We start from the raw sequence: 56,825 nt of genomic DNA on the forward strand, positions 1-56,825 counted from the left end.
GGATCGCGGGTCCCGGCCCCGCTCGCGGCGCTCGCGGCCGCGGCGGTGGTCGTCGCGGGGCTGGCGACCGCGGCGGGCCGCCGGTTCGCCGAGCCCGACCGCTGGCGCCCGCCTGACCCGGAGGGGGGCTACCTGGTCCCCGTCCCCGGCGACGAGGACCCGACGTTCGTCGGGGCGCGGGACCGCGCCCGGGCGACTCGCGACGCGGCCGTCGACCGCGACGGAGACGGCGAGGAAGGCGAAGACGGCGAGGGGGCTGCAGGATCGGCGGTCGTTTCCCACGCGACGGGCCACTGGACGGGCGTGGCGGCGGTCGCGCTCGCGCTGGGCGGGCTCGGCGTCCTCTCGCGGACGCCGGGGCTCGTGCTCTCGGGCGTCGTCGGCGCGGCCGTCGCGGGCTACGCGGGCGGGGTCGAGCCGACGGTCCGCGACCCCGGGACGGGCGAGCCGGCCGTGACCGTCCGCCGGCGGCTCGCCGACGACTCGCCAGACCCGGGCGACCGGGTGACGGTCGGGGTCGAGGTACGAAACGAGGGCGAGGAGTACCTGACCGACGTGCGCGTCGTCGACGGCGTCCCCGACGAACTGGCGGTCGTCGCGGGCTCGGCCCGCCACGGCGCGCCGCTGCCCCCCGGCGAGCGGACGACGTTCACCTACACCGTCCGGGCGACGCGGGGCGAACACGACTGGGACCCCGCGACGGTGACCGTCGCCGACCCCAGCGGCGCGGTCGAGTACGAGACGACCGTCAGCGGCGTCTCCGCGTCGCCGGGTCCGGCGACGACGCTGCGGTGTACCCTCCCGGTGCTGGACGGCGAGCGGGTGCCCGTCGGCGGGACGACCGCCGGCTTCGCCGGCCGCGTCGAGACCGACGAGGGCGGCCCCGGCATCGAGTTCCACGCCACCCGCGAGTACCGCCGGTCGGACCCCCTCTCGCGGATCGACTGGGGGCAGCTGGCCAAGACCGGCGAGCTGGCGACCGTCGAGTTCCGCGAGGAGCGGTCGGCGACGGTCCAGATCCTCCTCGACACGCGGCGGGCCGCCTACCGCGCGCCGGCGCCCGACGGCTACCACGCGGTCGAGCGCGGCGTCGACGCCGCCCACCGCGTGTTCGACGCCCTCCTCGACGCCGGCGACCGCGTCGGCTTCGAGACGTTCGGCCGCGAGCGCGAGGGCTGTCGGCTCGCGCCCGGCGCCGGCGGCGACCACCGCGCCCGCGGCCGCGAACTGCTCAACGTCCACCCCGCGCTGTCGCCGGTCCCGCCCGCCCGGAAGCTCCACGAGCGCTACCCGCCGGACCGCCGCGCGACGCTCAGGCGCGAGCGGATCCGCCGGATCCACCGCCGGCTCGACCCCGACACGCAGATCATGCTGGTCTCGCCGTGTTGCGACGACTACCCCCGTCAGGTCGCCCGCCGGCTCGCCGCCTACGGCCGGGAGGTGACCCTCGTGAGCCCCGACCCGACCGTCCGCGACACCGGGCCCCACGAGCGCGCCGCCGACGAGCGCGACGAGCGGCTGTCGGCGCTCCGGTCGGCCGGCGTCCGCGTCGTCGACTGGGGGGCGGACGAACGGTTCGACGCCGCGCTCGCGCGGGCCCGCAGGCGGTGGTCGGCGTGAGCGCGTCGGAGACGGGCCCGGGAGCGGGGACGGGTCCCGGGCCGGCCGGGGCGACCGACGATGTCGAGCCGGCCGACCGCGAAGCCGAACCGGAACCGAGCGACGGGCGAGCCGGCGGGTCCGGGGCGAGACCGGAGACGGCGCGGCCGGGGCGGGCGGGCGCGTCGGTCGACCGCTCGCCCGCGCGGACGAGCGCCGGCGTCGCGGTCGCGCTCGCGGCGGTCGCCGCCCTGTGGCTCCCGTCGATCGGCGGCCGCGCGCTCGGACTCGTCGGGACGGCGCTGGTCGGGTTCGGTGCCGTCCGGGGCGGTCGACAGGCGGTCACCGCCGGGGCGGTCGCGCTGGTCGCCGGCGTCGCCGCGGCGGGGCTGGCCGGTGCGGCGGTCGTCCCGCTGGTCGGCGCGACGCTGTGTACCCTGCTGGCGTGGGACGCCGGCCGCTACGGGATCACCGTCGGCGAGCAGCTCGGCCGCGGGGCGTCGACGACCCGCCTCGAACTCGCCCACGTGACCGCGACCGCGGCCGTCGGGACCGCGGCGGCGGTGCTGGGTTCCGTGACCTACCTCGCGGTCGACGCCACGACGGACGGCGTCGCCGTCGTCGTCCTCCTCGTCGGCGTCGGGCTCCTCGTCTCGGCGCTCCGGTGACCGGCCGTCCGTGCCGCGCGAACACGGCCGGGTCCGGACCGGAGCTCCGGGACGCTATTTCGGCACGAACACGAGCGGGTGGTGGCGCCAGGCCCAGCGGGTGTCGGGCCTGTCGACCACCGACCAGACGCTCCGTGGCCAGGTCCCCAGCGCCTCGTGGATGCGGTCGTACGACAGCAGGTTCTCGCCGTCGAGCAGGAGCCGAAAGCGGTCCTCGAAGCGGTCGGCGTCGAACTGCGAGTCCTCGCCGAGGTACTCGTCGGGTTCGTCGGCCATCCGCCGCCAGTGGGCGCGGGCGAGGCGGTTCTGGTAGTTGAAGACGAGGTAGCCGCCGTCCGCGACGGCGTCGTACATCGCCCGGAGCGCGTCCTCGACCTCGCGGACGTAACAGAGCGTGAAGTACGAGAAGACCACGTCGAACTGCCGGCCGGGAGCGAAGTCGGGCAGCACGGCGCGCTCGAAGGCAACGTCGGCGTCGCGGTCGCGGGCGCGCTCGCGGTTCTCGGCGAGGACGGGCTCGGCGGCGTCGTAGCCGACCACGTCGGCCTCGGGGTACGCCTCGGCGACGGCGAAGGCGACGTGGCCGGGGCCACAGCCCACGTCGGCGAAGGCCCCGGGGCGGCCGGTCTCGGCGAGGAAGTCGACGACCGCGTCGGTCGCGTGGTGGGCGCTCGGCGCGGCGTCGGCGCGGTCGCCGTCGTCGGCGTCGGTCCAGAAGCGGTGCCAGTCGATGGTGTCGTCGTGGGTGGCGTCAGTCATGCGGTGGTGAGTCGCTGTCGTCGGCGAGCGGTGCCTCGCGGGTCCGCGTCGGCGTTCAGGTCGCGTCACCGGGCGGCTCCGTCCCGGTCCCGGCGTCGTCCTCGTCGCCGCAGTCGTCCGTTCCCGATCCGTCGGCGGTCGTGAATCCGTATGGTGCGAGTACTGTCACGTGTGCGTGGCCGCGGCTGGTCGGTGGGCGGTGCGTCCGGGCCGAAGCGACCGAGAGACCTCGACGCTCTCGGGATACCGACGTAGTTGCGACTCCCGGATAAAATTTACCATTCGGGTTAAGTTTACCCTTCACTTACAAATTCGCACGCCCGGGGTATAAAGTTTGGGGCGAGCGGCAGGTCCGACCAGGCAGACTGGTCGGACAGGCGGGTCCGGTCGGCGTCGCGGCAGGCGCGGGCGGGGTGGGGAAAGCGAACGGTATTAGTGCGTGTCGGGGCGAGTACATCCCAATCGATGACATCCGATTCGCCCGATTCCGACGCGCCGACGGGGGACGCCGGTAGCGAGGGAGACGCGGTCCGCACCGACGGCGGGGTCGACGCCGGAGGCGCGGACGACACGACGCTGGACCCCTGGGGCTCGGCGACGGTCTCGGACTACCGCAAGCTGTTCGCCGAGTTCGGCATCGAGGAGTTCGACGAGGTCCTGCCCGAGGTGCCCGACCCCCACTACCTGATGCGCAGGGGGGTCATCTTCGGCCACCGCGACTACCGCCCGGTCGCCCGCGCCATGCGCGAGGGCGAGGACTTCGCCGCGCTCTCGGGGTTCATGCCGACCGGCGACCCGCACATCGGCCACAAGCTCGTCTTCGACGAGATCATCTGGCACCAGCAACAGGGCGGCGACGCCTACGGCCTCATCGCCGACCTGGAGGCCCACAGCGCCCGCGGGCTGACCTGGTCGGAGATCGACACCCACGCCCGCGACTACGTCCTCTCGCTGCTCGCCCTGGGGTTCGACCCCGAGGAGGGCGAGCTGTATCGCCAGTCGACCAACCGCGAGGTGCAGGACCTCGCCTTCGAACTCGGCGTCGAGGCGAACTTCTCGGAGCTGCAGGCGATCTACGACTTCGACGGCGAGACCGACGTGTCGCACATGCAGAGCGTCGTCACGCAGATGGCCGACATCCTCTACCCGCAGGCCGACGGGCCCCGGCCCACCGTGATCCCGGTCGGTCCCGACCAGGACCCGCACATGCGGCTAGCCCGCGACCTGGCCGCGCGGATGCGCTACTTCCGCGTCACCGAGGCCTTCGCCGGCTTCGAGGTCGACGACGAGGGCGAGCGCGCCCTGCTCTCCGAACTGTACGCGGACATCACCGGCGACCGAGATGACGACGAGGACACCCTCCGCTGTGAGGACGCCGCCGAGGCGCTCCGGGCGGACCGGACGGACTACGAGGGCGCGGGCTACGACGGCGCGACCGTCGAGGCCGTGCTGACGAAACTGGAGAACGCCGGGATGGAGCCGATCCGCCGGCGGACTCGCTTCCTCGGGCGCAACGCCACCGACGAGGCTTTCGACGCGCTCATCGAGGCCGTCGAGGGCGAGAAGCGCGTCTACGACGAGCACGTCGACGCGTTCGACCTCTCCCGGGAGGCGGCCGAGGACCTGGCCCGCGAGGTCGAACTCGACCACGGCGGCTACGGCTTCGTGGCGCCGTCTTCGATCTACCACCGGTTCATGACCGGGCTCACGGGCGGGAAGATGTCCTCGTCGGTGCCCGCCTCCCACATCTCCCTGCTCGACGACCCGGAGGACGGCTACGACAAGGTGAAAGCGGCGACCACGGGCGGCCGCGAGACCGCCGAGAAGCAGCGCGAACTCGGCGGCGAGGCCGACGAGTGCCCGGTCTACGAGCTGTACGCCTACCTGCTCGCGGGCGACGACGACGAGTTCGCCACCGAGGTCTACGAGGAGTGCGTCGGCGGCGAGCGCCTCTGTGGCGGGTGCAAGGAACAGGCCGCGGAACTGATGGCCGAGTTCCTCGAGGACCACCAGGAGCAACGCGAGGAGTGGGCCGACAGGCTCGACGAACTCGACATCGACCTCGACGTGGCGGCCGACCGGCGGGGGTGACGTGGTCCGACCGGCGGGCGGATCGGGATAGCGAGGCCCGGACGCGGGTCGCGAGACGCGGACGGCGGTCGGACCGATCCGTGACCCGCACGAACGCGGTACGATTTCCCAAGGATAATGAGGGTAAGTGGCATACGAGCGAGCGGATGACAGACAGTGGTAGCGGACGGGGTGGTATCGACACACACGACCGGGGTCGGACCGGTCGCGCGATGGCGACGGTCCGATCGGTCGCCATCGTCGTCATGGTCGTCACGGCCGCGAGCCTCGCCGGCTGTGGGATGCTCGGCGGGGGCGGTGGTGGCGGCGGCGACGGCGGCGACGGCGGCGACGGCGCTGCCGGCGGGAACATCGACGCGCCGCGGGAGGTCACCGACCCGATGGACCCCTCGCCGAGCGAGGTGTACTCGCGCGTCCAAGGCGTCCTCGGCACGGAGGCGTCGTCGCCCGAGATCATCGTCAGCAACCTGCCGACGGACCGGAACATCTCGAACGCCTACCTGACGGCGACGGTCGGACTCCCGGAGGACCCCTCGTCGTCGCTCGTCGACTCGGTCAACGTCTCGTACGACCCCAGCGACGATGTCGTCGTGTTCAGCGAGGAGACGGTCTACGACATGACCGGTCCCCAGATCGAGGCCGCGCTCGCCTACGGCTTCGCCGTCTCGCTCCACTACAAGAACGGCTGGATCGAGAACAACCGGACGATCCTCGGCTACGAACGCCGGGCGCTCGTCACCGCGACGACCGGCGCGGCCACGCGGGCCTACGTCGACGAACACGTCGACGGCGTCAGCGAGTACGCTGTCCCCTCCTTCGAGGAGACGGGCCCCTACCGCTGGGCGTTCCACGGCGCGATGGAGCACTACGGCGCCGAGTACGTCGACTCGGTCACCGACTCGCCCGCCGACATCCCGTCGATCTACGAGGACGGCGGCCCGGCGACCACCGAGCAGATGCTCCACGACACCGACGAGGCCGCGATGGACCTGACGGTGCGCCGGTCGGTCTCCGACTGGTGGACCGTCGAGAACATCCCGTACGGCGCCGGCCCCGGCACGTTCGGTGAACTCGGCACCCGCGCGATCCTGCGGAGCCACCTCTCGGCGTCCGAGGCCGCGGCGGCCGCCGACGGCTGGGGGAACGACTCCGCCGTCGCCGTCCGGTCGGTCCGCAACGCCTCGGCCGGCCTCGTCTGGGTCCACCGCTGGGACTCCGCGAGCGAGGCCGACGAGTTCGTCAACGCGACCGAAGCCTACGCCGACGCCCGGGAGAACGACAAGTACGCCGTCAACGTCACGCGACCCGCCGAGGACACGACCGTGACGGTCGTCCACCGCGGCAACTTCGTGCAGAACGCGGAGATCTCCTACGCCGACGGCACCGCCGAGGTCGTCGTCGGCGGCGGGTCCTGACGCCCGCCCGCGCTCGCCGTCCCGCGGAACCGACCGCTACTCCTCGATCTCGATCTCGATCGGTTCCGCGGCGGGCTCGACGGCGTCGGCACCGAACCGCTCGGCCAGCCGCCAGCTCGCGACGGCGCCCACGGTCCCGAGGGCGACGCCGGCCCGGACCCCGGTGTCGCGGTCGCGCAGGGCCCGGCCGAGGACGTACCCCACGAGGAAGTTGATCGCGAAGGTGAACCCGACGTTACGAATGCGGTCCATACGCGCCCTTTGTGACCCGGCGGCATAGACGTTGCCTCGCGGTCGCCTCCGGCGGCGCCGCGGCGGCCGGGCGCGGTCGTCGAGTCCGGAACGCTTTTGCGCGGCGCCGTGAATGCCATTCACATGGCACCCGAACCCACGACGGGACGCCTCGCACGCGAACGGCCAGCAGCGCGACCCGGGTTCGGGTTTTTCTCCGGTGCGTGACGGACGGCGGACGCCCGGACTCGACGGTTCGTGTCGAAACGGACCCCGGCGGTCCCGGCGGAAACCGTCCGCGCCGGTTCGCGGCGCGGGGCGACGCCGCGGCGCCCGAGGCTCGCGGGCGCTTCGTGCCCGTTCGCATCGCCGAGGCGCTCGCTTCGTCTGCTCACGGCGCTCCGCGCCGTTCGCATGAAACGAGGGACGGTCGGTCCCTCGCTAGTCGCGCCTCGCAACCGTTAACTGACGACCACGCAGATGCACGACCAACGAATGAAACTCCCGGAAATGCAGGTCGCCGTGCTCGAGTCCGCGAGCGCGGACGACCCGACGCCAGTCGAACAGATCGCCGAGGAGGTCGACGAACCCCCACAGGCGGTGACCCGCGCCGCCTTCGAACTCCAGGAGGAGGGTCTCGTCTCGGTGGCCGAACGCACCGAGACCGAGTACGCCCTCTCCGAGGAGGGCGAGACCTACGCCTACGACGGCCTGCCCGAACACAGCCTGTGGGTCGGCGGCCTCTCCAACGACGCCGTCGACGAGCCGATCGAACTCGGCCAGGCCATCGGCCACGCCGGCCTGGAGGACGAACAGGTCGAGATCGCGCTCTCGAACTTCGCCCGCAAGGGCATGGGGACCATCGACAGCGGGACCATCCAGGTCGACCCCGACTTCGACCTCGAGGGCGACGCCGAGCGCGCGATCCTCGAAGTCCTCCGCGGGGAGGAGGGCGAGTTCGACCCCGACGAGGCCGACGAGGACGCCCTCGCGTCGCTCCAGCGGCGCGGCCTGGTCGACACCGCCGAGTCCACCGTCCGCGAGGTCACCCTCACCGACGAAGGCGTCACCGCGATGATGGAGGGCGTCGAGGTCGCCGAGACCGTCGGCCAGGTCACGCCCGAACTGCTCACCTCCGGCGAGTGGCAGGACGTGGAGTTCGCCGACTACAACGTCGAGGCCGACGCCGAGACGGTCCACGGCGGCAAGTCCCACCCGCTGCGGGAGATGTCCGAGCGGGTCAAGGACGTGCTCGTCGGGATGGGCTTCGAGGAGATGCAGGGTCCCCACGTCGACGCCGACTTCTACATCAACGACTGCCTGTTCATGCCCCAGGACCACCCGGCGCGCAACCACTGGGACCGGTTCGCCCTCGAAGAGCCGGCGGCGATCGACCGCGAGAACCTCCCGCCGGATCTCGTCGACCGGGTCGAGTCGGCCCACCGCGACGGCGTCGGCCCCGACGGCGAGGGCTATCACTCCCCCTGGGACGAGGACTTCGCCCGCGCGCTCGCGCTGCGCGGCCACACCACGAACCTCTCGGTTCGCCACCTCGCCGGCCTCGCCGAGGGCGAGCTGGAACCGCCCCAGCGGTACTTCTCCATCGAGAAGGCCTACCGCAACGACACGCTCGACTCGACGCACCTGCTGGAGTTCTTCCAGATCGAGGGCTGGGTGATGGCCGAGGACCTGTCCGTGCGCGATCTCATGGGCACGTTCACCGAGTTCTACGAGCAGTTCGGCATCACCGACATCGAGTTCAAGCCCCACTACAACCCCTACACGGAGCCGAGCTTCGAGCTGTTCGGCCGCCATCCCGAGACGGACGAGCTCATCGAGATCGGTAACTCGGGCATCTTCCGCCCGGAGATGCTCGAACCCCTGGGTGTGGAAGCCGACGTGATGGCCTGGGGGCTGGCCCTGGAGCGACTCTTCATGCTCGCGACCGGCGCCGAGGACATCCGCGACGTGCACGGCACGCTCGTCGACCTCGATTTCCTCCGCACCGAGGAGGTGGTGTACTGATGCCCACCGTCGAGATAGACCCCGAGGAACTCCGCGAGCTGACCGGCCACGAGGACAAGAGCGACGACGAACTCCGCGAGGACCTGTTCGGCCTCGGCCTGGAGTACGAGGGCGAGACCGACGACGGCGAGTTCGAGCTGGAGTTCGCGCCCGACCGGCTCGACCGGCTGTCCGTCGAGGGCGTCGCCCGCTCGCTGCGCTACCAGTACGGCGACGACCGCGGCGTCTACATCCCGAACACGAACGACGCCGACTGGACCATCGAGGTCGACGCCGACGTGCCCGACCAACGGCCGTACGTCACGGGCGCGGTCGTCCGCGGGCTGGATATGGACGAGGCCGCCCTGGAGTCGCTCATCCAGCTGCAGGAGAAGCTCCACGCGACGATGGGCCGCCAGCGCGCCAAGGGCGCCATCGGCGTCCACGACCTCATCACGCTGAAGGGACAGGTCGGCGCCCGCGGCGGCGAGGACACGCCCGAGGAGGAGGCCGACCCGCGGACGGAGGTCGCCCCCTCGGGCGGCAAGTCCGTCCGCTACACCGGCATCGGCAAGCGCGAGGACCGGTTCGTCCCCCTGGAGGAGAACCACGAGATGACTCCCCAGGAGGTGCTGATGGCCCACCACACCGCCCACGAGTACGGCGACCTCGTCGACGACTACGACGCGATGCCGGCCATCTACGACGACGTTGGGATGTTCTCGTTCCCGCCGATCATCAACGGCAAGCGGACCGAGGTCACCGCCGACTCCCGCGATCTCTTCATCGAGATGACCGGCACCGACCAGTGGACGATCGACCACATGCTGAACATCGTCTGCTATGCGCTCGACGCCCGCGGGGGGCGCGTCGAGGAGGTCGAGGTCGAGTACGCCGACGACGCGGCCGGCGACTACGCCGGGTCGACGCTCGTCCGGCCGAACTTCGAGACGAAGACCAAGACCGTCGACCACCCGGCCATCGAGTCGATGCTCGGGATCGACCTCGACGGCGAGGAGGTCGTCGACCTGATGGAGCGGGCCGGCCTCGACGCCTCGGCCGAGGACTACGACGCCGAGACGGACGCCCTCTCGTACGAGGTCGAGGTCCCGCCCTACCGCGTGGACGTGCTCCACCCCGTCGACGTGATCGACGACGTGGGCCGGGCGTACGGCTTCAACGAGCTCGACCCGCGCTACCCCGACGTGTCCACCGTCGGCGGCCGCCACGAGCGCTCCCGGCTGGAGCGGGCCGCCCGCGAGTCGCTCGTCGGGCTGGGCTTCGAGGACCTGCTGAACTTCCACCTCATCAGCGAGGCGGCGAACTACGAGCGGCCCGGCGTCGAGCGCGGAACTGATGCCCTCGGCGGCGGCGAGCCGGCCGTCATCCAGGAGCCCTACAGCGAGGACTACGAGATCGTCCGCACCTGGGCGCTGCCGTCGATCCTGCTCGTCCTGGAGAACAACACCCACCGCTCGTACCCCCAGCACCTCTCGGAGGTCGGGCTCGCGATCGAGCAGGACGAGACCCAGCCGACGCTGGTCGACGAACGCCACACCGTCGCGGCCGCGCTCGCCCGCCACGACGCCTCCTACGAGGACGCCAAGGCCTCGCTGCAGGCGCTGTGTCGGGCCTTCGACGTCGAACTGGCCACCCCGCCGACCGACCACCCGACCTTTATTTCGGGACGGACCGCCGATATCGTCATCGACGGCGAGAACGTCGGGGTCATCGGCGAGGTCCACCCCGAGGTACTGGTGGAGTACGATCTGGAGGTGCCGGTCGCCGCCTTCGAGTTCGATCTGGACGCGCTGCGGGAGTGACCGCGCCCCGCGGCGACTGACTCTCCGGATACCACCGCAGAAACCGCTTCACCCGTCGGCGTACTCGATGCGCCCGTCGGTCCCGACCGAGAGGTCGTCCGCCTCGCGGGCGTACGCCTCGAACGCCCGGTACTGCAGCCCGTGCAGCTCCCGGGCGTCGGCGGGGCCGACCGTCGCGAACTCGTCGGCGTAGACGACGTAGCCGTTGACCGCGAGTCGCAGCTCCCGGTCGTCGGTCAGGGGCGACCCGTCGAAGGACACCTCGGTTTCCCCTGCAGCGCGGTCCCGGCGGATCTCGACGCCGGCGAACTGCCCGGTCCAGACCTCGCCGTCGCGGCCGTCGACCCCGTCGCGGCGGACGGACTCGGCGACGAGCGAGCGCAGCTGTGCGCCGGACACGGTGGCGACGAAGACGCCGGCCTGGAAGGGGGCGATCCCCCGGAGGTCGGCGACGGTCACGTCGGGGCCGACGGGCGGGCCGTCCCGGAGCCCGCGGGTGTCGACGTGGGCGGCGTCGGCGTCGGCGACCCACCGCAGCGCGTCGGTGGCGAGGTTCGCCAGCGCGCACTCCCCGCGGAGACAGCGCGCCCGCTCGCGCGGGACCGGCCGGTCGAGCCGGGCGACCACCTCGTCGAGCCCGTGGTCGGCCAGCCGCTCGCGGACGGCCGCGGCCGTCCCCTCGTCGAGCGGGCCCGACGGCGCCTCGTGGTGGGTCGCGGTCGCCGGCTCGGCGCGGTCGCCCGGTAGCTCGACCTCCCACAGGACGCGACCGTTCGCGCCCGGGCGGACCAGCAGCGTGCCGGCGACGCGCTCCCGGGTCTCGCTGTGGACGTGCCCCGCGAGGACCGCGTCCGCTCGCGTCTCCCGGCAGAGGTCGCGGGCGACCGCGTCGCCGGCGTGGGCGAGGACGACCACCCGGTCCGGGGCGGCGTCCAGCCCGTCGACCGCCTCGCGGACGGCGGCCACCGGGTCGGTCACCCGGACGGACCGGGGGACGGCGAGGTCCGGCCCGCTCACCCCGACGAGCGCGACCCGGGCCCCGCCGCGCTCGACGGCCTTCGCGGCGTCGACGCCGGCGAACGGTTCGCCGTCGACGCGGACGTTCGCGCCGAGCCAGTCGACGCCCGATTCGGCGACTACTTCCCGGGTATCGGCCGGGGAGTGGTCGAAGTCGTGGTTGCCGAACGTCTCGGCGTCGGGGGCGACGCGGTCGTAGAACGGGAGCGTCTGCCGGCCGCGCTCCTCGATGGCCAGCGCGCCCGGCGCGAGCTGGTCGCCCGTCCCGACGACCAGCGTCCCGGGCCCTCTGACCGACTCGATGGTTCCCGCGAGTCGTCCCACCCGCTCGGGCCGGTCGAAGGCGTTCTCCAGATCCGAGTAGTGGAGGAGTCGCGGGGCCATCGGCGCCGGTCACTCCCCGGAGCCGGCCGACCCCGACTCCTCCAGCCGGCGCTCGTACTTCGCCAGCGAGGTCTCCAGGGCCGCCTCGGCGTCGATGTCGAGCGCGTCGGCGGTCGCCAGCAGCGCGAAGACGGCGTCGCCGAGTTCGTCCTCGCTGACGGTCAACTCCTCGGGCGCGGCGCCGTACTCGCCCGACTTGGCGGCGTCGGCGGCGATCTCGCCCACCTCGGCGGCCAGGTCCAGCACCCGGTAGGCCGGGTCGGCGTCCATGTCGTGCTCGTCGACGAACGCGGCCACGCGGTCCTGTGCGTCCATGGGACGGGTTTGGTCGGTCCCCCACAAAACGGTTCGGCGGTACACCGAGGTGTTCGATACGCTCGTCGAGCGGCTGTGTCCGGTCGTCGTGTAGACGGGGACGGAACGAGTCTGTTCGCACCCGACGGCCAGCGATGAAAGGGTGAGGCGCGCTCGCTCTGAGTTGTTTCGGCCGTAGATCTCGGCAAGCGATGAAAGCCCTCGCCGCGCTCGCTAGCTGGTGTTTCTACCGCAGGAGACAGCAGGTGGTGAAAGCCCTCGCCGCGCTCGCGGTCGCTGAGCGGGATATCCGCGCTCTCCGCACCACCCGCGCGGATAGTGCCCGCTCAGACGACTACAGTGAACGCGAGCGCGCCTCGCCCTTTCAGTCCGCCAGGGACTGCAACCGCACGGCACCGCACCGGACGGCAACCACCCCGCACAGCACCGCAACGGGCCACGAGCCTCCCCAGCCGATTCGCTCCTACCGTCGCTCATCCCTCGCGCGGCTACGGTCGCGCGCACGAGAGCGCGCTCCAGCGCGCGCCGACCGCACCGCGACCGCGTTCTCCGATCCCGCCGCTCTCGGTCACGTCACCGAACACGGGCGCCGCCGCCGGTGAACGACCGGCCACGGCCGACAGCTATCCAGTGTGCTCTCCGAGCGGGCACGCGACGACCCGCCGCTCGACCGCCGGTCTTATCAACTGAATAGACAATATCCTGGCATGGACTGGTCCGAGTTCCCGGTCGTGGAGGCGGCGGTCGTGGTCGTCGTGCTCGCCGGGCTGTTCGCGCTCGGCGGCGGGTTCGGCCTGGGACTGGTCAACGTCCTCCAGTTCGTCGGCTGGGTGGGCGGACTCGTCTACCTCGCCGAGCGCGGGCGAACGGCGCTGTCCGGCTGAGCTACAGCATCTCGGCGGCTTCCTCCTTCGAGAGGTCACCGCGCTCGAACGCCGAGAGCACGTCCAGCGTCCCCTGGTCGGGGCCGTCGTCGGCGACCTCGTCGAGGGTGACCTTCTCGGAGTGGCCGACGAGTTCGTCGAAGTCGACCCCGTGGGCGAGGGCGGTCTCCTTCTTGACGCGGTAGTTGCCGCCGTCGGTGACGTGGACGGCCTCGTCGCCGGGGTGGAAGAAGTACCAGTCCTCGCGGTCGAAGCGGACGCCGATGCGCGGTTTGGCGCCGAAGTTGCGCGCGAAGAAGAGGAGCGCCTCGATCTCCTCGCCGTCGAGGTAGATGGGGTCGCCGGCGGAGGACTTGGCCTCGACGGCGTAGAAGTCCTCGCCGTCGCCGGCCAGCACGTCGGGGAGCTCCCGCTCGGTGGCGCTCCCGCTGGCGGGCGCGCGCATCACCGCGAAGCCCGCCGCGTCGAGTTCGTTGACGAGTTCGCGCTCGCGGCGGTCGCCCTTCTCGTTCGAGTTCGCCATCCACCGGACGATTGCCGACCGCCGGCTAAAGGCTGTCGGGACCGGAGCGGAAGTGGTCGCCCGACCGCGCGACGGCGAACCGACGACCGGTGGGCCGACGATCGGCGGCGCTCACTCGCCGAGTTCGACGGTCGCCATCGCCGCGGGCGTCCGCCAGGCGTCGTCGGACTCGTCGTACCAGACCACCTTGCCGTCGCGCCTGTCGCCGCCCTCCGCGTCCTCGACGATGTGGACGTCCATCCCGATTCGCTGGCCGGTGAACGGCTCGGCGCCGTAGGGTTCCCAGGGGACCGCGACCTCGACGCGCCAGCCGTCGGCCGTCTCGGCCGTGCGCGCGTCGACCGGGTCCACTGTGGCCGAGTGCAGGCCCGCGACCGGGCGGTTCGACCCCGCCAGGACGACCACCTGCAGGTCGTCCTCCCCGTCGTACTCCTCGCCTTCGCTGTGGTCCAGGTCGAGGTACAGCTCGACCGCGTCGTACTTCAGCACCTCCGCGTCGGCCACCGAGACGAGCACGTACAGCGCCCGTTCGTCCCACAGCGCCCGCCACTCGCCGGTCGCGTCCATCACCCCCTCGCCCCAGACCTGCGTCGCGATCCGGTGGGACTCGGCGTCGTCCCAGGCGTCCTCGACGGACCCGTCGACGGCCGGCGCGTCGAACGTGCGCGGGACCGTCGCCGCCGCGTCGGCCGGCTCGAACGTCGTGAACTCGGTGGTCGCGGTCGCCGACTCGCGGCCCGCCGCGTCGACCGCGGTGACCTCCACGGTGTACGACTCGCCGGGGTCGAGCCCGGTCAGCTCGTGCGACCGGCGCGACCCGCGGACGATCCGCGGGTCGTCGTCCCCGACGGCGACGCGGTACTGGACCACTGCGCCGCCGTCGGGCGGCGGGAGCCACACGAGCGTCGCGGTGGTCTCCCCGACCGACGACAGCCCGAGGCTCTCCGGCGGGCCCGGCGGACCGCCGGTCGGCGTCGCCGTCGCGGTCGAGGCACCCTCGCCCGGACCTCCGGGGGGCCAGTGGCTGTCCCGCTCGGCGGCGAGCCACCGCTTGACGAGCCGGCCCATGTACCGGTCGCCGCCCCGGAGGTCCCACTCGGTGTCGAACATCGGCGGGACCCACTTCGAGTCGAACGCGCGGGCGCACCAGCTGACGTTGTCGTGCGCGCCGAGCCACTCCCGGAAGGGCCGGCCCCACGACCCCGTCGTGGCCGTGAAGTGCGAGTCGACGTTCGCGTCGTCGATGTACCCCCACTCGGTGACGAACACCGGGACCGACAGCGCCGGGTCGCCGAACGTCGCCTCCCAGGTCTCCGGCTCCCAGGAGGGGTAGACGTGGGCGGAGTAGACGACGTTGTCGTCGCCGAAGGGCTCCGCCGCGGCGTGGGCCGTCAGCGACGACCACCGCGGGGAGCCGACGACGACGGGCGTCTCCGGCGCCCGCTCGCGGACGAACCCGACCCACGGCTCGGCGTGCTCCTTCCAGGTCCGCCAGGCCTCGACCCCGCCCGCGGCCGGCTCGGTCGGCTCGTTGAACAGCTCGTAGAGCACGTGGCTCTCGTCGGCGTACCGCGGCGCGACCGTCCCCCAGAACGACCGCAGCCGCTCGTCGACCCCGTCCGTGTCGTAGCGCTCGGTCGCGTGGTAGTCGACCAGCAGGTAGACGCCCCGCTCGGCGGCCAGCGCGACCACCTCGTCGAGGTACTCCCGCGCGAACCGCTCGACGCCCACGTTGGCGAGCGTCTCCGGCGTCGCGGGCACCCGGAGGACGCGGCTATGCCAGCCCGCCCCGGCGTCGGTCGCCAGCTCCAGCGTCTCCCGGTAGCCCTTCCCCCGCGCCTCGGCCCGCTCGCTGCCCCACACCGGCCCGGGGACGTTCACGCCCCGCAGGACGACCCGCCCCCCCGACGGGTCGGTGAGCCACCGCCCCTCGACCGACAGCCGCGGCGGCCCCGCTACGTCCGGCCCCCGACCGGACCCGAGGAGCCCGCTACAGCCGGCCAGTCCCGCGAGCGACCCGCCAGCGGCGCCCGACAGGAACCGTCGTCGTCGCATGCCCGTGAGTTCCGCACTGGCGCCTAAAACGGTAGCGTCGCAGTTATCAGGAACGATTTCCCGGTCGGTCAGCGGCCCCGGACGGCCGTGACGGTCAGGCCTCCGAGTCGTCGCCGGAACCGTCGAACACGCCGGAGACGACGAACCGGGCGCCGTCGTCGTAGTCGGTGTCGACCGCGACCGACCAGCCGTGGGCCTCGACGACCGTCTCGACGATGGCGAGGCCGAAGCCGGTGCCGTCCGCGTCGGTCGTGTGGCCGTACTCGAAGACCTCGTCGACGGCGTCGGGCGGGACGCCGGTCCCGTCGTCGGCGACGGCGAACCCGTCCGCCGTGAGCTCGACCGTGACCGTCAGGTCGCCGTCGCCGGCGTCGTCGGGCGGACCGTGCTCGACCGCGTTGCGGAAGAGGTTCTCGAAGGCCTGCCGGAGGCGGTCGGGGTCGGCCGCGAGGGTGCGCGTCCCCGGGACCGACAGCGTCGCCCCGTCGCTGTCGACGGTCGCCCACGCGTCGCGGGCGACGGTCGCCAGGTCGACCGTCTGGGTCTCCTCGATGTCCCGGCCCTGTCGGGCCAGCGTCAGCACGTCGCCGACGATCTCTTCTATCCGTGCGTGGGCGGTGTCGACCTTCTCGACGTGGGGTGCGAGCGCCTCGTCGACCTCCTCGTCGAGGTCGTCGAGCTTCCGCTCGATCAGCTGGAGGTGGCCGCTCGCGACGTTCAGCGGGTTGCGCAGGTCGTGGCTGACGGTGCTGGCGAACTGGTCGAGGCGCTCGTTCTGGCGTTCGAGCGCGGCCCGGGAGCGCTCGGCGCGCTCGCGGGCCGCCTCGGACTCGCGGATCTGGGCCCGCAGCGCCTCGCGCATGCCGTCGAACGCGACGAACAGCCGCCCGATCTCGTCCTCGCGGGTCGTCGAGAGGTCCACGTCCAGGTCGCCGTCCTCCATGGCCTCCGCCCGCCGGCGCAGCCGGATCAGCGGGACGACCGTCCCGCGGCCGAGGACGAACCCGACGACCGCCAGCGTCGTCACCGAGGCCGCGACGAGGACGACCACGTTCCGTCCGACGGTCTCGCTGGCCTGGTAGAGCTGTGACTTGGGCGCCTCCGTGGCGACGACCCACGGGGTCGCCCGGACCGGCGCGAACGCCACCACGTCCGAGGCCCGCTCGCGGGTCGCCGGCTCGCCGGCGACGGCCCGCTCGAACGCGGCGGTCTCCGCCAGCGCGCTCGGCCCGCTCCGCCGGGAAGCGAAGACGTTCCGCCCCTCGGGGTCGAGCAGCTGCGTCCGCACGATCGACCGCGACCGGTGGAGCTGCTCGAAGTCGCTCCGCACGTCCCCGACGACGACGAGCACGCCCTCGCCGACGCGGACCCGCCCCGCGAAGGCCATCAGCAGCCGGCCGTTGGACTCGTAGGCCCGGTCGGAGACGCCGACGCGCCACTCGTCGCCCGACCCGTTGCGCGCCGTCGCGATCGGCCCCGCCCACTCGGGGCGACTGGTGTCGACCTCGCTCCCCTCCAGATCGGCGACCGTGCTGGCGGCGATCCGCCCGTCGGCGTCGACGTAGTGGATCCCCGCCACGTCCGCGCTCGCCTGCGCGGCCGACGCCGACAGCGCCTCGTCGATCCGCTCGGGGTCGCCCGTCGCGTAGGCGTCCGTCCCGGCGAACCCGCGGACCTGCGCCTGCATCCCCGACATCCACTCGCTGACGGAGTCGGCCTGCAGCGCCGCCGTCGACTGGAGCGTGTTCTCCGCGTCGTCCTCGATGATCCCCCGGATCTGGACGTAACTCCCGACGCCGACGGCCGTGATCACCAGGATGACCACCGCCATCGCGACCGCGAACTTCAGCGCGTAGCTGCGCCGGACCGGCCCCGGGACCAGCCGCCCGCCGACGCGCCGGACCGCGCTCGTCCGACCGTCCGCTCCGGCCTCGCTCCCGTCCGATCCCGGCGTGTTCCGTCCGTCCATCGTCGTCGCTCCCGTCGTACTCCCCGACGCGCTGCCTTGAGCGTTGTCCCCCGATTCTCACCGTTTGATCGGCAGCGCTTTGTGTATCGACTGGCCATTCAGTCAGATATGCCGGGGGACGACTCGACGCGCGCGGCGATCATGGACGCCACGTTCCGCGCGCTCGCGAAACACGGGTACGCGGACCTGACGGTGCAGGCCATCGCCGACGAGTTCGAGAAGAGCAAGTCGCTCATCCACTACCACTACGACTCGAAGGCGGATCTGATGGTCGCCTTCCTCTCGCACCTGCTCGACGAGTTCATCGACGAGGTCGAGGGCGGCGAGCCGGGCGACCCCCGCGAGCGGCTCCTGCGGATGGCCGAGATCGTCGTCCTGGGGCTGGGCGACGAGGAGGCGACCCGCGACTTCCACACCGCCCTGCTCGGGATGCGCGCCCAGGCGCCCTTCGAGCCGGCCCTGCAGGAGCAGCTGGTCGAGAACGACCGGCTCATCCGCGGCGTCGTCGCCGACATCGTCCGCGAGGGGATCGAGGCCGGCCAGTTCCGCGACGTGGACCCCGAGCGCTACGCCGCCCTCTTCCGCTCGACTATCGAGGGCGCCCAGTCCCACGACGTGATCCTCGGCGACGCGGCCCCGACCGACGAGGCGTTCGCGGGGGTCGAGGAGTACCTGATCGACGACCTGCTCGTCGCCGACGGGGAAGCGGCGGTCGGCGAGGGAGCCGACGACGGCGGGGAGGCGTGACCGCGTGACGGAGGAACCGGACGGTTCGCCGGACGCACCGGACGACACGGGAGACGCTTCGACGGGCGACTCGCCGTCCGGTCCGGCCCGCGACACCGACTACGACCTCACCGAGGGGTCGCTGCTGGGCCCGCTCGTGGCGCTGTCGGCGCCGATCGTCTTCACGCAGCTGCTGCAGGTCGTCTACAACCTCGTCGACACCTTCTGGGTCGGGCGGCTCGGCGGCGACGCCGTCAGCGCCCTCTCCTTCTCCTGGCCGCCCGTGTTCGTGCTCATCTCGCTGGGCGGCGGGCTCACGCTGGCCGGGAGCGTCCTCGTCGCCCAGCACAAGGGCGCCGGCAACCTCCGGCGGGTCAACGAGGTGGCGGGCCAGACGCTGGCGTTCGTCACGCTGTTCTCGCTCGCGCTGGGGGCCGCCGGCTACCTGCTGGCGCCCGCGTTCCTCCGCCTGATCGGCGCCGAGCCCGGGACCACGGTGTTCGCCTACTCGCTGGAGTACATGCGGGTGATCTTCCTCGGCGTCTGGTTCATGTTCGGCTTCTTCGTCTTCCAGTCGCTGCTGCGCGGGTGGGGCGACACCCGCACGCCGATGTACCTGATGGCCGTCAGCGTCGCCGTCAACGTCGTCCTCGACCCCGTGTTCATCTTCGGGTTCGTCGACAACCCCCTGTTCGGGATGGTCGGCGCCCGCGGGCTCGAAGCCGATCTGCTCGCCGCGACGGGCTTCCGCGGCCACGGCGTCGAGGGCGCGGCGATGGCGACGGTCCTCTCGCGGGCGCTCGCGACGGTGCCCGGCGTCGCGCTCCTCTTTTCCGGGCGGCTCGGCCTGTCCCTCTCGCTCGCGGACCTGCGGCTGGAGCGGGCGACGGTCCGGAAGATTATCGAGATCGGCTACCCCGCGAGCATCGAGCAGAGCTCGGGGGCCCTGTCCTACACCGCGATGACGGCCATCGTCGCCGTCATCGGCTCGACGGCCGTCGCCGCGTTCGGGATCACCGCCCGGCTGACCTCGTTCGTCTTCCTCCCCGCGGTCGGGCTGGGGATGGGCGTCGAGACGGCGGTCGGCCAGAACCTCGGCGCCAGGCGGGCCGACCGCGCCCGCAAGGCGGTCGTCCTGGCCGTCGGGATGCTCGTGGCCGTCTACGTCGTCGTCAGCGCCGCCGGGGTCTACTGGGCGCGGGACATCGTCGGCGTCTTCATCTCGGGCGACGAGGCCGGCCGGATCGTCGACATCGGCCAGACCTACATGGTGATCGTCGCGCCCACCTTCGCGTTCATGGGCACCTTCCACGTCATCAAGGGCTGTTTCAACGGCGCCGGTAACACCCGTGCGGCGATGATCATGTCGGTCACCTCCGTCTGGGGTCTGCAGGTCGTCCCCGCATGGGTCCTCGTGACGAACTTCGACATGGGCACGACCGGCGCCTGGTGGGCCATCGCCATCATGCACGTCGGGAGCGCGTGCATTGTCGGCGCGTGGTTCCTCCGGGGGACCTGGACCGACAACGTCGTCGAGGAGGACGAGTCGACGGCGACGCCCGCCGACTGACACTCGGCCGGCGCTGTCCTCCCGCGCTACCGACGCGGTCCGAGCAGACGGTTCCGCGACCGCCAGCCATTTATTTGATTGAGTACTCAATCAGGAACATGACCGACGACGCCGCGGACGGCGGCGACGGACCGTCGACGGAAGCGGAGATCCGCTGGGCGGCGTTCGACGTGCTGGTCGAGCGCGGCTTCGACGAGTTCACGACCCAGGCGGTGGCGGACGAGGCGGACGTGAGCCAGTCGCTCGTCCACTACTACTACGAGACCAAGGAGGACCTCGTCTTCTCGATGTTCACCAACGGGCTGGATCATCTCACCGACGAGGTCCGCGAGCGGGCCGACAGCGACGACCCCCGCGAGCGGCTGCTGGAGCTGGCCCGGTACATGCTCAGGACGCCGGACGACGAGGAGTTCGAGGAGGCCGTCGAGTTCTCCCGGATGCTCCTGGAGATCGAGGCCCAGGCGCCCTACGACGAGCGGCTGCGCGAGGCCGTCGAGTACGACTCCGAGTTCCTGGAGGGGTTCGTCGCCGACACCGTCCGCGAGGGGATCGAGGCCGGGCAGTTCCGCGCGGTCGACCCCGAGCCGTTCGCGGTCACCTTCGTCGCGGCCATCCGCTCGGGTCAAAATCGCCGCGCCATCTTCGCCGACGACGAGCGCGTCGAACCGGTCCTCGACGGCGTGGAGGCGCTGGTCGACGACTACCTCGGGGAGGGCGGCGCGTGAGCCGGCCGCCCCGCTCGACCGCGGTCCGTCGCTCCCCGCGTGCCGTCGGCACCCAGGGCGCCAGCGGCATCCGGAATGTCACCGCCTCCCACACCACCGGTAGCGATATGCGTCGACCGCCGGCACCGGACTGTAGCCCGCAGCAGCGCGCCGCCGTCCCCCGAGGTGACCCCCCGTGAGCGACGAGCCAGAGTACGAGGCCCCCGAGCACGTCGGCAACCCGCTGGTCCACCTGGTCCGCCGGTACGCCAGTCCCTACGCCGGCCGCTACGTCGTCGCCATCGTCGGGACGGCGCTGGCGCAGATCCCCCAGCGCGTCCCGGCGCTGGTCGTCGGGGTCGCGCTCGACGCCATCCTCCTGTCGAGCGCCTCGTACTCGCTCCCGCTCGTTCCCGACGGCGTGATCCCGACGACCACGGAGGGGCAGGTCGCGTTCACCATCGGCCTGCTCGCGGCGGCGTTCGCACTCGACGGCGCGCTGAGCTGGCTCGCCGGCCGCGTCGCCGGCACCGCCCGCCTGCGCACCCTGCACGACATCCGCGCTGACACCTTCGACGCCCTGGTGGGCCGGGAGATGGACTTCTTCGACAGGCGCCAGACCGGCGACGTGATGAGCGTCCTCAACAACGACGTGAGCAACCTCAACGGCTTCGGCGACAACGCCGTCCAGGGGCTGCGCTTCGTCACCCAGATCGCCGTCGCCTTCGCGTTCATGGCGATGCTGCACGTCCGCCTCGCGGCGCTGTTGCTCGTGCTCCCGGTCGGGCTCGCGCTGCTCGGCCGCTGGTACACCACCCGCGTCGAGCCCGTCTACGAGGAGGTCCGCGAGAGCGTCGGGCGGATCAACGCCCGCCTCGAGGACAGCATCGACGGCATCGCGACGGTCAAGAGCTTCGCTCGCGAGGATCGCGAGCGCGACGCGGTCGCCGACGCCTCCCGCGAGTACCGCGACCGCAACTGGTCGGTCATCCGCCTGCGGCTCATCTTCAACTACAGCAGCTGGTCGGTGTCGTCGTACTCGTTCGTCGCTCTCTTCGCCGTCGGCGCCTACATCAACCTCAACGGCGCGCCCCCGGTGCTGGGCCACTCGCTGACCGCCGGGACGCTGCTGACCTTCCTGCTGTACAGCAAGTCCTTCTACGGGCCGATCCGCCAGCTGATGCTCGACGTGCTCGACAGCTACGAGAACGCGCTGGCCTCCAGCAAGCGGATCGTCGCTGTCCTCGAAACCGACCGCGAGGCCAACGAGACCGGCGACGAACTCGACGTGCGGGAGGGTCGCATCGAGTACGACGACGTGTCCTTCTCCTACGCGAGCAGCGACGAGCAGCAGCTGACCGACGTGAGCTTCACCGCCGAACCCGGTTCGCTGGTCGGCATCGTCGGCCCGACCGGCGCCGGCAAGTCGACGATCACGAAGCTCCTGTTCCGCTTCTACGAGGCCGACGAGGGGACCGTCAGCGTCGACGGGCAGGACGTGACCGACGTGTCCCCGCGCAGCCTGCGCGAGCACCTCGGCTACGTCAGCCAGGACCCGTTCCTGTTCTACGGGACGATCCGACAGAACATCGGCTACGGCGTCGACGACCCCGACGACGTGGAGATCGAACACGCGGCGAAACTCGCGGGCGCCCACGGGTTCGTCAGTGATCTGGACGACGGCTACGACACCCAGGTCGGCGAGCGCGGCGAGAGCCTCTCGGGCGGCCAGCGCCAGCGGGTCGCCATCGCCCGCGCCCTGCTGCGCGAACCGGAGGTCCTCGTCCTCGACGAGGCGACCAGCCACGTCGACAACGAGACAGAGCGGCAGATCCAGGAGAGCATCGACGCGCTGGCCGGCGAGCGGACGACGCTCGCTATCGCACACCGGCTCTCGACGGTGCGCAACGCCGACACCATCGTCGTCGTCGACGACGGCCGCGTCGTCGAGCAGGGCACCCACGAGGAACTCGTGGAGCGGGACGGCCTCTACGCGGACCTCTGGCGCGTGCAGGTGGGCGAGACCGACGCCGTCTCGGAGGCGTTCCTGCAACGGGCGCGGGCGGAGGACCGGCCCTCCGAGCGCATCGAATCGGCGGTCGACCGGGAGGTGTCGCGATGAGCGACACCGAGGACGGCGAGACCGACGCCGAAGCGTCCCCGGACGCGACGGGGGTCGACGAGGGAGACGCGGGCCGCGAGCGCGGCCGCATCGCGGCGGCCGCCGAGGACGAGCGCTGGCCGCTCCTGTCGCTAGTCCGGGACGGCGGCCGGGGGAACCTCCGGTGGATCGGCGCCGGCGCCGCCTCGTCGGTGGCCGCGCAGTTCATCTCGAACCTCGACATGTTCATCGTGGGCCTGGCCTTCGACGCGATGTTCAACGACCGCGCGTACGCTCTGCCGCTCGTGCCGTCGGGGTGGATCCCCGCCGACCCGACCGGGATGCTCGCCTTCACCGTCGCGCTGCTGGTCGGCCTGAAGCTCGTCGACATGACCTTCGGCATCTTCGCCGAGTACGCCCTGTTCCTGTTCGCCCAGCGGACGCTGCACCGCATCAGGGTGGACGCCTACGACCGCGTCCAGCGGCTGGACATGGGATTCTTCGACACCCAGCAGACCGGCGAGGTGATGAGCGTCCTCAACAACGACGTGAACTCACTGGAGCGGTTCCTCGAAGTCGGCCCCAACCTCGGCGTCGTCGCCGTCGCGATGTTCGCCAGCTCGGTCGTCTACATGGCCCTGCTCAACTGGCGGCTGGCGCTCATCTCGCTGGCGGCCGCGCCGCTGCTTTTGGCCGCCAACGTCTGGTTCGGCGCCCGCCACGAGGCGCGCAACGACGACGTGCGCGAGGAGACGGGGATCCTCAACGCCCTGCTGGAGACGAACATCAGCGGTATCCAGACGGTCAAGGCGTTCGGCGGCGAGGACTACGAGACCGAGCGGGTGACCGACCAGTCGGCCACCCACCGGACCGCCAACTGGCGGGCCCACATGGTCGGGGTCGGCCACCAGCCCGCGCTCCGGCTGATCGCCGGCGCCGCGTTCGTCGCCACGCTGTTCGTCGGCACCGAGTGGGCCATCGGGGGTCGCTTCTGGCTGTTCCCCGGCACCATCACCGCCGGCGAACTCGTCCCGTTCATGTACTACACCCAGCAGCTCGTCATGCCCGTCCGATTCCTCGCCTGGGTGACCGGCCTCTACAAGGGCGCGACCTCCTCCGCGAAGCGCATCCTCGGCGTCCAGCGCATCGAACCGCCCCGCGAAGAGGGACGGACGGAACTCGACGACCCCGAGGGCCGCGTCGAGTACGACGACGTGTCCTTCGCCTACCCCGGCACCGACGAGCGCGTCCTCCGCGACATCGACCTCGACGTGGCGCCGGGGGAGACGGTCGGGCTCGTCGGCGAGACCGGCGCCGGCAAGTCCACCCTGCTCAAGCTCCTGCAGGCGTACTACGACCCCGGCGAGGGCGCGGTCCGCGTCGACGGCACGGACACCCGCGATATCACGCGCGAGAGCCTCCGCACCGCGATCGGCTACGTCGCCCAGGACCCGTTCCTGTTCACCGGCACGATCCGCGAGAACATCGCCTACGCCGTCGACGACGCCGCCGACGCCGAGGTCGAGGCGGCCGCCCGCGAGGCCGGCGCCCACGAGTTCATCGCGGACCTCGACGGGGGGTACGACGCCGAGGTGGGCGAGCGAGGCGTCATGCTCTCGGGCGGCCAGCGCCAGCGCATCGCCATCGCCCGCGTCCTGCTGGCGGACCCGCCGATGCTCGTCTTCGACGAGGCGACCAGCCACGTCGACAACCGGACCGAGGTGCTCATCCAGCGCTCGCTCGACGCCGTGACCGAAGACCGCACCACCTTCGTCGTCGCCCACCGCCTCTCGACGGTCCGGGACGCCGACCGCATCGTCGTCATGGACGACGGCGAAATCGTCGAACAGGGCAGCCACGACGAACTGCTCGACCTGGACGGGAAGTACGCCGACCTCTGGAAGGTCCAGGTGGGCGCCGTCGGGACGTGACCGAGCGACGTGGGACCTCCGGAACCGGCGCGCGCCGGAGCGCGCTCTCGTGCGCGCGACGGAACCGCGCGAGGGATTCGCGACTCGCGGGTCGCGAATCGGCTGGGGAGGCTCGTGGCCCGTTGCGGTGCTGTGCGGTTGCGGTGCCGAGCGGGGCGGTTGCCGTCCGGTGCGGTGCCGTTGCGGTCCCTGGCGGACTGAAAGGGCGAGGCGCGCTCGCGCTCGTATAGTCGCCTGAGCGGGCCACTATCCGAAGCGGCCCCTGGGCCGCGAGGATATCCCGCTCAGCGACCGCGAGCGGGCCGAGGGCTTTCAGCACTTGCTGTCGACTGCGGTCGAATCGACAACTAGCGAGCCGAGGGCTTTCAGTGCTCGCCGTCGACTGCGGCCGCTCCCACCCGAGTTCACGAGGTAACAGAATCACCCGCTCGGCTGGAATTCGGACCGGATACCGCCGCTCTCAGCCGGTGACTCGCTCGCGCAGCCGCCGGTCGACGAGCGCGGCGTCGTCCACTCGCTCCAGCCGCGACAGGGGGAACGAGTAGCGGCGCGGGTCGTCGCGGCGGGCGAGGTCGCCGAGATACACCGCCTCGACGACGAGGTCGTCGTCGGGATAGCCGGCGTTGGTGGCGTAGTCGGCGACGGTCTCGCCGACGCCCTCGATGACGACCTCGTCGGCCCGGGCCGGCGTGACGCGGGCGACGACGAGCCGGTCGTCGGCCTCCCGGTCCCGCACGACATCGCCGGGTTCGAGCCGGCAGGCCGCACAGAGATCGGGCGGGCCCTCGTCCTCGGGGACGAACGTTTCGATACCGCACGCGTCGCACCGGGCCGCGCGCTTGCCGGGTGCGGGCACGCGACGGGTGGTGATCTCGATGCCGACGCGGCGGAGGTGTTTGCAGCGCTCGCCGCGGAGCTGGTGGTCGGGGCAGGTACAGGTGCCCGCGGGCAGATCGACGACGTAGGTCGCGCCGCTCTCGCTGTCGACGGCGTAGCGGCCGCCGCCCAGCGGGCGGACGGCCATGCGCTCGGTCCAGGCGCGCGCGGCCCGCTCGTCGAGCCGGCGAACGTCCGGTGCGAGTGCGGTCTTCCGGACCTGGGTAGGGGTACGTGTTTCGGACATAGGCGGTCGGACGCTGGTTATTCTCGCGACTGCGTCCACTCGAAACGTAGGTCCCGAACGCACCTAAGTCCGTCGCGGGTGTGCGCGCGAAACAGCGGAGCCGGCCCCAAGATGCCCGTTCGGCCGGCCGTCGCGCGCTCGACCGTCGGCCGTGTGCCGTCCGAGCGGGTCGCGGCTCTCCGGACCGGCGGACCGCGGCGGGCGAGCGGACGCTTCGAAGCGCTTTTGCCCGGGCCGGGGAAAGCCACGGCCATGGAAATCGACCGGAAGTTCGCCGTCGAACTCGGGATCTCGGCGGCCTCGGTCGTCTTGTTCATCGGTGCGGCCTACGTCGTCAGTTCCAGCTACGCCGACCCCGGCAACGCGACGGGCAACGGCACGACTGCGCCGGTCCTCCAGCCTGACGGCGGGCTCGTGATGGTCGGCGTCGTCGGCCTGTTCGTCCTCGTCATGGCCGTCGCCGGCCTCGTCCTCTACCGCGCTGACTTCGACGAGGAGTAACGCCCCACCCCGCCGGAGCGGCGCTCACCCCCGCCGCGCTCACTCCTCCCCGCGCTCGTCGTCAGGCCTCCGCGTCCTCGGCGTCTCCTTCCTCGCGGTCCTCGCGCCAGTCGGTCAGGTCGTCCTCGTCCTCCTCGTCCAGCCGGTGTTCGTAGTAGTTCAGCGGGTGGGACTCGTCGATCACGTCCGTACAGATGTCGTCCTTGCCGGTGCAGTCGCCGTAGGACTGCATGGTCGCGCAGGCGGGCGGCGAGTAGTCGGTCGGGCTGGTCGCCCCGCGGATGTGGTCGACCTGGTAGCGGGTGGCCTCCTCGCCGAAGCCGGGGTTGACCTGGAAGATGTCGACGATCTCGTCGGTCGTCATCCCGATGCTGGTGAGAAAGGAAGCGATGGCAAAGCGGGAGTGGTGTTCGAGGTGTTCGCCCTTCTGGACCTGGTCGAGGAGGTGTTTCATGCAGGGCGGGAACAGCTCGGGGACGACGGTGTCGATGTCGCGGGTGAGGTCCAGCTCCGAGAGGCGCTCGCGGAGCTCCTCGGCCTCGTCGGTCAGTTCGTCGGCGATGGGGTCGGGCACCGAGAGGGGGAGGCCCTCGGCGACGCGGCCGCGGACGGCCTGCCGGCAGAGCGCGAGCAGTTCCTCGCCGTCGACGAGCACCTCGCCGTCGGCCAGCGCCCGGTTGACCAGCCGCCACTCGTCGCCCCGCTGGTCGGCGGCCAGATCGAGGTAGGTCCCGACCTCGACCCGGAACTCGCGGGAGCTCCCGTCGCTGACGACGGCCGACCCGTCGCCGACCGGGCCGTCGACCGCCCGGACGCTGCCGGACAGGTCGAACTCCGCGAGCAACTCGGGGAGCGTGAGCCGCGGGTTGCTGGCGGCCTTGAACTCGGTGGTGTCGGCGAAGTCGGCGGTGAACCGCTCGAAGGCGGTGGCGGCCTCCGCCTGAGCGTACTTGCGCGTGAGGACGTGCTCGTCGACCAGCGAGACGAGGACGCGCGCGACCGGGTAGGAGAGCAGTTCGGTCCGGTCGACGTCGTGAGCGTCGCCGACGGTGCCGTCCTCCAGTGCCCAGGCCACGCGTTCGACCCCCCGTTCGACGACGGCGTCGTCGTCGGCGACGACGGCCGCCAGGTCGACGCCGGCCTCGCCGACTGCCTCGCGCGACTCCGCCCGCCAGGGGTACCGGGCGTGGGTGGGCTCGATTCGCATCGAGCGCCCGTTGTCCCTACCGTCGAATAAAGCCGACGGTCAGCGGTCCGGTGTCGCCACTGGCCGGCGGTCGCGCTCGGCCGGCGGTTGCCGCTCGCGTCGCTCCGGAGTCTGCGGAACGGTGACAGGAAACCGGCCGGGGCGTCTACTCCTCGTGGAGCGCGCGCAGTTCCTCGGCGACGGCCTCGCTGTTGGCGGCCTCGCCCCGGACGGCGCGCTTGTAGCGCTGGTACTCGCTCCGGGTGACGTGGATCTCCTCGGTCTCGCCCTGGCGGGTGACTTCCAGGCGGACGGTCCCCTGGGGGTTGTTGCGGAGCTTGAACGAGGCGACGGCCGAGAGGACGAACCACAGCGCGACGGAGCCGCCGACGAAGTACAGCATGGCGGTCGGGAAGGCCATCGAGTCGCTGGCCTCGACCCACTGCTGGGGGTAGACGTGCCAGTACATGGCGACGCCGGCGACGCTCAGCGCCGCGCCCGCGAGCGCGCCGAGTCGTTCGCGGCGGCTGGCGGGCAGGACGGCGACGACGCCGAGGAACATCGCCGGGATCCCCAGGCCGGCGAGGACGCCCGCGACGCGGCGGGCGTCGGTCGTGCTCGTCGCGTCGAAGACGGCGGCCAGCCCCGTCGTCAACACGAGGATGGCGGCGACGACGGCGAGCGCGCCGGCGACGAACAGGCCGCCGCCCGCCGAGACGCGCCGCGGGTCCCGCCCGGTCCACTCCCCGCGGTCGTATGCCTCCGAGAGACTGGGCATGCCCGCGTCTACTCGGCCGTTCTACAAAACTACCCGTCAGACGCGCGCATGACGGCTGTCGGCGGCGGTGTCCCGTCGCTCGTGGCGACCGGTCGAGCGCTCGGCGGCCCGTAGGCGATCCGAACCGGTTCGGATCGAGGTGAGAGGGACCACCACGGGTTAGAAAACGGTTTAGGGGCCAAGCGACGACTCGGAGGTATGAGTCACCAGGAACCACGAGCCCGCGACGACGGGGGCGAGCGGTCCGACGGACCGGTCGACAAGCCCGACGACCTGCCGAGCAGCGAGGTCACCGAGGGCGTCGAGAAGGCGCCCCACCGCGCGATGTTCCGCGCGATGGGCTACGACGACGAGGACCTGTCCTCCCCGATGGTCGGCGTCGCCAACCCCGCGGCGGACATCACTCCCTGTAACGTCCACCTCGACGACCTGGCCGACGCCGCCTACGAGGGCATCGACGACTCGGGCGGCATGCCCATCGAGTTCGGGACGATCACCATCTCCGACGCCATCTCGATGGGTACGGAGGGCATGAAGGCCTCCCTGATCTCCCGGGAGGTCATCGCCGACTCCGTCGAACTCGTCAGCTTCGGCGAGCGCATGGACGGGCTGGTCACCATCGGCGGCTGCGACAAGAACATGCCCGGCATGATGATGGCGGCCATCCGGACGGACCTGCCGAGCGTCTTCCTCTACGGCGGGTCGATCATGCCCGGCGAGCACGACGGCCGCGAGATCACCATCCAGAACGTCTTCGAGGGCGTCGGCGCCGTCGCCGAGGGCGAGATGTCCGAGGACGAGCTCTACGAGATGGAACAGCAGGCCTGCCCCGGCGCGGGCTCCTGTGGCGGGATGTTCACCGCCAACACGATGGCCTCCATCTCCGAGGCGATCGGCTTCGCGCCGCTGGGCAGCGCCAGTCCCCCGGCCGAGGACGAGGCCCGCTACGACGAGGCCCGCCGCGCCGGCGAGCTGATCACCGAGGTCGTCGAGGCCCGGCGCACGCCCTCCGACTTCCTCACGCGGGAGTCGTTCGAGAACGCCATCGCCCTGCAGGTCGCGGTCGGCGGCTCCACCAACGCCGTCCTGCACCTGCTGGCGATGGCCGCCGAGGCCGGCGTCGACCTGGACATCGAGGACTTCAACGAGATCAGCAAGCGCACGCCGAAGATCGCCGACCTGCAGCCCGGCGGCGAGAAGGTGATGAACGACCTCCACGAGGTCGGCGGCGTCCCGGTCGTCCTCAACGCCCTCTACGAGGCGGACCTGCTGCACGGCGACGCGCTGACCGTCACGGGCGAGACGATGGCCGAGGCGCTCGAAGCGTACGACCCGCCGGCCATCGAGGACGTCGACGCCGACTACCTCTACACGGTCGACGAGCCGAAAAACGAGCAGGGCGCCATCCGCATCCTGACGGGCAACCTCGCGCCCGAGGGCGCGGTCATCAAGATCTCCGGCGAGGAGTACCGCCGCCACGAGGGGCCCGTCCGGATCTTCGACGAGGAGAGCGAGGCGATGAAGTACGTCCAGGAGGGCCGCGTCGAGAGCGGCGACGTGATCGGCATCCGCAACGAGGGGCCCCGCGGCGGCCCCGGGATGCGCGAGATGCTCGGCGTCACGAGCGCGGTGGCCGGCCAGGGCCACGCCGACGACGTGGCGCTGTTCACGGACGGCCGCTTCTCCGGCGCGACGCGGGGTTTCTCGATCGGCCACGTCGCCCCCGAGGCCTACGTCGGCGGTCCCATCGCCGCGCTGGAGGACGGCGACACGATCACCATCGACATCGACGAGCTCGAACTCTCCGTGGACCTGTCCGACGAGGAGATCGAGGCACGGCTGGCGGACCACGACCCCGAGCCGAACTACGAGTCGGGCGTCCTCGCCAAGTACCACCGGGACTTCGGGTCGGCGGCCAACGGCGCGGTCACCAACCCCGGCGCCAAGTGGGAGTAGCGTCGACCCCCGATCGAGTCCGTCCCCGCGGCGGCTCCTCGTGCCGGACCCGTGAACCCGCCCGCGTCGTCTAGCTCGTATATCAAATCACAATTTCATAGATGTCCGTGGAGACGGTCTGTCGACGGCTATCTTCCGGTTTCGAGGGCACCGACGGTTAATTTCACTACTGATAGTCGGCAACACAAGGCATATGCGAGAGGGGGACCTACAGACGTGTATTGCTGGTCACAGGTCCGGCCGGCCGGCGTCGTCAATCGGGTATCGATCCATGAGAGACGAAGAGCAGGGAAACGGGGGCGAGAACACCGACGCGGTCAGCGACGGGTCCGACGCGGTCGTCTTCGACCACTACGACTGGAGCGGCGACGACTCGCCGAGCATCGCCGTCGCCGAGGCGGTCGCGGCGGTCACGAACCGGAGCGTGACGACGCTCCCGCCGGTCCAGGAGGTCGTCGACGCGGACGCCCTGGACATGCTCGTCCGCTCGGGCGACCCGCTGGGAGTCAGGGTCTCGATCGACTACGCGGGGACGGACGTGACCGTCACGGGCGACGGCCGGATCCGGGTCAAACCCCGGGAGTGAGCCGCCGCCCGGAGCGGGTCACAGTGGTTCGGGGAGGGAGCACACGGCTTTAGCCGTGCGAGGGCTCCGACTCCCGGCAGGCTTCGAGCAGCTGTCTGGCGTGGCGCACGTGGAAGTCCTTCTCGTCGGGGTCGTCGGTCTCCAGCGCCCGCTCGAGGTGGACGTCTATCCGCTCGACGGAGTCGGGGTCGAGCGTCCCCAGCGGCGGCCCCTCCGAGGCTCCCGAACCGCCCTTCGTGTGTCCCGTCATTGGTCCGTGGTACCTGATAACTCACCCACACCCGATTTATAGGTTCCGGTATTGACACGTGCGCGAAGCGGACAGTTCGGTTCGTCGACGGGCGGTCAGAGCCGCTCGGCGACGGCGGGGGCGGCGCTGACGGCGCTGACCGACCGCTCTATCGTGTCGGTGCCGAAGATCGCGGTCGTGCCGGCGCGTTCGAGTTTCGTCCGGGCGTCGGCGGCGAGCATCGGGTGGACGCAGGTGACGAACACGCGGGCGGCGCCGCGGTCGGCGAGCACGCCGATGGCCTCGCTCATCGTCGACCCCGTCGCAACGATGTCGTCGACCAGCACCACGTCGCGGTCGGCGACGGCGGCGTCGCTGGGCTCGACCGTCACGTCGCCGGTGTCGTAGTCCCGCTCCTTCTCGAAGTAGTCGGTCGCGCCGCGGCCGTAGGCGTCGCGGGCCGTCGCCGCCAGGTCGATAGCGCCCTCGTCGGGCGAGAGGAAGAGGGGGTCGGTCAGGTCGGCGGGCAGCGGGTCGGCCAGGCGGCCGGCGGCGTCGACCGGCTCGGCGGGGACGGTGAAGAAGTCACAGACCGCCCGCTCGTGGGGGTTGACCGTGAGCACGCGGTCGGTCCCCGTCGAGACGGCGCGGGCGACGGCGCGGGCCGAGACCGGCTCGCCCGCCGAGAAGGCCCGGTCCTGGCGGGCGTAGCCCATGTAGGGGAGGACGGTGGTCACCTCGCTCGCGCCGGCCTCGCGGACGGCGTCCTGGAGCTGGAGCAACTCGACGTGGGCGTCGCCGGAGACGGTCGACGCGACGACGACGGCCTCCTCGGCCGCGAAGTCGGTCAGGGTCGCCTGGAGTTCGCCGTCGGGGAAGCTATCGTACTCGACGGCGGCCAGGTCCCGACCCGTCGCGTCGGCCAGCGCCGCCGCGAACGCCTGTGACGTGGACCCGCTGACGATCATGTGCGGGGGGTCGCGTTCGCCGGTAAACACCGTTTCGGTTGCAGGAGCGCCGCGCTCGCGACCGGCGACCGGACGGGGCCGACGGGCGCGCCGACGGCCCGCCAGAATCGAGCCTGAGAACTGGTACGACACCGTCAAGGGGGACACCTCGAAAGGGTCGACGATGCCCGCGACGACGGAGGCCTCCGAGGACGGCGCGAGGGACGACCGCGGGGACGGCCCGGCGGGCCCTTCACCGACGCGGCGGGCGGTCCTCGCCGGTGCGGCGGGACTGGCGACGGTCGCCGCCGGCAGGTCGGCCGCCGCGCCCGGCGAGCGGACGGGCGACGCGCCCGGAGCGGGAACAGACGCCGCGACCGGCCCGGACCGCGCCGCGGGGCTGACGGTCGCCACCTGGAACTGCTATCTCGGCGTCGACCTCTTCCGGCTGTTCGACGCGGACTCGCTGGCCGAGGCGCGCTCGACCGCCGGCGACCTCCTCGCCGCGGCGCGGCGCCACCCCTACGCGGCGCGGGCCGACCGGATCGCCGAGCGGCTGCTCGCGGCGGACGCCGACGTGGTCGCGCTCCAGGAGGCGGCGCTCGTGCGGACGCGGCCGCTGTTCGACGACGGGGACGCCGAGCCGGTCGTGGACCTGCTCGACCTCGTGACCGCGGCGCTGGCCGAGCGGGGCGGCGCCTACGACGTGGCGGCCACCGCCGTCACGACCGACGTGTCCGTCCCGGCCGAGGCGGACGGCGAGTGGCTGGACGTACGCCTGACCGACCGCGTCGCGCTGCTCGTCCGCGAGGGCGTGGACGTGCGCGACACCCGCTCGGGCCGCTACGACGCGCGGGCCCGGTACCCGGTCGCCGGCGACGACCTGACGGTGACGCTCCGGCGGGGGTACTGCCTGGCCGACCTCGCGGTCGACGGGGCGACCCTGACGGCCTGCTCGACCCACCTCGAATCCTCGAAGGCGGAGGTCCGCCGCCGGCAGGCCGCGGAGCTCGTCGACGTGCTCCCCGACGAGGGCACCGTCGTCGTCGGCGCGGACCTCAACAGCGGGCCGGGAGACGACGCCCACGAGGCGGTGACCGCGTCGCTGACCGACGCGGCGGCCGCCGTCGGGACGGCGCCGGACGACACCTGCTGTCAGCCGGCGGACCTGCGCAACGAGCGCTCGCGCCTGGGCAGCCGGGTGGACCACGTGCTCGCCCGCGGGCCCGAGCCGACCGCGGTCGACCGGCTCGGCGCCGACCCCGCCGACCGCGTCGCGGCGACGGTCGACGGCGAGGACGTGACCGTCTGGCCCTCCGACCACGCCGGCGTCGCCGCGACGTACCCGATCCCGGCGTCGACACCGACACCGACTCCCACGCCGACACCGACTCCCACGCTGACACCGACCCCCACACCGACATCGACGCCGTCGACGGGCACACGGCGACCGGCGCTGACCGGATCGACCGCGGACCCGACCGACTCGTCGGCGAACGCGCCGTCGGACGCACGGACACAGGCCGCCGAGACGACGGGCGGGACGGGACCCGGGTTCGGTCTCCTCGCGGCGGTCGGGGCGCTCGTCGGCGGCGCGCTCGCGCGCGGCGGAACTGACAGCCGATATTGTATTCCAACACGAAGGATGAAGTGAACGGGCGGGATAGCCGGACGCTGTGAGCCGCTATCGAGGGGGGAGTGGGTCGCGTGAAACCCGTCGCGGGGACGGCCCGCCGAACGGGGGGAGCGGGTCGCCGGCGGTTCGACCGCTCTGCAGTCGTTTGCTCCTCGCGCTCGCCGTCCTCATCGTCGTCGCGTCGGCGGTACCCGCTCTCGCGCCCGCGGGGGCTGCCGGTGTGTCGGCCGCCGGTCCGGAACCCACCGCAACGCCGAACCACACGTCACAGCCGCGGGATTCGAACGTCACAGTCGTCCTCAGTCCGGGCTCGTCGCTGGTGACGGCCGACGCCTGGTACGTCGCTCGCTCGGAGGCCGAGGCGCGCCGGTACGACGAGGGGACAGCGAACCTGACGTGGTTCGAGACGGACGAGCGCATCCACCGGGCGTTCGCGGACCGCGACGAGGGTCTCGTCGTGGTATCCAACGAGACGACATCCTCGGAGCGGACCTTCGAGTCCGGGTCGGTGGTCCACGTGACCATGCGGTTCCACTGGGTCTTCGACCCGGACCCGGGGAGCGAGACGCCGACCTCGTGGCCCACGAACCCGTTCGTCGGGAACGGGTCGATCGTGCTCGGGCCGACGGTGAGCGAACACCTCGCCAACGGAACGGTCGTCGAGGTACGGGTCCCCGCGACGGACTGGACCGCCGAGCGCTCGACGGTCGACTCCTACACCGACGGCAACCACGGCCAGACGCGTGTCTACCGGTGGACGGTCGGGGAGACCGACACCGAGCCCCGCGTCGTGTTCAACGAGAGCGTCCGCGAGACGGAGACCGCGGCCGCCGAAGACGGGGCGCTCGGGCCGGCCGGGGGCGCGCTGCTCGCGCTGGTGGCGGTCGTATCGGCGGCGCTGCTGGTGCGGGGCGGTCGCGACTGACGACGCGCGGGGCCGGGGCCGCTCAGACCACCGCGAGCGCGGCCACGTCGGGGAGGCCGATCGACCGCGAGCGCCAGCCGCCGGCGCCGTCGGCGGTCGTCTCCGGGTCGGCCTCGACGAGGAAGGTCCCGGCCTCGGTGACGGCGTAGACGCACTCGCCGTAGTCGACGCCGACGACCGGCTCGTCGACCGGGAGGTCCACGCCCGTCCACGCCTCGCCGTCGCGCTCGAACAGTTCGTCGGCCGTCGCGGCGTGGGCGTGGTCTCCGCTCCCGGCGACGACTCGGAACGATCCCTCGCGCTCGCGGAGCCAGCCGTTGCCCAGCCGGTAGAGGCCGTCGTCGCTCGCCGCCAGCGGGACGCCCTCGACCGTCGCCACGTCGCGTGCGGCGTCGAGCCCCGCGTTCGCCAGGCCGTCGCCGTCGACGCGGTGGACGCCGTCGGCCGCGGCGACGAAGCCGTCCGCGATCGCCCGCACGTCGCCGACCGTCCCGAGGTCGGTCCACTCGCCGTCGCGGTAGCGGGCGACCCGCCCCGACTCGCCGGCGGCGAGCACGTCGTCCTCGCGGTCGGTCCCGACGGCGACGGCCGGACCGAACCCGAGCGACTCGAACTCCTCGGGGCCGACGAGGACGGCCTCGTCGGTGGCGGCGACGACCGCGCCGTCGGCCGTCGCCACGTCGCGGGCGGCCGTCCGGTGGGCGAGGCCGAACCGGCCCACCTGGTCGCCGGAGACCCGCACGGTTGCCACGCCCTGGCCCGTCGCGAGGTAGGCGACCGTCTCCTCGCGGCGGTCGCCGTACATCCGCTTCTCCTCGATGGCGCTCATACGGGGAGTGGGCGCCCCGGGCGTGAAAACCTGCCGCCGCATCCGTTCGGCGGCGGGCGGTCCGCTGGACCCGCCGGCGCCGCCGACATCGAACACGACGGCGCCCCGGGACCAACACTTTACTCGCTCGCCGCCGTTGTCGGGACAAGCGATCCCCCTCTCATGGCGACACACGACATCACGCTGACGGTGAACGGGACGACCGAGGAGGCGACCGTCGAGTCGCGGACGCTGCTGGTCCACACCCTGCGGGACGAACTGGGATACACCGCCCCGAACGTCGGCTGCGAGAGCGGCAAGTGCGGCGCCTGCACCGTCGAGGTCGACGGCGACGCCGTCAAGTCCTGTACGGTGCTGGCGGTCCAGGCCGACGGGAGCGAGGTGACGACCGCGGCCGGGCTCGCAGACGAGGGGCTCGACCCCGTCCAGCGGGCGTTCCACGACGAACACGGCCTGCAGTGCGGCTACTGCACGCCCGGGATGCTCGCGACGACCCACCAGCTGCTCGACGAGAATCCCGACCCCTCCCGAGCGGAGATCCGCAAGGCGCTGAAAGGGAACATCTGCCGCTGCACGGGCTACGGGAACGTCGTCGACGCCGTCGAGACGGCCGCCGGGCGGCTGCGCGAGGCCGACGACGAGAGCGGGGACGGACCGAGCGACGGGTCCGCCGACGGGTCGTCCGCGTCGGGCGCCGGACCGGACGGGCGGGCCGCTCCGCCCGAACCGGGGGCGGAGGACTGAGATGTTCCCGGCCGAGTTCGACTACGAGCGGGCGGAGTCGGTGAGCGAGGCGCTGGAGCGCCTGGAACACCACGCCGACGCGGACGTGGAGATCCTCGCGGGCGGCCACAGCCTCGTCCCGGCGATGAAGACCGAGGGGCGGGAGCCGGACGTGGTGGTGGACCTCGACGTGCCGGCGCTCGACGCGGTCAACGCCTTGGACGACCGGACCGTCGTCGGCGCGCTGACGACCTACGCGACGGTCGCGGACTCGGCGGCGGTCCGGGCGACCGTCCCGCTGGTGGCCGAGACGGCGAGCGAGGTCGGCGACCTGCAGATCCGCAACCGTGGGACCGTCGGCGGCAACCTCGCGGAGGCCCACCCGGGCGCGGACCTGCCCGCGGCCGCGCTGGCGACCGACGCGACGGTCCTGCTACGAAATCCGGACGGCAAGCGGGAGGTGCCGGCGACGGAGTTCTTCCGCGGCGACGGCGAGACGGCGATCGAACGGGGCGAACTGCTCACGGGCGTCCGCTTCCCCCACACCGACGGAGCGGGCTTCGCCTACGCGAAGAAGACCCACCCGGCGACGGGCTACGCGATGGTCGGCGTCGCAGCCGTCGTCGAGACGGACGGCGACGGAGGGGGTGACGGCGGCGACGGGAACGCCGGCGGGGGGACCGTTTCGAGTGCGCGCGTCGCCGCGACCGGCGCGGTCGACCGGGCGGTCCGGCTCCCCTCGGTGGAGGGGGCGCTCGCCGGCGAACCGCTGGATGCGGACAGTATCGATGCGGCGGCGGCCGAAGCCCGGGCCGATATCGACGCGGACCGGCTGCGGTCGGACCCGCACGCCTCCGGGGAGTTCCGGGGGGAGCTGCTGGAGACGTACGCCGCCCGCGCGCTCGAACGGGCGGCCGAACGGGTCGCCGGCGACGCTCCGACGGCATGAGCGGGGGTGAACCGGATGCGAGCGGCACCCCGGCGACCGCACAGGACTGGTCGGCGCCCGAGCGCGAGGTGCGCGCGACCGCTCGCGCGTGTCTCGACTCCGGCGAGCCGGCGGTCCTGGCGACGGTCATCGCCGTCGACGGGCGGGCCTACCGGCGGCCGGGCGCGAAGATGGTCGTCGCGCCCGGTGGCGGCGAAGTCGGCGGTGCGGCCGGCGACGAACCGGCGGCCGACGCCGAGGCGGACCGCGACCCGGGCCCGGCGACCGGCGCGGGCTCGGTGACCGCCGGCTGTCTCGCCGACTCGGTGGTCGAACTGGCGAGCGAGGCGCTGGCCGACGGGGAACCCCGCGTCGAGCGGTTCGACCTCCGGGACGACGACGCGTGGGGGCTCGGCGTCGGCTGCGACGGCGTCGTCGACGTGCTGTTCGAACCGCTGGGCGAGCGCCACCGCCCGCTCGTGGCGTCCGCCGACGAACTGGACGGCGGCCGAACCGTCGCGGTCGCCGTCGAGAGTGGGGACGACCGGGTCGCAGTCGGCGACCGATGGATCGCAGAGGGGAGCGAGACGGGGGGCTCTGACGGTGACACTACCGCCCGCTCGCTCCCGCCGGAGGTGGCCGCGGGCGTTCCCGACGACGTGGACGGAACCGATTCGGTTCGAGTCGAAACGGAGGGCGGCGCGGTCCGGCTGTTCGTCGAGCGGGTACGGCCGGCGCCGCGACTGGTGGTGGTCGGGAGCAACGCCGACGTGCGGCCGGTGGTCGCCTCGGCGCGGGCGGCGGGCTTCCGGGTCGCCGTCGTCGGCTTCCGCGGCGGGCGCGCGACGGACGAGCGTTTCCCGCGGGCCGACCGGGTCGTTGCGACCTCGCCGCGGGACCTGCGCGAGGCGGTCGACTTCGGGGCCGACGACTCCGTGGTGCTGATGACCCACAACTTCGTCGACGACCGCGTGGCGCTCGGGGAGCTACTGGCGACGCCGGTCGACTACGTGGGAGTGATGGGACCGACCGAGCGGTTCGACCGTCTGCGGGCGGCGCTGGGCGACGACGGCGTCGACGTGGACGGGGACCGCGAGCGGATCTACGCGCCGGTCGGGCTGGACCTGGGCGGTTCGAGCCCCGCCCAGGTCGCCCACAGCATCGTGGCGGAGGTGCTGGCGGTCCGCAACGACCGGAGCGGCGGGCACCTCCGCGAAAACGACGGACCGATCCACGCTCGGGACGGCTGAGCGGCCGCGAGTGGGACCGGATCGAGGGGTCGACGGCCGACCGCGCTATCGGTTGTCCAGCCGCCAGTCTGGGATGGGGACCTGGCCGCCGTCGACGCGGAGTTCGTGGCCGTTGATGTAGTCCGCCGCGGGCGAGGCGAGGAACGTCACGCCGTTGGCGATGTCCTCGGGTTCGGCGAAGTGGCCCAGGGGGTTCAGGTCCTGGATCTGTTCGGAGACGGCCTCGGAGAAGCCCTCGGTCATGCGTGTGTTGACCCAGCCGGGGGCGACGGCGTTCACTCTGATACCCTCGTGGCCGAGTTCGAGCGCGAGGCTCTTGGTCAGGCCCAGGAGGCTCCACTTGCCCACGTCGTACTGGGGTGACTGGCCGACGGCGTTCTTCGTGTGGATCGAGGTGATGTTGACGATCTTGCCGTAGCCGTCCTCGATCATGCCGTCGACGACGGCGCGGGTGCAGTTGATCGACCCGAAGAGGTGGACCTCGATGTTCAGCCGGAAGTCGTCGTCGTAGTCCTCGTCGAGGAACGGACCCGCGTTCCCGACGCCGGCGTTGTTGACCAGGATGTCGACGCTCCCGAGTTCCTCGACGCCGTGTTCGACCATCGCCTCGACCTCGGCCTCGTCGGTCACGTCGGCGGCGACGCCGACGGCGTCGCTGTCGTCGTCGCGGTCGCGGATGGTCGCCGCGGTGTCTTTCGCCACGTCCTCGTCGAGGTCGTTGACGATCACGTCGGCGCCGTGGTCGGCGAGTTCGAGCGCGATGGCGCGGCCGTTGCCCCGGCCGCCGCCGGTCACGAGCGCGGTCTTGCCTGTCAGGTCGAGATCCATACCGCGCCGTTCGGACCCCTGCGTCTTCAAGCCCGGCGGTGGGGGAACGGCCCGCCGCCATCCGAACGGTTGTCGACTGCGGCCACAGCGGGTGTGGGTCGCGCTGACGGGAGCCGCGGGTCTCCGCTCGCGCCGACGCCACGCTCGGAACGTTTTTTGTGGCCCCCGTCCGTCGTAGGCGTATGGATTATCTCGAAGTCGAGGGCGCCCGGGAGTTCGTCGCCCGCCTGGAACACGGGGGCGACTGGCGGGCCCAGATCGAGGCGTTCGCCGCCGACGAGGGGGTCGACTCGGCGTTTTTCTTCGGCCTCGGCGCCGTGCAGGACGCCGAGATCCTCTACTACGACCAGGACGACGAGGAGTACTACCCCGAGACCTTCGACGAGCCGCTGGAGATGGCCGCCTGCGTCGGCAACGTCTCCGCGCTGGACGGCGAGCCGTTCGCCCACACCCACGCGGTCATGTCCCGCGCGGACGGGACGACGTTCGCGGGCCACCTCGACAGCGCGACCGTCTTCGCCGGGGAGCTGTACGTCCGCGAGTTCGACGCCGAGCTGGAGCGGGCCTTCGACGAGGAGACCGGGCTGGACCTGTGGCCGCTGTGAGATGAGCCGGGAGACACGACGATGAAACCGGAGGACGAACGCTACTTCGAGCGGCTCGAATCCGGGCTCGACGAGGCCTTCGACGTGGCCGAGCGGGCCCGCGAGCGCGGCGGCGACCCCACCGACAGCGTCGAGATCCCGGTCGCCCGCGACATGGCCGACCGCGTCGAGAACATCCTCGGCATCGACGGTGTCGCCGAGCGCGTCCGCGAACTCGAAGGGGAGATGAGCCGCGAGGAGGCCGCGCTGGAACTCGTCTCCGACTTCGTCGACGGCGAGGTCGGCGACTACGACTCCCGCGCGGGGAAGGTCGAAGGCGCCGTGCGAACGGCGGTCGCCCTGCTCACCGAGGGGGTCGTCGCTGCCCCCATCGAGGGGATCGATCGCGTCGAGATCCTCGAAAACGACGACGGCACGGAGTTCGTCAACGTCTACTACGCCGGCCCGATCCGCTCGGCCGGCGGGACCGCGCAGGCGCTGTCCGTGCTGGTCGCCGACTACGCCCGTGCGATGCTCGACATCGACCAGTACAAGGCCCGCGACGACGAGATCGGCCGCTACGCCGAGGAGATCGACCTCTACGACAAGGAGACGGGCCTGCAGTACTCCCCGAAGGAGAAAGAGAGCAAGTTCATCGCCGAGCACATGCCGATCATGCTCGACGGGGAGGCCACCGGCGACGAGGAGGTGTCGGGCTACCGGGACCTCGAACGGGTCGACTCAAACTCCGCCCGCGGCGGGATGTGTCTCGTCATGGCCGAGGGGATCGCGCTGAAGGCCCCGAAGATCCAGCGCTACACCAGGAATCTCGACGAGGTCGACTGGCCGTGGCTGCAGGACCTCATCGACGGGACCATCGGGAAAGATGAGGGGAACGCCGACGACGGCGAAGACGAGGCAGAGGACGGCGAGGACGCTGACGCCGAGAGTGACGAAGACGGCGACGAACAGGCCGACGAGCCCGCGGGGCCGCCCCGTCCCGAGCCCTCGAAGAAGTTCCTCCGGGATCTGATCGCGGGCCGGCCGGTCTTCTCGCACCCGAGCGAGGCCGGGGGCTTCCGCCTGCGCTACGGCCGGGCGCGCAACCACGGCAACGCCACCGCCGGCGTCCACCCGGCGACGATGCACCTCGTCGACGACTTCCTCGCGACCGGGACCCAGATCAAGACCGAGCGGCCCGGCAAGGCAGCGGGGGTCGTCCCCGTCGACACCATCGAGGGCCCGACGGTTCGACTCGCCAACGGCGAGGTGCGGCGCATCGACGACCCCGAGGAGGCCCTCGAAGTTCGGAACGGCGTCGAGAAGGTGATCGATCTGGGCGAGTACCTCGTCAACTACGGCGAGTTCGTCGAGAACAACCACCCGCTGGCGCCCGCCTCCTACACCGTCGAGTGGTGGGCCCAGGAGTTCGACGACGCCGGCGCCGACGTGCAGGCGATGCGCGACTCCCTGGACGTGGACCTGGCCGATCCGAGCGCCGAGGAAGCCCTGGACTGGGTCGACGAGTACGACGCGCCGCTGCACCCGAAGTACACCTACTGCTGGCACGACCTGTCCGTCGACGAAGTCTGTGCGCTGGCGGACGCCGTGGAACAGGGGCGAGTCGCGCAGACGGACGGCGCCGTCGTCCGCGACCCCGACGACTCCGACGACGGCGGGCGCGCGAGCGACGACGCCGCGACACAGCACGACGCCGCGGCCGACGGCCACGACCGCGACGCGGGCGCCGCGGCCGCGGGCGATCTGGTGATCCCCCGCTCGGAGACCGTGCGCGAGGCCGTCGAGCACCTCCTCGTCGAGCACACCCAGACCGAGGACACCCTCGTCGTCCCCGACTGGCGCCCGCTCGCGCGGACGCTCGGGTTCGACGACTCCCTGGAGCGCGAGTGGACGCCCGACGACCTCTCGGAACGGGCCCGCACCTACGGCGGCGGCGAGGCCAGCGACGCGCAACTGGACTCCTCCGCGGCCTCCACCGAGGACGGCGCCAACGCTATCCTCGCCGTCAACGAGATCGCGCCCTTCGACGTGCGCGAGCGGGCGCCCACCCGTATCGGCAACCGGATGGGCCGCCCCGAGAAGTCCGAGAAGCGCGACCTCTCGCCGGCGGTCCACACCCTCTTCCCGATCGGCGAGGCGGGCGGCTCCCAGCGGAAGGTCGGCGACGCCGCCGTCGCCGGCGACAGCTACGACGACTCCCAGGGCAAAGTCGAACTCGAAGTCGGCCGCCAGGAGTGTACGGAGTGCGGCGAGCGGACGTACAAACCGCGCTGTCCCGACTGCGGCGGCGTCTGCGAGGCCGTCTACGTCTGCCCCGACTGCGACCACGAGGTCGAACCCGACGAGTCCGGGCGCGCGGAGTGTAGCCGCTGCGAGACGCTCGCTCGCCCCACCCAGACGAAGGTGGTCGACGTGAACGAGGAGTTCAAGTCGGCGCTGGCGAACCTCAACGAGCGTCCCACCGCCTACGACGCGCTGAAGGCGGTCAAGGGGCTCTCCTCCGAGCAGAAGACGCCCGAGCCCATGGAGAAGGGGATCCTCCGGGCGAAACACGGCGTCTCGGCGTTCAAGGACGGCACCGTCCGCTACGACATGACCGACCTGCCCGTCACGGCCGTCCGTCCCTCCGAACTCGACGTGACCGCCGAGGCGTTCCGGGCGCTCGGGTACCAGGCGGACATCCACGGCCAGCCCCTCCAGCACGACGACCAGCTCGTCGAGCTGAACGTCCAGGACGTGGTGCTCTCGGAGGGCGCCGCCGAGCACATGCTCAAGACCGCCGACTTCGTCGACGACCTGCTGGAATCGTACTACGGCCTCGAACCGTTCTACGAACTGGAGGAACGCGACGACCTCGTTGGGGAACTGGTCTTCGGGATGGCGCCACACACCAGCGCGGCGACCGTCGGCCGTATTGTCGGATTCACGACAGCAGCAGTCGGGTACGCTCACCCCTATTTCCACGCCGCGAAACGCCGGAACTGCTTCCACCCGGACACGAAAGTCTGGTACGAGGACGAGGACGGCGCGCTCAACCACGAGTCGATCGAGGCTCTAGTCGAGGGATATCTCGACCCCGAAACTGCCGAACGCGACGAATTCGGGACGCTCGTGGACGACCTCGACCATCTCGGCGGTGAGCTCTCCGTTCCCTCCTTCGACAACGGCGGTTCGCAGTCCACACAGCCAGTAGAGGCGCTCAGCAAGCATCCAGCACCGGACCACCTCGTCGAAGTCCGGACCGAGTCCGGTCGAGAGCTAACGGTGACGCCCGACCACGATGTCCACATCTACGATCAGGACCTCGGCCGGATGGTCTCCGTGCCCGCGGGGAAACTCGACGAGTCCGATTGTCTCGTCACACCGAAACACCTCGACAGCACCGATCCGGGCGACGAGCCGAAACGGTTCGACCTCCTCGAAGTATTCATCGAGTCCGACGTTGTCGACGACGACCGGTTGATGGTCAAAGGGCTGGACAAGGACCGCCTGTACGACCGCTTCCAACGCCGCCTCGCCGACGAGTGGGAGGGCCGTTTCTACCCGCTCCAGAGCACGGCCGACTATCTTGGACTCACGAAAAAGACGCTGAGCAACTACCTCTATCGGGAGAGCATCCCGGTCGCGTTGCTGAGTCGCTTCTTCGACTCGACGGCCGACCTGCTCGCGTTCGTTCCGGACGGCGCGACACTCGGCGTCAAACGCGACGGGACGGAGATCGACCGGTACGTCACTCTCGACGAGCGTGTCGCGACGCTTCTGGGGTACTACGCCGCCGAGGGATTCGCTCGGGTTCAGGACACTCCCAAGGGGAAGATCCACCAGACGACAGTCTGTGGCACGGACGACGAGGCGCGGGAGTTCTTCCTCGACGTACTGTCGGAGGAGTTCGGCGTCGACCCGTACGCCGAGAACCACGCGAAGATCACCGTCTCGGGCCGATTGCTCCGGGGGTTCTTCGATACCGTGCTGGACGCTGGCTGTTTCGCCCATTCCAAGCGGGTCCCGCAGTGTATCTTCGACTCGCCCGACCGGATTGTCGGCGCCTACCTCGCTGGATACTTCAGTGGCGACGGCACCGCCGACGGACAGGCCCCTCGCGTTTCGGCGACGACAGTGAGTCCGGAACTCAAGTCCGATCTGCTCGCGTTGCTGACCCGACTGGGAATCACCGCGACGGTCAACCACACGGAACCGGTGGCGCTCTCCGACGCGTTCCCGGAGTTCTACGACGAAGGCGACGAGTCGCGCTCGCGCCACAGCTACGAGATAACCGTCTCCCGGGACGACGCAGTTCGGTTCGCCGACCGCGTCGGGTTCCACCTCTCCGAGAAGGACGACCGCCTCCGCAGACAGGTCGGCGAACGCGAATCCACCGGCCGCCACGCGTATGTCTTCGACGGTGGGGCCAGCGAGTACCACCTCGATCCGGTCCAGGCGGTTTCGTACGTCGAATCCGACACCGAGCACGTTTACTGTCTCACCGTCGCGGAGAACCACTCGCTCGTCGCGGGAGACCTATCGGTCAAGCAATGTGACGGCGACGAAGACTGCGTGATGCTTCTGATGGACGGGCTGCTCAACTTCTCGAAGCAGTTCCTGCCGGACCAGCGCGGCGGCCAGATGGACGCGCCGCTGGTCATGTCCTCGCGGATCGACCCGGCGGAGATCGACGACGAGGCCCACAACGTCGACATCATGCGGGAGTACCCACGGGAGTTCTACGAGGCGACCCGCGAACTCGCGGACCCCGAGGACGTGGAGGACGTGATGACCATCGCTGAGGAGACGCTGGGCACCGACGAGGAGTACACCGGTTTCGACCACACCCACGACACGACGAACATCGCCGCGGGGCCGGACCTCTCGGCGTACAAGACGCTGGGGTCGATGGAGGAGAAGATGGACGCCCAGCTGGATCTGTCGCGGAAGATCCGTGCGGTCGACGAGACGGACGTGGCCGAGCGGATCATCGAGTACCACTTCCTGCCGGACCTCATCGGGAACCTGCGGGCCTTTTCCCGGCAGGACGTGCGCTGTCTGGACTGCGGCGAGAAGTACCGGCGGATGCCCCTGACCGGCGACTGCCGGGAGTGCGGCGGCCAGGTCAACCTCACCGTCCACGAGGGGTCGGTCAACAAGTACATCGAGACGGCGACCCGCGTCGCCGAGGAGTTCGGCTGCCGCACCTACACGAAACAGCGGCTCGAAGTGCTCGAACGGTCGATCAACCGCGTCTTCGAGGACGACACCAACAAGCAGTCCGGCATCGCCGACTTCATGTGAGCGGTTGCGGTGCGGTCGGCGCGTGCTGTCGCGCGCGTTCATGCGCGCGACCGTAGCCGCGCGAGGGATTCACGACTCGTGTGTCGCGAATCGGCTGGGGAGGCTCGTGGCTGTCTGCGGTGCTGTGCAGGGCAGTCGCGGTGCCGTGCTGTGCAGTTGCGGTCCCTGGCGGACTGAACGGGCGAGGCGCGCTCGCGCTTGTGTAGTCGCCTGAGCGGGCCACTATCCGCGCGGGCGGTGCAGAGAGCGCGGATATCCCGCTCAGCGACCGCGAGCGCGCCGAGAGCTTTCATCGCTTGTTGTCCCCTGCGGTACCGTCGCCAGCTAGCGTGCGAATCGAGAACGAAACAGCACAGACGACCCGCGCTACAGCTCCACGGTATCGAGCGAGTCCGAGATCTCCGAGACGTGCTCATTGAAGGCGTCGACGAAGCCGGAGAAGTCGTCGGCGTGGGCGCGCAGGTCCTTCGGGGCGGGCGGCTGGTACTGCGAGAGCAGGTAGACGCCGCCCTCGCCGCCGACGCGGAGGTAGCTGGCCCGGCCCTCCTCCCACTTGAGTTCCCAGCGCGAACTCCCCACGCGGGCCGAGAACGTGCCGTAGTCGTTGCCCTCGACGCGGTTGAGCTGCTGGGCCATCTGATCGCAGGCCTCGCGCATCCGCGAGAGGATGCGCTCGCGCGCTTCGACCACGGAATCGACGGACTCGATCGCGGGCAGGTCGTCGGCGGCGTCGTCGAGGACGCCGTCGAGCGACCGGACGTAGTCGTTGAACGACTCGACGAAGGCGTCGTAGTCGGTCATCGCGGCGGCGAGGTCCTCCGGTTCGGGCGGCTGCTGGGTGGAGACGACGTAGGTGTCGGCGCCCCGCCCCTCGAAGCGGAGGTACTGCACGTCGCCGCCCTCGTACTTGAGCGTCCAGGTGCCCCGGTCGGTGTCGAACGCCCGCTGACCGTAGTCGCCGCCCTGAATGCGGGCGAGTTCGCGCGCGATCCGGCCGGCGTGGTCGGTGACTTCGGCGACCACCTCGTCCCGGCGGTCGGCGGCCGCGTCGGCGCCGACGACGTCCGCGTCGAGCCCTGCTGTCATCGACGGATCCACGAGCGGGAGCGGCATAACACCCGCGTTCCCGCCCGCCTGTGCCGGAGGTTGCGGGCGACACGTCGCGGACGGACCGCCGTCTCGTCGCACCGTATCGACACCTACTTTCGCGCCTGGGGCCGACGAACGGGCATGTACGTCGGACGCTTCGTCGTCGTCGCACCCGAGGTGGGCGCCTACCGCGTCTCCTCCCGTTCGTTCCCCAACCGGAAGGCGACCGGCCGCGAGCCGGGCACCGTCACCGTCGGCCCCACGCCCGACGCCCCCGAGACGGACAACCCCTACGTCGAGTACAACTGCCTGCGGCTGACCGACCGCGGCGCCGTGGTCGGCAACGGCTCGCACGTCGACCCCATCGCCGAGAAGCTGGCGCTGGGCTACCCCGCCCGCGACGCCCTCGCCGAGCCGCTGCTGGCGCTGGACTTCGAGAAGGACGACTACGACACGCCCCGCGTGGCGGGGATCGTCGGCGTCGACGCCGCGGACCCGAGCACGAACGCCGACGGGCCCGGCGCGGTGATCGGGACCGTCCGCCGCGACGCGCTGCTGGTCGAGGAAGTGACGGAGCCGACGCTGGTCGCCACCTACGAGAAGGACAGCCCGGAGCCCGTCGACTTCGCGGCGACCGACGCCGCCGCGGCCGCCAGCGAGGCCTACGGGATGGACTTCGAACACGAGGTCTGCGCCGTCGGCGTCTCCGGCGACAGCGTTGCCGGCTTCGAGACGGCCATCTTCAACGGCGAGGCGTAGTCCGGTCCCCGGCCGGGCGGCGCCGTCTCCCCGAGGGGTGTCTGCCGTAGTACTAAGAGCGAGGAGCGCGCACGGCAGGCCATGAAGGTGGGTATCATCTCGGACATCCACGGGAACCTCGTGGCGCTGGAGGCGGTCCTGGCGGACATGCCGCCGGTCGACCGGCTCGTCTGCGCGGGCGACGTGGTCGGGTACAATCCCTGGCACGCCGAGTGCACGGCGGCGATCCGCGGCGAGGGCGACCACGGGCTGAGCGACGAGGCGGCCGCGATGTTACCCGACGGCGAGGTGCCGACGGTGATGGGCAACCACGACCGCGCGGTCGCGTTCGACCAGGCCTACGGCTTCAACGACATGGCCGCCGCGGCGGTCGCCCACGCCCGCGAGACCTGCTCGGACGACCAGCTCGAGTGGCTGGGCGAGCTCCCCGAGCAGCGGGTCGTCTGCGACGGGCGGCTGCGGATCGTCCACGGCCACCCCGACGACCCCGACCGCTACACCTACCCCGAGGAGTACAACCCGGGGATGCTCGGCGACGAGGACGTGCTCGTGACCGGTCACACGCACGTCCAGGGCCACGAGTTCTTCGACGAAGGGCTCATCCTCAACCCCGGCGCGGTCGGCCAGCCGCGGGACGGCGACCCCCGCGCGGCCTACTCGCTGGTCGACTTCGACAGCCGGGAGATCGAGGCCCGCCGCGTCGAGTACGACGTGGACCGGGTCGTCGACGCCGTCCGCGACGCCGACCTGCCGCTGCGGATCGGGACGCGGCTGCGCTCCGGGCAGTAGGGGGCTCGCGGTAGTGACCGCTCGCGCCCGCCGACGGCCGGAATACGCAGGCCCGTCGTTCACGTGCCGGCCCGGCGAACGGACGGCATCGCCGGCGGGTCCGCCGGCGGCCCGCACTTATGGCCGAACTGTTCGCGACCCTGGTGGGCGTGCTCTCGGTGCTGAGCGTCGCCGCGGTCGTCCGCGTCGCCGCCGCGCGGACGAGCGAGGTCGTCTACCCCGTCCTGCTCGTCGTCGTGGGCGTCGCCGCGACGGTGCTGGGCGTCGCGCCCGACTTCCGGCTGTCGGCCGACCTCATCCTGATGGTGCTGGTCCCGACGGTGCTGTTCCAGGGCTCCCAGGAGACGAAGTCGGCGGCGTTCGTCCGCGTGCTCCCGGTGGGGGTCCTGCTGCCGGTCGTCGGGCTCCCGGTCGCGGTGGCGCTTTTGGGCCTGCTCGGCCACTACGCGTTCGGCCTCCCGCTGGTGGTGACGCTCCTCTTCGCGGTGATCATCTACCCGGTCGACCCGGTCGCCATCGTCGCGCTGTTCCGGGAGGCCGACGCCGCCGAGCGGCTCTCGGTCATGGCCGAGGTCGAGAGCCACTTCAGCGACGGCTTCGCGGTCGTCGCCTACGGCGCGATGATCGGTGTCGTCTCAGAGCGGTTCGCGGAAGGGACGGACCTGGCGACGCTGCTCGGGCCCGGCGACCTGCTCGACATCGCGGTCGAGATCACGGTCGTCAGCTTCGGCGGGGTCGCCGTGGGCCTTGCCGCCGGCGCCGTCGCCTTGCTCGTCCTCCGGGCCATCGAGGACCGGATGGCCGAACTGCTGACGACGGTCGTCCTCGCCTACGGGAGCTTCCTGCTGGCGGACCACTACCTCCACGTCAGCGGCGTGCTCGCGACCGTCGCGGCCGGCCTGGTGATCGGCCTCTACGGGAAGGGGCGAGCCGTCCACCCGGACAACGTCGGGTTCATCGAGCGCACCTGGGACACCGCCGCGTTCCTCGTGTTCACGCTCGTATTCGTCCTCGTGGGGGTGCAGGCGCCGTGGCGACGGCTGCTCGGGAACGCGCCGACGGTGCTGCTGGCCGCCCTCCTCGTCCTCGCCGTCCGCGCGGTCGTCGTCTACGGCGTGACCAGCGCGGTTGGGGTGGCCGGGGTCGAGCCCGTTCCCCGGCGCTTCCAGCACGTCCTCGTCTGGGGCGGGATGCACACCGTGATCCCCATCGCGCTGCTGCTCAGCGTCCCCCGGGAACTGCCCTTCCGGCCGGCCCTGGTCGAACTCGTCTTCGGCGTCGCGCTCGTGGGCATCGTCGCCCAGGGGCTGCTGTTCCCGGTCGCCCTGCGCCTGACGGGCGCGGCCGACGAACCCGAGGAGGAGTCGCCCGGGCTGTTCTGGTGATCACCACGTGACGATCCGCGCGAGGACGAACACGAGCAGCGCCGACAGCAGCGACCCGACGATCGAGAGCGTCCCGGCGAGCAGGCGCGCCCACGCCCCGACCGGCTGGATGTCGCCGTAGCCCAGCGTCGCGAACGTCACGACGCTGAAATAGAGGCTCTTGAAGAGCACGCGGCCGATCCACCACGGCGGCGCGTCGCCCGGGTCCTCGATCTGGTAGGTGATCGCCCGCTCGCCCTGGATCTCCAGGATGCCGCCGGTGAGGGGGAACAGCACCGCCGAGACGACGACCGCCAGCAGCGACGCCGCGAGGACGCGGTACGGGCTGGAGCCGTAGTGCATCACCCACCGCGAGAGCTCCCACTTCAGCGCCGTGAGGCGGTCGCCCCGGCTCCAGGCGAGCCGGCGGCGGGCGTCCTTCTCGCGGTTGTAGCTGTCGCGGGCCAGCCCGGGCAGGGCGTTGTCGCGGTAGAGCCGCCGGAGCTGACGGTAGGTCCAGGCGGCGGCCTCCAGCGGGTGGTCGTCCGAGAGCGTCGGCTCGACCGGCTCGCGCTCGTAGGCCGAGACGGGGCTGAACTCCGTCCCGTTGCCGATGTGCACGTCGCTGAACACCGCCTCGTTTGTCAGGGTGTGGGCCAGCGTCGCCCGCCGCAGGTCGGCGTTCGCGAAGACGACCCCCTCCAGGGTCGCGCCGGTGAAGTCGGCGCCGATGGCCGAGCAGTCGGTCAGGTTCGCCAGCGTCATGTCCGCGCCCTCGAAGTCCGCGCCGTTGACGACCGCGCCCCTGAGGTCGGCGCCGACCAGCGACGTGCCGGCGAACCACTCGACGCCCACCAGTGAGGCCTCCCGGAGGTAGGCGCCGTCGAGCACCGCGCCCGGCTCCGGGGCCGCGTCGGCGAAGTCGTCGACGCCCTTGCCGTCGACGGGGGCGTGCCAGACACAGCGGCCGTGGTCGTCCCAGGTCGGGCGGTCGCAGGTCTCGGCCGACGCGTCCGGGTCGCGCAGTCCAACCTCGAGGCGGTAGCCGCAGCGGTCGGCCGTCGCGGTCGGCATACCCCCCGTTCGAGCGGCGGCTCCAAGACCGCCCGGCCGGATACTGCGCCTTCGCCCGCCGACGGTGCGCCTCGGCCCGGCCGGCGACGGACCGTTACGTCGCTGGCACCGCTCGTCGGATGCCGCGTCCGTCCGCGACGAAAACCGCCGGATCGCCGCTCAGAACACGTCCTGGATCAGTTCGAGCGTCTGCTCGCGGTCGTCCCAGGGGACGAACACGGAGACCGACGTGGCGGAGGTGATCACGTCGTAGAGGTGGATGTGCGCCTCGGAGACGGGGTCGATGGCCCGCTTGACGGTGCCGGGCTGGTTGGGGAGGTCGCTGCCGGTGACGCGGACGACGGCGATGTCGTCCTCGACGGTGACGCTGGAGAGGGCGTCCTCCTCGACGACGCGGTCGTGCAGCAGCGCCTCGGCGTCCTCGGCGTCCTCGGCGTTGACGTAGAAGGTGATCGAGTCCATCCCCGAGGAGTTGGCGTCGATGTTGATCCCCTCGTCGCCCAGCGCGGTCGCGAGCTCGCCCAGGATCCCCGGGCTGTTGCGGATGGCGCGGCCGGCGACGGTGACGCAGGCCAGCCGGTCCTCCTGGAGGTCGATGAGGTTCTGGAACTCGCCCTCGATGGAGGTGCCGCCCGTGAGGAGGTCGTCGTGCTGGTAGTGGACGACGCGGACCCCCAGATCGGCGTCCTTGTAGGACAGCGCGGAGGGTGCGACGACCTCGGCGCCGCGGAACGACAGCGAGCGGAGCTCGTCGACGGTGATCTCGCCGACGTTGCGGGCGCCCTCGACGACGCGGGGGTCGCCGGTCATGACGCCCTCGACGTCGGTGACGATGACGACCTCGTCGGCGTCCATGAACTTGCCGAGCATGACGGCGGAGGTGTCCGACCCGCCCCGGCCCAGGGTGGTGACGTTGCCCTGGTGGTCCTGGGCGAGGAAGCCGGTGATCACGGGGACCACGTCGGAGAGCTGGCCGCCGAGCGCGCTGGCGCGTTTCTTCGTCTCGTCGACGTCGACCTCGCCGTACTCGTCGGTGATGATCGGCCAGCCCTCGCTGCCGGGCTCGAAGAAGTCGGCGTCGATGCCCCGCGCCGCGAGCGCCCCCTTGAGCATCCGGACGGAGGTGCGCTCGCCCATGGAGACGATCTCCGCGCGGTCGGCGTCCTCGGCCTCGTAGTTGATGTCCTCGAGCAGGTCGTCGGTCGTCGACCCCATCGCCGAAGCGACGACGGCGACCTCGTGGCCGGCCTCGATGGCCTCGGCGATGGAGTCGGCCGCGCGCGTGACGCGCTGGCCGTTGCCGAGGCTCGTGCCCCCGAACTTCACTACGACCCGCATCGGATCACCCGCATCGTGTGTGCGTGACGCATAGCTGGTGACGTGCCGTTACACGCCTCCCGGAATAACTGTGTCCATCTGCGGGCGGGGAAACGCCACTATCCGGCGATTTCCGCGGCAAGTTCTGCGACGGCGGTCGACACCCCGCAGCCGGCCGCTCGCTCGGGTCCGCGGCGGACCCGGGTCAGACCTTTCCCGCCGACAGCCCAAGGGTCGACTATGTACCGCGTCCTGCTCCCGGTCGACAGGAACGAATCGCGCGCCCGCGCCCAGGTCGAGGCCGTCCTCGAACTCCCCGTGGCCGCCGGGGACCTGACCGTCGACGTCGTCCACGTCCACAGGAACGCGTCGTCGACCGACGCCGAGTGGGCAGCCGGCGAGGGCTTCTCCGAGACGTTCGCCGAGGAGATGGCCGAGGAGGTCCGCGAGTCCGACCGCATCCCCGCGTCTGTCGAGGCCGCCGTCGAGCGCCTGGAGGCGAGCGACCACGAGTTCGCCGTCCACGAGCGCAGCGGCGAACCCGCCGAGGCGATCCTGGAATTCGCGGCCGAGCACGACAGCGACACCATCGTCCTCGGGGGGAGCCGACGGTCGTCGGTCGGGAAGGTGCTGTTCGGCAGCGTCGTGCAGGCGGTGATCTTAGAGAGCGACCGACCGGTGACGGTGGTGCCGGAAGCCGAGCCCGAGTCGTAGCCGCCACCCGGCCGGCGCGACGGCGAGCCCCGCGGTAACATCGTGTGGTGTGTGGTAACGACACACTACTAAGTCCGAGGCGCCCGGATATCCAGGGCATGGGGGACAGATCGCGACTTGCGGCGGTCTGGGAGTACTGCTGGCGACTCGACCGAAACACCCGGAACGCGCTCCGGATGCGCCCGACGGCGCTGCTGGACCACTCGAAGCTGACGCCCGAGGAGCGGGCGCTGGCCGAACGGCTCGCGACCGACGGCGGCCGCGACGGGCGCGAGGAGACGGCCGGGGCCGCCACCGACCCCGAGGAAGCGGCCGGCGCCGGCGGCGGTACGGGCGGCGACGACGGCGACGACGGGTCGGCGTTCGACGTCGGCGACCAGTACGACCGCCGCCAGAAGGTCGGCCTCGTGCTGGGCCCGGTGCTGTTCGCGCTGATCATGCTCCTGCCCACGCCCGAGGGGCTGTCGCCGGGCGGACAGGCGGTCGGCGCGACCACCGCCTGGGTCGCGGCGTGGTGGATCGGGGAGGCGATCCCGATCCCGGCCACGTCGCTGCTGCCGATCGTGTTGTTCCCGCTCACCGGGGCGCTGGAGGTGGGCGCGACCACGGCACCGTACGCCAACGACCTGATCTTCCTGTTCATGGGCGGGTTCTTCATCGCGATGGCGATGCAGCGGTGGGACCTCCACCGGCGCATCGCGCTGCGAACGATCCGGGCGGTCGGCGCCGGCCCGCGACGCATCATTCTCGGGTTCATGGTCGCCACGGCCTTCCTCTCGATGTGGGTGTCCAACACCGCGACGGCGATGATGATGACGCCCATCGGCCTCGCGGTCATCCTCCAGACGAGCGACATCGTCGACCGGAGCGACGCGGACATCCCGACGAGTCAGGGCGAGTTCAACTTCGGGACGGCGCTGATGCTCTGTATCGCCTACTCGGCGTCGGTCGGCGGCGTCGGGACGATCATCGGGACGCCGCCGAACCTCGTGCTGGTCGGGGCGATCAGCGAGACGTTCGGCCAGACCATCACCTTCGCCCAGTGGATGCTCTACGGCGTCCCCATCGCCGCGCTCGGCGTCGCGATCATCTGGGTGTACGTCACCAGGTTCGTCATCCCGCCCGAGATGGACAGCCTCCCCGGCGGCATGACCGTCATCGACGAGGAGATCGAGGCGCTGGGACCGATGACCCGCGAGGAGAAACTCGTCCTCGTCGTCTTCGTCGGCGCCGCCGCCGCGTGGATCTCGCGGTCGTTCGTCCTCGAACCCGTCATCCCCGGGATCGCCGACAGCGTGATCGCCATCGCCGCCGCGCTGGTCCTCTTCCTGATCCCCGCCCGCGACGAGGACGGCTCGTTCACGTTCCTGCTCGACTGGGAGACCGCGGTCGAGATCCCGTGGGGGATCATCCTCCTGTTCGGCGGCGGGCTCGCCATCGCCGCCGGGTTCGAGGAGACCGGCCTCGCCGAGTGGATCGGCGGCCAGCTCGGCGGGCTGGAGGGCGTCTCGATCGTCCTCGTCATGGCCGTCGTCGTGCTCCTGACCATCTTCATGACCGAGGTCACGTCCAACACCGCGACCACCGCGATGCTGATGCCGATCATGGCCTCGCTGGCGGTCGGGCTGTCGGTCCACCCCTACGGGATCATGATCGGCGCGGCGACCGCCGCGTCGTTCGCGTTCATGCTGCCCGTTGCGACGCCGCCGAACGCCGTCGTCTTCGGGTCGGGGTACATCACGATGCCCCAGATGGCCAAGACCGGGTTCGGGCTCAACGTCATCGGCATCGTGCTCGTCATCCTGCTGGCGCTGACGTGGCTCCCGCTGGTCTGGGGCATCGACCTCACCCAGCTACCCCCGTGGGCGGGCGCGTTCGTGCTGGTCTGACCGGGGGTCGCTGTCCGTCCCCCGTGTCCATGCCCCGGGCTCACTCGCTCGCCGCGGCCGTCCGGTCCACCGGCGGGTCGGCGCGGACGACGCCGACCAGCAACAGGCCCGCGACGACCGACCCGGCGGCGAGGAACAGCCAGCCCGCCCGGTAGCCGACCGCGTCGGCCAGGCGGCCGAACGCGGGCGGCGCGACCAGCGCCCCGGTGATGAGCGCGAGCTGTCCGCCCGCGGTCGCGCCGCCCATCTCGTCGGCGGGGACGACCGTCGCCATGCAGGAGTAGTAGACGCCGGTGTACCCGAGCACGAAGAAGCCCAGCGCCGCGAAGGCCACCGCGCTGGCGACCCGGGTGGTCGTCGTCGCCACGACGACGAACAGGGCGGCGCTGGCGAGCGTCTGGGCGGCGAGCAAGGCGGTGATACGGACGCGCGGCTCGCCGGGGAGGACGTCGGCCAGCCACCCCGAGAGGACGCGGCCGGCGCTGCCGAACAGCTGGACGAGCGCGAAGACGACGCCCCCGAAGGCGACGCTCGCGCCGACGGCCTCCTCGACGTAGAGGATGGTGTAGCCGGTCGTCGTGAACAGCGCGGCGCCGAGGAACACGCCCGCCGCGGTCAGCGCGCGGTAGGGGCGGTTGGACGCCAGCCGACGGAAGTCGGGGTACGAACCGGTGCCGCCCTCGCCGGCCCCCTCGTAGAGCACGGAGAACGCGGCCGCGACGACGACGGCGACCGCACCGGCGACGAGGAAGCCCGCCTGCCAGGAGAAGTCGTCGGCGAGCCGCGTCACGAGTAGCGCGCTGGCGCCGCTCCCGGCGGTGACGCCGACCTGCTTGACCCCGATGGCCGTGTTCTGCCGCCCGGGGTCGACGTTGTCGAAGACGGCCTTGTTCGTCCCCGGGATGGCGGTCCCGTAGGTGGACCCGAGGACGAACACGGCGCCGAGCAGGAGGGGGTACGACGGCGCGGCGGCGACGAGGACGACGCCGACCGCGAGTCCGAGCAGTCCCAGCGGGAGCGCCCGGCCCTCGCCGTAGCGGTCGGTCGCGGCCCCGAGCGGGAGCAGGAAGACGGCGTAGCCGAGCGTCAGTCCCGTGACGACGAGGCCGACCGCGAACCGGCTGAGGCCGAACGCGTCACGGAAGAAGGGCGTCGCGGCGAAGACCGTGTAGTAGCAGACGCTGGCCGCGACCTGCCAGAGCGTGACGAGCGAGACCAGCCGCCAGTACCCGCGGTCCATCCGGCCGGGTTTGTGTCGCCACGTGCCTTACGGTGTCGGCGCCGGCAACTGTCCGACCGCCCGTCCGGCGCCGTCCGCCGGCCGGTCGTCACTCGCTGGTCGTCACTCCCCGTCGCGCTCGCCCGCCGGCCGTCACTCGCCGTCCCACTCGCCGCCGACGCGGTCGACGCCCATCATCGCCTCGCCCGGGTGTTCGGTGAACACGACTTTCATGTTCTCGTCGGGGACGCCGAACTCGCTCCCGGCGTACTCCATCACCGCGAGCGCGAACGCCCGCTTGCGCTCGAAGGAGCGGCCCCGCCGGATCTCGGCGTCCAGGAAGAGAAGCGGCCCGTCGACGGCCCGGCCGAGGTGCAGGTCGGCCGGCTCGCGGTCCCGTATCGTGACCGCGACGTGGCCCGCCGTCGTCTCCATCTCGGACGTGTACAGCGCCGTGACCCGCTCCGCGAACGCCTCCTTCTCCGCGTCCGACAGCGAGCACGTGGTGTCGAACTGCAGTAGCGGCATGCCGGGACTCGCGCCCTCCCGGGCTTGTATGTTCCGCCGGGCGCGGCGTCGACGCTCGACAGTCAGTCGGGGTGTCTCCCCGCGAGGTGTTCGTCCCGCTCTTCCTCGGTGTCGAACGTCTCGCCGCAGACCGGACACTCGAACTCGTCGGCCCCGTCGTCGGTCGCCATACTCGATCGAGGGCGCACGCGGACAAGTATCTGCGGCCGGCCGCGGCTACCGCTGGATCTCCGCGGCGATCTCGGCGACGGCGGTCGATACGTCGCCGTCGTTCTCGTAGACGACGGCGTCGTCGCGGTCGGCCAGCAGGTCGAGATACTGCCGCTGGCGCTCGGCGTGGCGGTCGGCGACCGCGCCGTCGTCGAGCAGGTTCGGCCGGTGGGCCGGGAACCGCTCGCGCCGCGTCTCGTCGCCGACGGTCAGCAGGACCGTCAGGTCCGGTTCGACCCCCATCGCCGCGCGGAACTCCGACAGCGTCGCGTCCATCGACACCCCCTCGCGGGCCTCGACGGCCGGCGTGTTGTAGACGGCGACGCTGTCGAGGAAGCGCTCGGTGAGGACGACCTCGCCCTCGTCGAGCGCCGGCCGGATCACGGTCTCGGCCTGGTAGGCGAGGCTCGCGAGCGTGTCCGCCGTCAGGGTGACCGCCCGCTCCCGGGAGGCCTCCGCGCCGTAGTCGTCGTCGGAGAGCATCCGCGCCAGGAACTGCCCCACCTCGGCGTCGGCGAACTCCCCGGCGGTCGTGACCGACTCGCCGCGGTCGCGCAGTTCCTCGGCGAGCGCGTCCAGGAGCGTGGACTTGCCCGCTCCCGCCGTCCCCTCCAGCACGACGAATGTCCCTGTCATCGCCCGTGGGTGCGAGCGGACTGTGTATCAACTGTTTGGACCGATGGGAACGGTACCCAAGCGTCGACCGCGCCCGTCCCCCCGGGCAGCGAAGGTTTTTGAACGATGAATTCCCAATGAATTCACGTGAGCCGGACATCGATACCGGTCGA

Annotated in this window: 48 protein-coding genes (1 of these 48 running past the window's edge); 28 read left to right on the forward strand and 20 right to left on the reverse strand. The window is 71.6% G+C overall.

Annotated features, from left to right (window positions below; genetic code table 11):
• A partial coding sequence (locus tag E3328_RS16525) for a DUF58 domain-containing protein (protein ID WP_246023039.1) occupies positions 1-1,620 on the forward strand: 1,620 nt, incomplete at its 5' end.
• Positions 1,617-2,267, forward strand: coding sequence for a DUF7519 family protein (locus E3328_RS16530; RefSeq protein ID WP_135365753.1), 651 nt, complete (start codon positions 1,617-1,619; stop codon positions 2,265-2,267). The genes E3328_RS16525 and E3328_RS16530, both read left to right, overlap by 4 nt.
• A gap of 54 nt (positions 2,268-2,321) precedes the next feature.
• Here E3328_RS16530 and E3328_RS16535 read toward each other — a convergent pair whose 3' ends face one another.
• On the reverse strand, positions 2,322-3,026 hold the full coding sequence (locus tag E3328_RS16535) for a class I SAM-dependent methyltransferase (RefSeq protein ID WP_135365754.1): 705 nt from the start codon (positions 3,024-3,026) through the stop codon (positions 2,322-2,324).
• 465 nt (positions 3,027-3,491) lie between these two features.
• On the opposite strand from E3328_RS16535, the gene E3328_RS16540 reads away from it, so the two are divergent.
• Positions 3,492-5,117, forward strand: coding sequence for a tryptophan--tRNA ligase (locus tag E3328_RS16540; RefSeq protein WP_135365755.1), 1,626 nt, complete (start codon positions 3,492-3,494; stop codon positions 5,115-5,117).
• Between the two features lie 212 nt (positions 5,118-5,329).
• Entirely contained in the window at positions 5,330-6,532 is a 1,203-nt protein-coding gene (locus tag E3328_RS16545) for a hypothetical protein (RefSeq protein ID WP_135365756.1), read from the forward strand.
• 36 nt (positions 6,533-6,568) lie between these two features.
• Here the strand turns inward: E3328_RS16545 and E3328_RS16550 are convergent, their stop codons facing one another.
• Positions 6,569-6,784, reverse strand: a complete 216-nt coding sequence (locus E3328_RS16550; RefSeq protein WP_135365757.1) for a hypothetical protein — start codon at positions 6,782-6,784, stop codon at positions 6,569-6,571.
• Positions 6,785-7,258: 474 nt separating this feature from the next.
• On the opposite strand from E3328_RS16550, the gene pheS reads away from it, so the two are divergent.
• Positions 7,259-8,788: a phenylalanine--tRNA ligase subunit alpha gene (pheS, locus tag E3328_RS16555; RefSeq protein ID WP_135365758.1), complete on the forward strand. Its 1,530-nt coding sequence runs from the start codon at positions 7,259-7,261 to the stop codon at positions 8,786-8,788.
• Positions 8,788-10,590: a phenylalanine--tRNA ligase subunit beta gene (gene pheT / locus E3328_RS16560; RefSeq protein ID WP_135365759.1), complete on the forward strand. Its 1,803-nt coding sequence runs from the start codon at positions 8,788-8,790 to the stop codon at positions 10,588-10,590. Before pheS ends, pheT begins: the two co-directional genes overlap by 1 nt.
• Before the next feature lie 48 nt (positions 10,591-10,638).
• Here pheT and E3328_RS16565 read toward each other — a convergent pair whose 3' ends face one another.
• On the reverse strand, positions 10,639-11,991 hold the full coding sequence (locus E3328_RS16565) for a bifunctional metallophosphatase/5'-nucleotidase (RefSeq protein WP_135365760.1): 1,353 nt from the start codon (positions 11,989-11,991) through the stop codon (positions 10,639-10,641).
• A 9-nt stretch (positions 11,992-12,000) separates the two neighbouring features.
• Complete coding sequence (locus E3328_RS16570) at positions 12,001-12,306, reverse strand: MazG nucleotide pyrophosphohydrolase domain-containing protein (protein WP_135365761.1); 306 nt, start codon at positions 12,304-12,306, stop codon at positions 12,001-12,003.
• Between the two features lie 707 nt (positions 12,307-13,013).
• Here E3328_RS16570 and E3328_RS22145 point away from each other — a divergent pair.
• Positions 13,014-13,190 carry a hypothetical protein gene (locus E3328_RS22145; protein WP_167837441.1) on the forward strand — a complete coding sequence of 59 codons (177 nt, stop codon included), beginning with the start codon at positions 13,014-13,016 and terminating at the stop codon, positions 13,188-13,190.
• 1 nt (position 13,191) lies between these two features.
• Here E3328_RS22145 and hjc read toward each other — a convergent pair whose 3' ends face one another.
• The 3 genes from hjc to E3328_RS16585 form a co-directional block, all read right to left on the reverse strand.
• Entirely contained in the window at positions 13,192-13,713 is a 522-nt protein-coding gene (gene hjc / locus E3328_RS16575; RefSeq protein ID WP_135365762.1) for a Holliday junction resolvase Hjc, read from the reverse strand.
• A gap of 111 nt (positions 13,714-13,824) precedes the next feature.
• Positions 13,825-15,768: a cellulase family glycosylhydrolase gene (locus E3328_RS16580; protein WP_135365763.1), complete on the reverse strand. Its 1,944-nt coding sequence runs from the start codon at positions 15,766-15,768 to the stop codon at positions 13,825-13,827.
• A gap of 94 nt (positions 15,769-15,862) precedes the next feature.
• Complete coding sequence (locus tag E3328_RS16585; protein WP_135365764.1) at positions 15,863-17,737, reverse strand: sensor histidine kinase; 1,875 nt, start codon at positions 17,735-17,737, stop codon at positions 15,863-15,865.
• Between the two features lie 108 nt (positions 17,738-17,845).
• Between E3328_RS16585 and E3328_RS16590 the strand changes: the two genes are divergently transcribed.
• The 5 genes from E3328_RS16590 (at position 17,846) to E3328_RS16610 (ending at position 24,769) form a co-directional block, all read left to right on the forward strand.
• The gene (locus E3328_RS16590) at positions 17,846-18,484 is read left to right on the forward strand and encodes a TetR/AcrR family transcriptional regulator (protein WP_135365765.1); all 639 of its coding nucleotides are present in this window, start codon (positions 17,846-17,848) and stop codon (positions 18,482-18,484) included.
• 121 nt (positions 18,485-18,605) lie between these two features.
• Complete coding sequence (locus E3328_RS16595; protein ID WP_135366434.1) at positions 18,606-20,033, forward strand: MATE family efflux transporter; 1,428 nt, start codon at positions 18,606-18,608, stop codon at positions 20,031-20,033.
• A 98-nt stretch (positions 20,034-20,131) separates the two neighbouring features.
• Positions 20,132-20,758: a TetR/AcrR family transcriptional regulator gene (locus tag E3328_RS16600; protein WP_135365766.1), complete on the forward strand. Its 627-nt coding sequence runs from the start codon at positions 20,132-20,134 to the stop codon at positions 20,756-20,758.
• 175 nt (positions 20,759-20,933) lie between these two features.
• Positions 20,934-22,859 (forward strand): ABC transporter ATP-binding protein, encoded by a 1,926-nt coding sequence (locus E3328_RS16605; RefSeq protein ID WP_135365767.1) that lies wholly within the window; start codon positions 20,934-20,936, stop codon positions 22,857-22,859.
• Entirely contained in the window at positions 22,856-24,769 is a 1,914-nt protein-coding gene (locus tag E3328_RS16610) for an ABC transporter ATP-binding protein (RefSeq protein WP_135365768.1), read from the forward strand. Before E3328_RS16605 ends, E3328_RS16610 begins: the two co-directional genes overlap by 4 nt.
• Positions 24,770-25,229: 460 nt before the next feature.
• Here the strand turns inward: E3328_RS16610 and E3328_RS16615 are convergent, their stop codons facing one another.
• Positions 25,230-25,892 carry an SWIM zinc finger family protein gene (locus E3328_RS16615; protein WP_135365769.1) on the reverse strand — a complete coding sequence of 221 codons (663 nt, stop codon included), beginning with the start codon at positions 25,890-25,892 and terminating at the stop codon, positions 25,230-25,232.
• A gap of 252 nt (positions 25,893-26,144) precedes the next feature.
• Here E3328_RS16615 and E3328_RS16620 point away from each other — a divergent pair, with 252 nt between their 5' ends.
• Positions 26,145-26,393: a DUF7472 family protein gene (locus E3328_RS16620; RefSeq protein WP_135365770.1), complete on the forward strand. Its 249-nt coding sequence runs from the start codon at positions 26,145-26,147 to the stop codon at positions 26,391-26,393.
• A gap of 61 nt (positions 26,394-26,454) precedes the next feature.
• On the opposite strand, the gene priL is transcribed toward E3328_RS16620, so the two are convergent.
• The gene (gene priL / locus E3328_RS16625) at positions 26,455-27,594 is read right to left on the reverse strand and encodes a DNA primase regulatory subunit PriL (protein ID WP_135366435.1); all 1,140 of its coding nucleotides are present in this window, start codon (positions 27,592-27,594) and stop codon (positions 26,455-26,457) included.
• Between the two features lie 151 nt (positions 27,595-27,745).
• Positions 27,746-28,357, reverse strand: a complete 612-nt coding sequence (locus E3328_RS16630) for a cell division protein CdpA domain-containing protein (RefSeq protein ID WP_135365771.1) — start codon at positions 28,355-28,357, stop codon at positions 27,746-27,748.
• A gap of 198 nt (positions 28,358-28,555) precedes the next feature.
• Between E3328_RS16630 and ilvD the strand changes: the two genes are divergently transcribed.
• The gene (ilvD, locus tag E3328_RS16635) at positions 28,556-30,313 is read left to right on the forward strand and encodes a dihydroxy-acid dehydratase (protein WP_135365772.1); all 1,758 of its coding nucleotides are present in this window, start codon (positions 28,556-28,558) and stop codon (positions 30,311-30,313) included.
• A 271-nt stretch (positions 30,314-30,584) separates the two neighbouring features.
• Positions 30,585-30,899, forward strand: coding sequence for a HalOD1 output domain-containing protein (locus E3328_RS16640; RefSeq protein WP_135365773.1), 315 nt, complete (start codon positions 30,585-30,587; stop codon positions 30,897-30,899).
• A 49-nt stretch (positions 30,900-30,948) separates the two neighbouring features.
• On the opposite strand, the gene E3328_RS16645 is transcribed toward E3328_RS16640, so the two are convergent.
• The gene (locus E3328_RS16645) at positions 30,949-31,149 is read right to left on the reverse strand and encodes a hypothetical protein (RefSeq protein ID WP_135365774.1); all 201 of its coding nucleotides are present in this window, start codon (positions 31,147-31,149) and stop codon (positions 30,949-30,951) included.
• A gap of 95 nt (positions 31,150-31,244) precedes the next feature.
• Complete coding sequence (prs, locus tag E3328_RS16650; RefSeq protein WP_135365775.1) at positions 31,245-32,096, reverse strand: ribose-phosphate diphosphokinase; 852 nt, start codon at positions 32,094-32,096, stop codon at positions 31,245-31,247.
• A 163-nt stretch (positions 32,097-32,259) separates the two neighbouring features.
• On the opposite strand from prs, the gene E3328_RS16655 reads away from it, so the two are divergent.
• Positions 32,260-33,729 (forward strand): endonuclease/exonuclease/phosphatase family protein, encoded by a 1,470-nt coding sequence (locus E3328_RS16655; protein ID WP_167837442.1) that lies wholly within the window; start codon positions 32,260-32,262, stop codon positions 33,727-33,729.
• A 301-nt stretch (positions 33,730-34,030) separates the two neighbouring features.
• The gene (locus E3328_RS16660) at positions 34,031-34,636 is read left to right on the forward strand and encodes a hypothetical protein (protein ID WP_135365777.1); all 606 of its coding nucleotides are present in this window, start codon (positions 34,031-34,033) and stop codon (positions 34,634-34,636) included.
• Positions 34,637-34,658: 22 nt separating this feature from the next.
• On the opposite strand, the gene E3328_RS16665 is transcribed toward E3328_RS16660, so the two are convergent.
• Positions 34,659-35,465 carry an HVO_0234 family beta-propeller protein gene (locus E3328_RS16665; RefSeq protein ID WP_135365778.1) on the reverse strand — a complete coding sequence of 269 codons (807 nt, stop codon included), beginning with the start codon at positions 35,463-35,465 and terminating at the stop codon, positions 34,659-34,661.
• Between the two features lie 162 nt (positions 35,466-35,627).
• Here E3328_RS16665 and E3328_RS16670 point away from each other — a divergent pair, with 162 nt between their 5' ends.
• The 3 genes from E3328_RS16670 to E3328_RS16680 are packed head-to-tail and all read left to right on the forward strand — an operon-like array spanning position 35,628 to position 38,366.
• Complete coding sequence (locus E3328_RS16670) at positions 35,628-36,209, forward strand: (2Fe-2S)-binding protein (RefSeq protein WP_135365779.1); 582 nt, start codon at positions 35,628-35,630, stop codon at positions 36,207-36,209.
• A gap of 1 nt (position 36,210) precedes the next feature.
• Positions 36,211-37,137 carry an FAD binding domain-containing protein gene (locus E3328_RS16675; protein WP_135365780.1) on the forward strand — a complete coding sequence of 309 codons (927 nt, stop codon included), beginning with the start codon at positions 36,211-36,213 and terminating at the stop codon, positions 37,135-37,137.
• Positions 37,134-38,366 carry an XdhC family protein gene (locus E3328_RS16680; protein ID WP_135365781.1) on the forward strand — a complete coding sequence of 411 codons (1,233 nt, stop codon included), beginning with the start codon at positions 37,134-37,136 and terminating at the stop codon, positions 38,364-38,366. The genes E3328_RS16675 and E3328_RS16680 overlap by 4 nt, the downstream gene beginning before the upstream one ends.
• Before the next feature lie 45 nt (positions 38,367-38,411).
• Here the strand turns inward: E3328_RS16680 and E3328_RS16685 are convergent, their stop codons facing one another.
• Positions 38,412-39,194 carry an SDR family NAD(P)-dependent oxidoreductase gene (locus tag E3328_RS16685; protein WP_135365782.1) on the reverse strand — a complete coding sequence of 261 codons (783 nt, stop codon included), beginning with the start codon at positions 39,192-39,194 and terminating at the stop codon, positions 38,412-38,414.
• A gap of 182 nt (positions 39,195-39,376) precedes the next feature.
• Between E3328_RS16685 and E3328_RS16690 the strand changes: the two genes are divergently transcribed.
• Positions 39,377-39,799 carry a PPC domain-containing DNA-binding protein gene (locus E3328_RS16690; protein ID WP_135365783.1) on the forward strand — a complete coding sequence of 141 codons (423 nt, stop codon included), beginning with the start codon at positions 39,377-39,379 and terminating at the stop codon, positions 39,797-39,799.
• Between the two features lie 21 nt (positions 39,800-39,820).
• Positions 39,821-45,085, forward strand: coding sequence for an LAGLIDADG family homing endonuclease (locus E3328_RS16695; protein ID WP_135365784.1), 5,265 nt, complete (start codon positions 39,821-39,823; stop codon positions 45,083-45,085).
• 366 nt (positions 45,086-45,451) lie between these two features.
• On the opposite strand, the gene E3328_RS16700 is transcribed toward E3328_RS16695, so the two are convergent.
• Positions 45,452-46,171 (reverse strand): profilin-fold protein, encoded by a 720-nt coding sequence (locus E3328_RS16700; protein WP_135365785.1) that lies wholly within the window; start codon positions 46,169-46,171, stop codon positions 45,452-45,454.
• Between the two features lie 144 nt (positions 46,172-46,315).
• Here E3328_RS16700 and E3328_RS16705 point away from each other — a divergent pair, with 144 nt between their 5' ends.
• From E3328_RS16705 to E3328_RS16715, 3 genes are all read left to right on the forward strand, one after another.
• On the forward strand, positions 46,316-46,933 hold the full coding sequence (locus E3328_RS16705; protein ID WP_135365786.1) for an IMP cyclohydrolase: 618 nt from the start codon (positions 46,316-46,318) through the stop codon (positions 46,931-46,933).
• An 81-nt stretch (positions 46,934-47,014) separates the two neighbouring features.
• Positions 47,015-47,722, forward strand: a complete 708-nt coding sequence (locus tag E3328_RS16710) for a metallophosphoesterase family protein (protein WP_135365787.1) — start codon at positions 47,015-47,017, stop codon at positions 47,720-47,722.
• Between the two features lie 119 nt (positions 47,723-47,841).
• Positions 47,842-49,107: a cation:proton antiporter domain-containing protein gene (locus E3328_RS16715; RefSeq protein ID WP_135365788.1), complete on the forward strand. Its 1,266-nt coding sequence runs from the start codon at positions 47,842-47,844 to the stop codon at positions 49,105-49,107.
• Here the strand turns inward: E3328_RS16715 and E3328_RS16720 are convergent, their stop codons facing one another.
• Positions 49,108-50,160: a pentapeptide repeat-containing protein gene (locus E3328_RS16720; protein WP_135365789.1), complete on the reverse strand. Its 1,053-nt coding sequence runs from the start codon at positions 50,158-50,160 to the stop codon at positions 49,108-49,110.
• Between the two features lie 159 nt (positions 50,161-50,319).
• Positions 50,320-51,498 carry an aspartate kinase gene (locus E3328_RS16725; RefSeq protein WP_135365790.1) on the reverse strand — a complete coding sequence of 393 codons (1,179 nt, stop codon included), beginning with the start codon at positions 51,496-51,498 and terminating at the stop codon, positions 50,320-50,322.
• A 219-nt stretch (positions 51,499-51,717) separates the two neighbouring features.
• Between E3328_RS16725 and E3328_RS16730 the strand changes: the two genes are divergently transcribed.
• Positions 51,718-52,191, forward strand: coding sequence for a universal stress protein (locus E3328_RS16730; RefSeq protein ID WP_135365791.1), 474 nt, complete (start codon positions 51,718-51,720; stop codon positions 52,189-52,191).
• A 98-nt stretch (positions 52,192-52,289) separates the two neighbouring features.
• Positions 52,290-54,080, forward strand: coding sequence for an SLC13 family permease (locus tag E3328_RS16735; RefSeq protein ID WP_135365792.1), 1,791 nt, complete (start codon positions 52,290-52,292; stop codon positions 54,078-54,080).
• Positions 54,081-54,120: 40 nt separating this feature from the next.
• On the opposite strand, the gene E3328_RS16740 is transcribed toward E3328_RS16735, so the two are convergent.
• From E3328_RS16740 to E3328_RS16750, 3 genes are all read right to left on the reverse strand, one after another.
• The gene (locus E3328_RS16740; RefSeq protein ID WP_135365793.1) at positions 54,121-55,320 is read right to left on the reverse strand and encodes an MFS transporter; all 1,200 of its coding nucleotides are present in this window, start codon (positions 55,318-55,320) and stop codon (positions 54,121-54,123) included.
• Between the two features lie 132 nt (positions 55,321-55,452).
• Entirely contained in the window at positions 55,453-55,827 is a 375-nt protein-coding gene (locus E3328_RS16745) for a tautomerase family protein (protein WP_135365794.1), read from the reverse strand.
• Positions 55,828-56,043: 216 nt separating this feature from the next.
• On the reverse strand, positions 56,044-56,673 hold the full coding sequence (locus E3328_RS16750; RefSeq protein WP_135365795.1) for a dTMP kinase: 630 nt from the start codon (positions 56,671-56,673) through the stop codon (positions 56,044-56,046).
• A gap of 126 nt (positions 56,674-56,799) precedes the next feature.
• Here E3328_RS16750 and E3328_RS16755 point away from each other — a divergent pair, with 126 nt between their 5' ends.
• Positions 56,800-56,825, forward strand: partial view of a DUF7557 family protein gene (locus E3328_RS16755; RefSeq protein ID WP_135365796.1) — the 5' portion only. 175 nt of this gene lie beyond the right edge of the window; the window shows 26 of its 201 coding nt (coding positions 1-26); the start codon lies at positions 56,800-56,802; its stop codon lies beyond the right edge, outside the window.

Source organism: Halosimplex halophilum, assembly GCF_004698125.1.
Classification (GTDB): domain Archaea; phylum Halobacteriota; class Halobacteria; order Halobacteriales; family Haloarculaceae; genus Halosimplex; species Halosimplex halophilum.

What these genes read in the sequence shown, in the direction of transcription:
- E3328_RS16535 (WP_135365754.1), bottom strand. Translation starts at nt 3,026, where the DNA reads ATGACTGACGCCACCCACGACGACACCATCGACTGGCACCGCTTCTGG.
- E3328_RS16540 (WP_135365755.1), top strand. Translation starts at nt 3,492, where the DNA reads ATGACATCCGATTCGCCCGATTCCGACGCGCCGACGGGGGACGCCGGT.
- E3328_RS16545 (WP_135365756.1), top strand. Translation starts at nt 5,330, where the DNA reads ATGGCGACGGTCCGATCGGTCGCCATCGTCGTCATGGTCGTCACGGCC.
- E3328_RS16550 (WP_135365757.1), bottom strand. Translation starts at nt 6,784, where the DNA reads ATGGACCGCATTCGTAACGTCGGGTTCACCTTCGCGATCAACTTCCTC.
- pheS (WP_135365758.1), top strand. Translation starts at nt 7,259, where the DNA reads ATGAAACTCCCGGAAATGCAGGTCGCCGTGCTCGAGTCCGCGAGCGCG.
- pheT (WP_135365759.1), top strand. Translation starts at nt 8,788, where the DNA reads ATGCCCACCGTCGAGATAGACCCCGAGGAACTCCGCGAGCTGACCGGC.
- E3328_RS16565 (WP_135365760.1), bottom strand. Translation starts at nt 11,991, where the DNA reads ATGGCCCCGCGACTCCTCCACTACTCGGATCTGGAGAACGCCTTCGAC.
- E3328_RS16570 (WP_135365761.1), bottom strand. Translation starts at nt 12,306, where the DNA reads ATGGACGCACAGGACCGCGTGGCCGCGTTCGTCGACGAGCACGACATG.
- E3328_RS22145 (WP_167837441.1), top strand. Translation starts at nt 13,014, where the DNA reads ATGGACTGGTCCGAGTTCCCGGTCGTGGAGGCGGCGGTCGTGGTCGTC.
- hjc (WP_135365762.1), bottom strand. Translation starts at nt 13,713, where the DNA reads ATGGCGAACTCGAACGAGAAGGGCGACCGCCGCGAGCGCGAACTCGTC.
- E3328_RS16580 (WP_135365763.1), bottom strand. Translation starts at nt 15,768, where the DNA reads ATGCGACGACGACGGTTCCTGTCGGGCGCCGCTGGCGGGTCGCTCGCG.
- E3328_RS16585 (WP_135365764.1), bottom strand. Translation starts at nt 17,737, where the DNA reads ATGGACGGACGGAACACGCCGGGATCGGACGGGAGCGAGGCCGGAGCG.
- E3328_RS16590 (WP_135365765.1), top strand. Translation starts at nt 17,846, where the DNA reads ATGCCGGGGGACGACTCGACGCGCGCGGCGATCATGGACGCCACGTTC.
- E3328_RS16600 (WP_135365766.1), top strand. Translation starts at nt 20,132, where the DNA reads ATGACCGACGACGCCGCGGACGGCGGCGACGGACCGTCGACGGAAGCG.
- E3328_RS16610 (WP_135365768.1), top strand. Translation starts at nt 22,856, where the DNA reads ATGAGCGACACCGAGGACGGCGAGACCGACGCCGAAGCGTCCCCGGAC.
- E3328_RS16615 (WP_135365769.1), bottom strand. Translation starts at nt 25,892, where the DNA reads ATGTCCGAAACACGTACCCCTACCCAGGTCCGGAAGACCGCACTCGCA.
- E3328_RS16620 (WP_135365770.1), top strand. Translation starts at nt 26,145, where the DNA reads ATGGAAATCGACCGGAAGTTCGCCGTCGAACTCGGGATCTCGGCGGCC.
- E3328_RS16630 (WP_135365771.1), bottom strand. Translation starts at nt 28,357, where the DNA reads ATGCCCAGTCTCTCGGAGGCATACGACCGCGGGGAGTGGACCGGGCGG.
- ilvD (WP_135365772.1), top strand. Translation starts at nt 28,556, where the DNA reads ATGAGTCACCAGGAACCACGAGCCCGCGACGACGGGGGCGAGCGGTCC.
- E3328_RS16640 (WP_135365773.1), top strand. Translation starts at nt 30,585, where the DNA reads ATGAGAGACGAAGAGCAGGGAAACGGGGGCGAGAACACCGACGCGGTC.
- E3328_RS16645 (WP_135365774.1), bottom strand. Translation starts at nt 31,149, where the DNA reads ATGACGGGACACACGAAGGGCGGTTCGGGAGCCTCGGAGGGGCCGCCG.
- prs (WP_135365775.1), bottom strand. Translation starts at nt 32,096, where the DNA reads ATGATCGTCAGCGGGTCCACGTCACAGGCGTTCGCGGCGGCGCTGGCC.
- E3328_RS16655 (WP_167837442.1), top strand. Translation starts at nt 32,260, where the DNA reads ATGCCCGCGACGACGGAGGCCTCCGAGGACGGCGCGAGGGACGACCGC.
- E3328_RS16665 (WP_135365778.1), bottom strand. Translation starts at nt 35,465, where the DNA reads ATGAGCGCCATCGAGGAGAAGCGGATGTACGGCGACCGCCGCGAGGAG.
- E3328_RS16670 (WP_135365779.1), top strand. Translation starts at nt 35,628, where the DNA reads ATGGCGACACACGACATCACGCTGACGGTGAACGGGACGACCGAGGAG.
- E3328_RS16675 (WP_135365780.1), top strand. Translation starts at nt 36,211, where the DNA reads ATGTTCCCGGCCGAGTTCGACTACGAGCGGGCGGAGTCGGTGAGCGAG.
- E3328_RS16680 (WP_135365781.1), top strand. Translation starts at nt 37,134, where the DNA reads ATGAGCGGGGGTGAACCGGATGCGAGCGGCACCCCGGCGACCGCACAG.
- E3328_RS16685 (WP_135365782.1), bottom strand. Translation starts at nt 39,194, where the DNA reads ATGGATCTCGACCTGACAGGCAAGACCGCGCTCGTGACCGGCGGCGGC.
- E3328_RS16690 (WP_135365783.1), top strand. Translation starts at nt 39,377, where the DNA reads ATGGATTATCTCGAAGTCGAGGGCGCCCGGGAGTTCGTCGCCCGCCTG.
- E3328_RS16695 (WP_135365784.1), top strand. Translation starts at nt 39,821, where the DNA reads ATGAAACCGGAGGACGAACGCTACTTCGAGCGGCTCGAATCCGGGCTC.
- E3328_RS16700 (WP_135365785.1), bottom strand. Translation starts at nt 46,171, where the DNA reads ATGACAGCAGGGCTCGACGCGGACGTCGTCGGCGCCGACGCGGCCGCC.
- E3328_RS16705 (WP_135365786.1), top strand. Translation starts at nt 46,316, where the DNA reads ATGTACGTCGGACGCTTCGTCGTCGTCGCACCCGAGGTGGGCGCCTAC.
- E3328_RS16710 (WP_135365787.1), top strand. Translation starts at nt 47,015, where the DNA reads ATGAAGGTGGGTATCATCTCGGACATCCACGGGAACCTCGTGGCGCTG.
- E3328_RS16715 (WP_135365788.1), top strand. Translation starts at nt 47,842, where the DNA reads ATGGCCGAACTGTTCGCGACCCTGGTGGGCGTGCTCTCGGTGCTGAGC.
- E3328_RS16720 (WP_135365789.1), bottom strand. Translation starts at nt 50,160, where the DNA reads ATGCCGACCGCGACGGCCGACCGCTGCGGCTACCGCCTCGAGGTTGGA.
- E3328_RS16725 (WP_135365790.1), bottom strand. Translation starts at nt 51,498, where the DNA reads ATGCGGGTCGTAGTGAAGTTCGGGGGCACGAGCCTCGGCAACGGCCAG.
- E3328_RS16730 (WP_135365791.1), top strand. Translation starts at nt 51,718, where the DNA reads ATGTACCGCGTCCTGCTCCCGGTCGACAGGAACGAATCGCGCGCCCGC.
- E3328_RS16735 (WP_135365792.1), top strand. Translation starts at nt 52,290, where the DNA reads ATGGGGGACAGATCGCGACTTGCGGCGGTCTGGGAGTACTGCTGGCGA.
- E3328_RS16740 (WP_135365793.1), bottom strand. Translation starts at nt 55,320, where the DNA reads ATGGACCGCGGGTACTGGCGGCTGGTCTCGCTCGTCACGCTCTGGCAG.
- E3328_RS16745 (WP_135365794.1), bottom strand. Translation starts at nt 55,827, where the DNA reads ATGCCGCTACTGCAGTTCGACACCACGTGCTCGCTGTCGGACGCGGAG.
- E3328_RS16750 (WP_135365795.1), bottom strand. Translation starts at nt 56,673, where the DNA reads ATGACAGGGACATTCGTCGTGCTGGAGGGGACGGCGGGAGCGGGCAAG.